Origin of the sequence: Malikia granosa (assembly GCF_002980595.1) — a bacterium.
Taxonomy (GTDB): domain Bacteria; phylum Pseudomonadota; class Gammaproteobacteria; order Burkholderiales; family Burkholderiaceae_C; genus Malikia; species Malikia granosa.
The window spans coordinates 1-55,210 of sequence record NZ_PVLQ01000024.1; the positions used below are offsets into that span (position 1 = coordinate 1).

Annotated in this window: 53 protein-coding genes, 2 pseudogenes and 1 riboswitch (1 of these 56 cut by a window edge); of the genes and pseudogenes, 32 read left to right on the top strand and 23 right to left on the bottom strand. The window is 66.4% G+C overall.

The window, feature by feature from the left end:
• The first annotated feature begins 248 nt into the window (after positions 1-248).
• From C6P64_RS07460 to C6P64_RS07475, 3 genes are all read left to right on the top strand, one after another.
• Positions 249-1,283: a LacI family DNA-binding transcriptional regulator gene (locus C6P64_RS07460; protein ID WP_105747932.1), complete on the top strand. Its 1,035-nt coding sequence runs from the start codon at positions 249-251 to the stop codon at positions 1,281-1,283.
• A 461-nt stretch (positions 1,284-1,744) separates the two neighbouring features.
• Entirely contained in the window at positions 1,745-2,389 is a 645-nt protein-coding gene (locus C6P64_RS07470; RefSeq protein WP_170073061.1) for a helix-turn-helix transcriptional regulator, read from the top strand.
• Between the two features lie 34 nt (positions 2,390-2,423).
• Positions 2,424-3,323 (top strand): DMT family transporter, encoded by a 900-nt coding sequence (locus C6P64_RS07475; protein ID WP_105747986.1) that lies wholly within the window; start codon positions 2,424-2,426, stop codon positions 3,321-3,323.
• A gap of 201 nt (positions 3,324-3,524) precedes the next feature.
• Here C6P64_RS07475 and C6P64_RS07480 read toward each other — a convergent pair.
• Positions 3,525-4,330, bottom strand: a pseudogene (locus C6P64_RS07480) (IS5 family transposase).
• A 10-nt stretch (positions 4,331-4,340) separates the two neighbouring features.
• On the bottom strand, positions 4,341-4,532 hold the full coding sequence (locus C6P64_RS18495; protein ID WP_245911670.1) for a hypothetical protein: 192 nt from the start codon (positions 4,530-4,532) through the stop codon (positions 4,341-4,343).
• Here C6P64_RS18495 and C6P64_RS07485 point away from each other — a divergent pair.
• Positions 4,480-4,845: pseudogene (locus C6P64_RS07485) on the top strand (Lrp/AsnC family transcriptional regulator); the annotation flags it as partial. The gene C6P64_RS18495 and the pseudogene C6P64_RS07485 overlap by 53 nt on opposite strands.
• Positions 4,846-5,007: 162 nt before the next feature.
• Here C6P64_RS07485 and C6P64_RS07490 read toward each other — a convergent pair.
• The 3 genes from C6P64_RS07490 to C6P64_RS07500 all read right to left on the bottom strand — a co-directional run bounded on the left by C6P64_RS07490 (position 5,008) and on the right by C6P64_RS07500 (position 8,581).
• Positions 5,008-6,024, bottom strand: coding sequence for an ABC transporter permease (locus C6P64_RS07490; protein WP_105747936.1), 1,017 nt, complete (start codon positions 6,022-6,024; stop codon positions 5,008-5,010).
• Between the two features lie 14 nt (positions 6,025-6,038).
• Entirely contained in the window at positions 6,039-7,580 is a 1,542-nt protein-coding gene (locus tag C6P64_RS07495; protein WP_105747937.1) for a sugar ABC transporter ATP-binding protein, read from the bottom strand.
• Between the two features lie 71 nt (positions 7,581-7,651).
• Positions 7,652-8,581 carry a sugar ABC transporter substrate-binding protein gene (locus C6P64_RS07500; RefSeq protein ID WP_105747938.1) on the bottom strand — a complete coding sequence of 310 codons (930 nt, stop codon included), beginning with the start codon at positions 8,579-8,581 and terminating at the stop codon, positions 7,652-7,654.
• A 251-nt stretch (positions 8,582-8,832) separates the two neighbouring features.
• On the opposite strand from C6P64_RS07500, the gene C6P64_RS07505 reads away from it, so the two are divergent.
• The 4 genes from C6P64_RS07505 to iolB all read left to right on the top strand — a co-directional run bounded on the left by C6P64_RS07505 (position 8,833) and on the right by iolB (position 14,510).
• A complete protein-coding gene (locus C6P64_RS07505; protein ID WP_105747939.1) occupies positions 8,833-10,788 on the top strand; it encodes a bifunctional 5-dehydro-2-deoxygluconokinase/5-dehydro-2-deoxyphosphogluconate aldolase in 1,956 nt (651 codons plus the stop codon).
• Positions 10,789-10,812: 24 nt separating this feature from the next.
• Positions 10,813-12,678, top strand: a complete 1,866-nt coding sequence (iolD, locus tag C6P64_RS07510) for a 3D-(3,5/4)-trihydroxycyclohexane-1,2-dione acylhydrolase (decyclizing) (RefSeq protein ID WP_105747940.1) — start codon at positions 10,813-10,815, stop codon at positions 12,676-12,678.
• 83 nt (positions 12,679-12,761) lie between these two features.
• Entirely contained in the window at positions 12,762-13,688 is a 927-nt protein-coding gene (iolE, locus tag C6P64_RS07515; protein WP_105747941.1) for a myo-inosose-2 dehydratase, read from the top strand.
• A gap of 15 nt (positions 13,689-13,703) precedes the next feature.
• On the top strand, positions 13,704-14,510 hold the full coding sequence (gene iolB, locus C6P64_RS07520; RefSeq protein ID WP_105747942.1) for a 5-deoxy-glucuronate isomerase: 807 nt from the start codon (positions 13,704-13,706) through the stop codon (positions 14,508-14,510).
• Between the two features lie 154 nt (positions 14,511-14,664).
• Here iolB and C6P64_RS07525 read toward each other — a convergent pair whose 3' ends face one another.
• The 7 genes from C6P64_RS07525 to C6P64_RS07555 all read right to left on the bottom strand — a co-directional run bounded on the left by C6P64_RS07525 (position 14,665) and on the right by C6P64_RS07555 (position 21,389).
• Positions 14,665-14,904: a DUF2789 family protein gene (locus C6P64_RS07525; RefSeq protein ID WP_105747943.1), complete on the bottom strand. Its 240-nt coding sequence runs from the start codon at positions 14,902-14,904 to the stop codon at positions 14,665-14,667.
• Between the two features lie 34 nt (positions 14,905-14,938).
• Entirely contained in the window at positions 14,939-17,356 is a 2,418-nt protein-coding gene (locus C6P64_RS07530; protein WP_105747944.1) for a heavy metal translocating P-type ATPase, read from the bottom strand.
• A gap of 41 nt (positions 17,357-17,397) precedes the next feature.
• Positions 17,398-18,030 (bottom strand): methyltransferase family protein, encoded by a 633-nt coding sequence (locus C6P64_RS07535; RefSeq protein ID WP_105747945.1) that lies wholly within the window; start codon positions 18,028-18,030, stop codon positions 17,398-17,400.
• Positions 18,027-18,305 carry a DUF2933 domain-containing protein gene (locus C6P64_RS07540; RefSeq protein WP_105747987.1) on the bottom strand — a complete coding sequence of 93 codons (279 nt, stop codon included), beginning with the start codon at positions 18,303-18,305 and terminating at the stop codon, positions 18,027-18,029. The genes C6P64_RS07535 and C6P64_RS07540 overlap by 4 nt, the downstream gene beginning before the upstream one ends.
• A 52-nt stretch (positions 18,306-18,357) precedes the next feature.
• Positions 18,358-19,359 (bottom strand): YVTN family beta-propeller repeat protein, encoded by a 1,002-nt coding sequence (locus C6P64_RS07545; RefSeq protein ID WP_105747946.1) that lies wholly within the window; start codon positions 19,357-19,359, stop codon positions 18,358-18,360.
• Positions 19,356-19,874 carry a hypothetical protein gene (locus C6P64_RS07550; protein WP_105747947.1) on the bottom strand — a complete coding sequence of 173 codons (519 nt, stop codon included), beginning with the start codon at positions 19,872-19,874 and terminating at the stop codon, positions 19,356-19,358. Before C6P64_RS07550 ends, C6P64_RS07545 begins: the two co-directional genes overlap by 4 nt.
• A 573-nt stretch (positions 19,875-20,447) precedes the next feature.
• The gene (locus tag C6P64_RS07555; protein WP_105747948.1) at positions 20,448-21,389 is read right to left on the bottom strand and encodes a LysR family transcriptional regulator; all 942 of its coding nucleotides are present in this window, start codon (positions 21,387-21,389) and stop codon (positions 20,448-20,450) included.
• Positions 21,390-21,491: 102 nt separating this feature from the next.
• Between C6P64_RS07555 and C6P64_RS07560 the strand changes: the two genes are divergently transcribed.
• Positions 21,492-23,015 (top strand): CoA-acylating methylmalonate-semialdehyde dehydrogenase, encoded by a 1,524-nt coding sequence (locus C6P64_RS07560; protein ID WP_105747949.1) that lies wholly within the window; start codon positions 21,492-21,494, stop codon positions 23,013-23,015.
• A 109-nt stretch (positions 23,016-23,124) separates the two neighbouring features.
• On the opposite strand, the gene C6P64_RS07565 is transcribed toward C6P64_RS07560, so the two are convergent.
• Genes C6P64_RS07565 through C6P64_RS07580 form a run of 4 tightly spaced genes read right to left on the bottom strand, consistent with a single transcriptional unit; the run spans position 23,125 to position 26,489 of the window.
• On the bottom strand, positions 23,125-24,144 hold the full coding sequence (locus C6P64_RS07565) for a TRAP transporter substrate-binding protein (RefSeq protein ID WP_105747950.1): 1,020 nt from the start codon (positions 24,142-24,144) through the stop codon (positions 23,125-23,127).
• Positions 24,145-24,188: 44 nt separating this feature from the next.
• Positions 24,189-25,481: a TRAP transporter large permease gene (locus C6P64_RS07570; RefSeq protein ID WP_105747951.1), complete on the bottom strand. Its 1,293-nt coding sequence runs from the start codon at positions 25,479-25,481 to the stop codon at positions 24,189-24,191.
• 4 nt (positions 25,482-25,485) lie between these two features.
• Complete coding sequence (locus C6P64_RS07575) at positions 25,486-25,986, bottom strand: TRAP transporter small permease (protein ID WP_105747952.1); 501 nt, start codon at positions 25,984-25,986, stop codon at positions 25,486-25,488.
• A complete protein-coding gene (locus tag C6P64_RS07580; protein ID WP_245911666.1) occupies positions 25,983-26,489 on the bottom strand; it encodes a gluconokinase in 507 nt (168 codons plus the stop codon). The genes C6P64_RS07575 and C6P64_RS07580 overlap by 4 nt, the downstream gene beginning before the upstream one ends.
• A 186-nt stretch (positions 26,490-26,675) precedes the next feature.
• Between C6P64_RS07580 and gntR the strand changes: the two genes are divergently transcribed.
• Positions 26,676-27,701 (top strand): HTH-type transcriptional regulator GntR, encoded by a 1,026-nt coding sequence (gntR, locus tag C6P64_RS07585; protein WP_105747953.1) that lies wholly within the window; start codon positions 26,676-26,678, stop codon positions 27,699-27,701.
• 25 nt (positions 27,702-27,726) lie between these two features.
• On the opposite strand, the gene mgrA is transcribed toward gntR, so the two are convergent.
• The 5 genes from mgrA to C6P64_RS07610 all read right to left on the bottom strand — a co-directional run bounded on the left by mgrA (position 27,727) and on the right by C6P64_RS07610 (position 32,954).
• Positions 27,727-28,767: an L-glyceraldehyde 3-phosphate reductase gene (gene mgrA, locus C6P64_RS07590; RefSeq protein WP_105747954.1), complete on the bottom strand. Its 1,041-nt coding sequence runs from the start codon at positions 28,765-28,767 to the stop codon at positions 27,727-27,729.
• 107 nt (positions 28,768-28,874) lie between these two features.
• Positions 28,875-29,948, bottom strand: a complete 1,074-nt coding sequence (locus tag C6P64_RS07595; RefSeq protein WP_105747955.1) for an ABC transporter ATP-binding protein — start codon at positions 29,946-29,948, stop codon at positions 28,875-28,877.
• 10 nt (positions 29,949-29,958) lie between these two features.
• Complete coding sequence (locus tag C6P64_RS07600) at positions 29,959-30,813, bottom strand: carbohydrate ABC transporter permease (RefSeq protein ID WP_105747956.1); 855 nt, start codon at positions 30,811-30,813, stop codon at positions 29,959-29,961.
• Complete coding sequence (locus C6P64_RS07605; RefSeq protein ID WP_105747957.1) at positions 30,810-31,688, bottom strand: carbohydrate ABC transporter permease; 879 nt, start codon at positions 31,686-31,688, stop codon at positions 30,810-30,812. The genes C6P64_RS07600 and C6P64_RS07605 overlap by 4 nt, the downstream gene beginning before the upstream one ends.
• A gap of 3 nt (positions 31,689-31,691) precedes the next feature.
• Positions 31,692-32,954 carry an ABC transporter substrate-binding protein gene (locus tag C6P64_RS07610; protein WP_105747958.1) on the bottom strand — a complete coding sequence of 421 codons (1,263 nt, stop codon included), beginning with the start codon at positions 32,952-32,954 and terminating at the stop codon, positions 31,692-31,694.
• Between the two features lie 175 nt (positions 32,955-33,129).
• Here C6P64_RS07610 and C6P64_RS07615 point away from each other — a divergent pair, with 175 nt between their 5' ends.
• The 19 genes from C6P64_RS07615 (at position 33,130) to cobA (ending at position 49,842) form a co-directional block, all read left to right on the top strand.
• Positions 33,130-33,810: a response regulator transcription factor gene (locus tag C6P64_RS07615; RefSeq protein ID WP_105747959.1), complete on the top strand. Its 681-nt coding sequence runs from the start codon at positions 33,130-33,132 to the stop codon at positions 33,808-33,810.
• The gene (locus C6P64_RS07620; protein WP_105747960.1) at positions 33,810-35,246 is read left to right on the top strand and encodes a sensor histidine kinase; all 1,437 of its coding nucleotides are present in this window, start codon (positions 33,810-33,812) and stop codon (positions 35,244-35,246) included. The genes C6P64_RS07615 and C6P64_RS07620 overlap by 1 nt, the downstream gene beginning before the upstream one ends.
• Positions 35,247-35,537: 291 nt before the next feature.
• Entirely contained in the window at positions 35,538-36,431 is an 894-nt protein-coding gene (locus C6P64_RS07625) for a carbohydrate porin (RefSeq protein ID WP_170073062.1), read from the top strand.
• Between the two features lie 151 nt (positions 36,432-36,582).
• On the top strand, positions 36,583-37,671 hold the full coding sequence (locus C6P64_RS07630) for a LacI family DNA-binding transcriptional regulator (RefSeq protein WP_245911667.1): 1,089 nt from the start codon (positions 36,583-36,585) through the stop codon (positions 37,669-37,671).
• A 115-nt stretch (positions 37,672-37,786) separates the two neighbouring features.
• Positions 37,787-37,994, top strand: a riboswitch (cobalamin riboswitch).
• Between the two features lie 110 nt (positions 37,995-38,104).
• Positions 38,105-38,782, top strand: a complete 678-nt coding sequence (locus C6P64_RS07635; protein ID WP_105747962.1) for an energy-coupling factor ABC transporter permease — start codon at positions 38,105-38,107, stop codon at positions 38,780-38,782.
• Positions 38,779-39,126, top strand: a complete 348-nt coding sequence (locus C6P64_RS07640; RefSeq protein WP_105747963.1) for an energy-coupling factor ABC transporter substrate-binding protein — start codon at positions 38,779-38,781, stop codon at positions 39,124-39,126. Before C6P64_RS07635 ends, C6P64_RS07640 begins: the two co-directional genes overlap by 4 nt.
• Positions 39,127-39,157: 31 nt before the next feature.
• Positions 39,158-39,862: a CbiQ family ECF transporter T component gene (locus C6P64_RS07645; protein WP_170073063.1), complete on the top strand. Its 705-nt coding sequence runs from the start codon at positions 39,158-39,160 to the stop codon at positions 39,860-39,862.
• Entirely contained in the window at positions 39,859-40,743 is an 885-nt protein-coding gene (locus tag C6P64_RS07650) for an energy-coupling factor ABC transporter ATP-binding protein (RefSeq protein ID WP_105747965.1), read from the top strand. Before C6P64_RS07645 ends, C6P64_RS07650 begins: the two co-directional genes overlap by 4 nt.
• Positions 40,740-41,531: a precorrin-4 C(11)-methyltransferase gene (gene cobM, locus C6P64_RS07655; RefSeq protein ID WP_105747966.1), complete on the top strand. Its 792-nt coding sequence runs from the start codon at positions 40,740-40,742 to the stop codon at positions 41,529-41,531. The genes C6P64_RS07650 and cobM overlap by 4 nt, the downstream gene beginning before the upstream one ends.
• The gene (locus C6P64_RS07660; protein ID WP_105747967.1) at positions 41,528-42,430 is read left to right on the top strand and encodes a sirohydrochlorin chelatase; all 903 of its coding nucleotides are present in this window, start codon (positions 41,528-41,530) and stop codon (positions 42,428-42,430) included. The genes cobM and C6P64_RS07660 overlap by 4 nt, the downstream gene beginning before the upstream one ends.
• On the top strand, positions 42,427-43,116 hold the full coding sequence (locus C6P64_RS07665; RefSeq protein WP_105747968.1) for a precorrin-8X methylmutase: 690 nt from the start codon (positions 42,427-42,429) through the stop codon (positions 43,114-43,116). The genes C6P64_RS07660 and C6P64_RS07665 overlap by 4 nt, the downstream gene beginning before the upstream one ends.
• Positions 43,117-43,122: 6 nt before the next feature.
• Positions 43,123-44,325 (top strand): cobalt-precorrin-5B (C(1))-methyltransferase, encoded by a 1,203-nt coding sequence (locus tag C6P64_RS07670; protein ID WP_105747969.1) that lies wholly within the window; start codon positions 43,123-43,125, stop codon positions 44,323-44,325.
• Positions 44,322-45,659 carry a precorrin-6y C5,15-methyltransferase (decarboxylating) subunit CbiE gene (gene cbiE / locus C6P64_RS07675; protein ID WP_105747970.1) on the top strand — a complete coding sequence of 446 codons (1,338 nt, stop codon included), beginning with the start codon at positions 44,322-44,324 and terminating at the stop codon, positions 45,657-45,659. Before C6P64_RS07670 ends, cbiE begins: the two co-directional genes overlap by 4 nt.
• Positions 45,652-46,476 (top strand): precorrin-2 C(20)-methyltransferase, encoded by an 825-nt coding sequence (gene cobI, locus C6P64_RS07680; RefSeq protein ID WP_105747971.1) that lies wholly within the window; start codon positions 45,652-45,654, stop codon positions 46,474-46,476. The genes cbiE and cobI overlap by 8 nt, the downstream gene beginning before the upstream one ends.
• Entirely contained in the window at positions 46,473-47,279 is an 807-nt protein-coding gene (locus C6P64_RS07685; RefSeq protein WP_105747972.1) for a cobalamin biosynthesis central domain-containing protein, read from the top strand. Before cobI ends, C6P64_RS07685 begins: the two co-directional genes overlap by 4 nt.
• Positions 47,276-47,761 carry a cobalamin biosynthesis protein gene (locus C6P64_RS07690; protein WP_105747973.1) on the top strand — a complete coding sequence of 162 codons (486 nt, stop codon included), beginning with the start codon at positions 47,276-47,278 and terminating at the stop codon, positions 47,759-47,761. The genes C6P64_RS07685 and C6P64_RS07690 overlap by 4 nt, the downstream gene beginning before the upstream one ends.
• Positions 47,736-48,740, top strand: coding sequence for a precorrin-3B C(17)-methyltransferase (cobJ, locus tag C6P64_RS07695; protein WP_105747974.1), 1,005 nt, complete (start codon positions 47,736-47,738; stop codon positions 48,738-48,740). Before C6P64_RS07690 ends, cobJ begins: the two co-directional genes overlap by 26 nt.
• Positions 48,737-49,078: a (2Fe-2S) ferredoxin domain-containing protein gene (locus tag C6P64_RS07700; protein WP_105747975.1), complete on the top strand. Its 342-nt coding sequence runs from the start codon at positions 48,737-48,739 to the stop codon at positions 49,076-49,078. Before cobJ ends, C6P64_RS07700 begins: the two co-directional genes overlap by 4 nt.
• A complete protein-coding gene (cobA, locus tag C6P64_RS07705; protein ID WP_105747976.1) occupies positions 49,075-49,842 on the top strand; it encodes a uroporphyrinogen-III C-methyltransferase in 768 nt (255 codons plus the stop codon). Before C6P64_RS07700 ends, cobA begins: the two co-directional genes overlap by 4 nt.
• 9 nt (positions 49,843-49,851) lie before the next feature.
• Here the strand turns inward: cobA and C6P64_RS07710 are convergent, their stop codons facing one another.
• Together C6P64_RS07710 and C6P64_RS07715 are read right to left on the bottom strand one after the other, a co-directional pair.
• Positions 49,852-51,069 (bottom strand): MFS transporter, encoded by a 1,218-nt coding sequence (locus C6P64_RS07710; RefSeq protein ID WP_105747977.1) that lies wholly within the window; start codon positions 51,067-51,069, stop codon positions 49,852-49,854.
• A gap of 11 nt (positions 51,070-51,080) precedes the next feature.
• Positions 51,081-51,929: a MurR/RpiR family transcriptional regulator gene (locus tag C6P64_RS07715; protein WP_105747978.1), complete on the bottom strand. Its 849-nt coding sequence runs from the start codon at positions 51,927-51,929 to the stop codon at positions 51,081-51,083.
• A gap of 196 nt (positions 51,930-52,125) precedes the next feature.
• Here C6P64_RS07715 and C6P64_RS07720 point away from each other — a divergent pair, with 196 nt between their 5' ends.
• From C6P64_RS07720 to C6P64_RS07730, 3 genes are all read left to right on the top strand, one after another.
• Positions 52,126-53,397 carry an ABC transporter substrate-binding protein gene (locus C6P64_RS07720; RefSeq protein ID WP_105747979.1) on the top strand — a complete coding sequence of 424 codons (1,272 nt, stop codon included), beginning with the start codon at positions 52,126-52,128 and terminating at the stop codon, positions 53,395-53,397.
• 83 nt (positions 53,398-53,480) lie between these two features.
• A complete protein-coding gene (locus C6P64_RS07725) occupies positions 53,481-54,389 on the top strand; it encodes a carbohydrate ABC transporter permease (protein ID WP_105747980.1) in 909 nt (302 codons plus the stop codon).
• Position 54,390: 1 nt separating this feature from the next.
• Positions 54,391-55,210, top strand: partial view of a carbohydrate ABC transporter permease gene (locus tag C6P64_RS07730; RefSeq protein ID WP_105747981.1) — the 5' portion only. The gene runs 17 nt beyond the window's last position; only the first 820 of its 837 coding nucleotides appear in the window; the start codon lies at positions 54,391-54,393; its stop codon lies beyond the right edge, outside the window.

Below are 55,210 nucleotides of genomic sequence, written 5' to 3' on the forward strand. Positions count from 1 at the left end.
CGCTATCTTCATCTTGTCTCCGGTATGTCTCGGTTGCCAAAAAAGCACCGTCCTGACAGGCCTGACGCAGCGGCCTGACTTATCATGATTCTTGATAGATGCCTGGGTCCGATGACTGCTGCGACTTGACCTGCTGAACGGGTGAAAGGATTATTTCCTTGGACCATCGCCGCGAGAATTTCATTGCGATACGGCATCTCAAATCGGATCAAGCCCTTGATCCCTCATCTTGATAGGTCTATCAAATCATGAATTCAAGCGTTCCCGTCACGATGCTCGACGTGGCACGTGCCGCCGGCGTCGGGGTGGCCACCGTCGACCGGGTCATCAACCGGCGCGCGGCCGTTCGTCCCCAGACTGCGCAACGGGTGCTGGAAGCCGCCGAGCAGCTGGGTTTTCGGCGTGTCGGACTGATCCGCAGCCGCGTCGCACAGGACACGCGGCCCCGGCGGCTGGGCTTCCTGCTGCAAAGCCGGCGCACGCCGTTCTACCGCTCGTTCGCGGCCGGACTGGCGGCCGCGGCACGGCAGGGCGAGCCACCCGTCGAGTGCCTGATCGAGCATCTGGACGACCTGACCCCGCGCCATGTGGCGGCACGCCTGGGCCGCATGGCTCAGCAGGTGGACGCGGTAGCACTGGTGGCGGCCGACCATCCCACCATCAACCAGGCGATCGAGGCCGTGGTCGCGCAACATCAGCTGCCAGTGTTTGCCTGCGTGTCTGACCTGACGACGCAGGCGCTGGCCGGTTACGTGGGCGTCGACAACCGCAAGATGGGGCGCATGGCGGCCTGGCTGCTGTCACGCCTGTGTCCCGCCACCAGCAAGGTCGCCCTGCTGCTGGGCAGCCACCGCTACCTGTGCCAGGAACAGTGCGAGATCAGCTTTCGCTCCTACCTGCGGGAAGCGACCCCGCAGTTCCATGTACTCGAGACCCTGGTCAGCCTGGAGGACCCGCAGCTGGCCCAGAACGCGGTGCTCGAGCTGCTGCACCAGCACCCTGACCTGGCGGGCATCTATGTGGCGGGCGGTGGCATCGAGGGCGTGGTCGATGCGCTGCGCGACACCCCGCAGCCACGACTCGTGACCGTCTGCCATGACCTGACCGACATCACGCGCCAGGCACTGCTCGACGGCCATGTCACCGCCGTACTGTCGCATCCCCTGCCAGCGATGGCCCACGCGCTGTGCGATGCCATGCAGCTCGCGCTCGACAGCCGCAGGAGTCCGCAACGCTGGCAGACGCTGGTTCCGTTCGAGCTTTTCACCGCCGCGAACGTCTAGCCGTCTGGCAAGCCGACGGACTCAGACATTCTCGGGCGTCACGATCTCGAACCCGATCGTGCGCTGGATGGTGGTTCCGGTATCGTCATGCCACGGCATCGATCATGGTCTGCAGCAGCACGGCCGAGGTTTTCTCGAGCGGGTGGCACAGCGCTGCCGTGATCAGGCCTTCTGACAGTCCCTTGCGGGTTTCCGGTCCCAGGTCGCGACAGACCAGCTTGGGGGCGCCTCAAAGAACGGGAAGAGCGAGCGACGGCTTCCGACCCGTTGCGGTCCTTCGACTTGATGGCGCGTGTGACGGCTTCGTAGAGGCCTGGGCCGAACGACTACACCCAGCCTTCCACGACCCTGCCTGGGAACGATTGACAACAACAATTCAGAAGTTCCGTTCGTGCGTGGATAAACCTCCACACAGCTGTTAAGCTCAAACTATGGTCTTGCCTTGTATCGAATCGACACTGGTGCGGCTCTACGACCGGGAGGGCGCTACGCATGTACACGACCATCCACAGGTCCTCTTCGGGGTTGAGGGCACTCTGCACGTCGAAGTTCAAGGGCACAGCGCCTGGGTCGATGCGTCCTGCGGTCTGGTGGTGCCTGCCGGCGCTACTCACGCCTACTGCGCTGCACGAACCGCACGGGTGTTGGTACTCGATGACCTGACCGGTGCTACCACCGAGCGTCTGCGACGCTTCGCACTGCCGAAGCAATGGCGTAATTCCGGTATCCAAGTCGACACATTGGTCGACACCCTGCTGGACGCGTCGACGGTCAGAGCGCGGCGGCGCATCGACCTGGACGCGCTGGCCGAGCGCATCGATGCTGACCTGGCTCGCTCGTGGACTGTGGCCGATCTCGCTGCGGCCTGCTGCTTGAGCCCGCAGCGTCTGCGGGCACGCTTCGCTGAAAGCCTGGGCCAATCTCCCTTGGCCTTCGTGCGAGAGCGACGGCTGAACCGAGCGGAGCAGTTGTTGCGCCGTGGGGTGGCTCTTGATACGGTGGCAATCGAAGTGGGCTACGGCAGCTCCAGTGCTCTGTCAGCTGCCTTGCGACGAGTGCGCAATAGCGGGGCCCGGGAGCTACGGCAAAAACGAGCGTTTCTCTAAAGTTGATGAATCCGCCGGCACCAAAATGCCGGTCATGCATGTCCTCCCTCGTCCGCTTCTTGGCGTTTTCTGCGTTGTAAGCGCAGCCATCCTCTGGGGCACCACCGGTACATCGCAGGCGCTGGCTGGCGGATCGCTGCCGTCGTTGTGGTTCGGTGCTCTGCGTCTGTTGTTCGCAGCGCTGTTTTTTGTCGGCTTCGCTGCTGTCTCTGGCGGACTGACACGCCGTGCGTGGCAAGGTCTTCCGCCTGCTGCTGCGCTCGGGGCTGGACTGTGCATGGCAACATACAACTTGGCCTTCTTCGCCGGTGTGAAGCTGACGGGAGTAGGTATCGGCACGGCGATCGCTTTGGGCAGCGGGCCCATCTGGGCTGGGCTGTTGCAGGCTGTGTTCCAGCGGCAGCCGCCGACCACTGCTTGGTGGGCTGGCACGGCGGTCGCGATCACGGGCGGCGTGCTGTTGTCAGTCGGTGGCGGCGCCAAGGCGGTCTCGGCGCCTGGGGTTGCGCTGTGTCTGGCATCAGGGTTGTCATATGCGGTCTATACCCTGCTAAACAAGCGCATGGTCGGGCACGCGCCCGGGTCGTCGATCACGCTGGCTGCCTTTGGGGTGTCGGTGCTGGTCGCGCTGCCCGCAGCGGCTTTCCAGACTGGCTTGCCGAGCCTCGATGTGCGCGATTTCGTCGCCGTCACCTACACAGGCATTGTCACGGCCGGCGTGGGCTATCTGTTGTTCAGCTTCGCCCTGCACCATGTGCGACCTGCTACCGCCGTGACGCTTGCACTGACCGAGCCTGTCGTTGCCTTTGTGCTGGCGTTTCTGTTGCTGGGCGAGCCCGCGAGCATCGCGGGATTCAGCGGCCTGGCGCTCGTGTTAGCTGGCGTACTTGGAGTGGTGCGCACCGAGCTGCGGTCCCAGCGCACACCCAATTGAGCGATTCAGTGTAATGGCTGGCTTGCAGCGGTAGCTGTCACCTGACCGATCGTATGCATCCTGAACCGGCCGTCGCAGAATCGTTCTGGCAGCCAGCTTCTGGCCAGGAGCCGACATCTAGAGTTTGGGCGTCAACCTGATCTTCACCCTAGCTTGATGGGGTCGTCTCAGAATTCGGATCGCAAAGTACATTAACAGCCGCTAACACAAGTCTTCAACAAATCGGGTGCAGATGATGGCGGCAGCCAAGGTCAGCAGCGCCAGGTGTGTCTCCAGGCTGCGCTCGAAGCGGATGCGCAGCTTGCCGAACCCGGCAAACCAGGCATGCGTGCGCTCCACGACCCAGCGATGACGCCCCAACCGCTCACGGCTCTCCACACCCCGGCGGGCGATGCGCGCCAGGATGCCGCGCCGCCTCAGATAGCGCCTGCAGCGCTCGAAGTCGTAGCCCTTGTCCGCATGCAACTTGTCCGGGCGCTTCCTTGGTCGCCCCCTCAAGCCTGGTACGGCCACCAGCGCATCAAGCGTGGCCTCGAACGCCATCGAATCATGACGATTCGCTCCCGTCACCTTCAGGGCCAGCGGGATGCCTTGCGCATCTACGACAAGGTGGCGCTTGCTGCCGAGCTTGCCTCGGTCTGTCGGGTTCGGGCCTGTCTCTTGGCCCCCCGGGGGCTGGCCACACTGGCACTGTCTATGCTGGCCCGGCTCCAGTCGATGCGGTCATGCTCGCGCAACTTGGCCAGCATGGCCTGGTGCAGTTGGGCCCAGACGCCATTGGCCTGCCAGTGGCGCAAGCGCCGCCAGCAAGTCATGCCGCTGCCCAGCCCCAATTCCTTGGGCAGGTCTTCCCAAGGAATGCCCGTCTGCAGCACGAACAGGATGCCGTTCAAGGCAGCCCGGTCATCGACCGAACGGCGCCGTCCGCCCTTGGGCGAGGGGATGAACGCTGGCAGCAGCGGCTCCAGGGTCAACCACAGTTCATCGCTGATAGGTCTTCTTGCCATGCCGGCGAACTTACCCCGACATCACCAGCTTGTCCAGTTGTGTTAGCGACTGTAAGTCGGTTTCAGTGGGCGTATCGGCGCGCATGAAGATCGCGATCAGGCAATCCTGGCTGCCCGGCATCAGGTCTACGAGGTCGCCCGACAGCGCCGCCCCATCGCCCTGTCTGCGGCGGGTGAACCTGCTGGAGGAGTCGGGGGTCATCGACCGTTACGTGGCCTTGGTCAACCCGGCCAAGGTGGGCTACCCGATGACCTTCTTTACCCGCGTCTGGTTGCTGGCCCAGGATGAAGAGACGATCTCGCGCTTCGTCGCGGCGATGGAACAACTGCCCCAGGTCCTGGAGTGCTACTTGATGCTGGGGGACTCCGATGCCCTGATGCGGGTGGTGGCCGCTGACATCGAGGACTACCGGCGATTCCAGTCCGCCCACATGACCAAGGCCAATGGCATCCAGAACGTCAAGACGGACGTGCCCAGTCAAATAGTCAAGCGGACCACGGCGCTACCGCTGTGACATGCATCCGCCTACTGCCCAAGCCCCAACACGCCGGCCATGGCAATGCGCGAGTTGGAGCGGATCGAAAGATTGCTCGGAAACCTTTCCGGGGCACATATGAAAAAATCCCCGGCCGATTGACCAGGGACTCTTGTCAGGGGTAGGGACGCAGCCGCAGCTTCAGCGCTTCTTCTTGTTGCGGTACTGGTCGGCGATCACGGCGGCGACGATGATCGCGCCCTTGACCATCTCCTGGTAGTAGGCGTCGATGCGGATGAAGGTGAAGCCCGAGGTCATCACGCCCAGGATCAGCACGCCGATCACGGTGCCGGTGATGCGGCCCTTGCCGCCGACCAGCGAGGTGCCGCCGATCACGACCGCGGCGATCGCGTCGAGCTCGTACATCACGCCCATGCCCGACTGGCCCGAGATGGCGCGCGCCGCGGTCACGGTGCCGGCGATGCCCGCCAGCAGGCCGGCGATGGTGTAGATCCAGATCAGGTGGCGATTGACGTTGATGCCCGAGACGATGGCGGCCTGGCGGTTGGCGCCGATCGCGTAGGTGAACTTGCCGAAGCGGGTGTGGCGCAGCACGACATGGAAGATCGCGGCCAGCACCAGGAAGATGATGACCGGGTTGGCGCCGGAGCCGATCCAGGCGAAGTCCTCGGTCAGCATCGAGACCGGCATACCGCCCGTGAACCACTTGGCGAAGCCGCGCGCCGCCACCATGGTGCCCAGCGTGGCGATGAAGGGCGGAATCGCGGTGTAGGCGATCAGCGAGCCGTTGAGCAGGCCGATCACCAGCCCGGTGAAGGCACCCGCCAGCACCGGCCAGATGATGGGCAGGTCGGTCAGCGCCGGAAACACCGCGCGCGGGAAATCCGACACTTGGGCCAGGCTGGCCGCGACCACCGCGGCGGCCGCGACCACCGAGCCCGATGACAGGTCGATGCCGCTGGTGATGATGACCAGGTTGACGCCGATCGCGATGATGCCGATCACGGCCATCTGCAGCACGATGATCTGCAGCCGGTCGAGGTTGAACAGGAAGCTCTGGCCGTTGACATACCAGCCCAGCCCCTCGAACAGCAGGCCGATGCCGAGCAGGACCAGGAAGATGCTGGCCTCCTGCGGCAGCTTGAACTTGAAGGGGGTAGGGGGTGAGGCCATGGTGGTGGTGGCAGTGGTGCTCATGTTGTGTCTCCGGTTTACTTGGCGGCCAGGCTCATGACGCTGACCTGATCGGCATCCTTGCGGTCCAGGATGCCGGTGATGCGACCCTCATGCATGACGGCGACGCGGTCGCTCATGCCCAGGACCTCGGGCATCTCGGACGAGATCATCAGGATGGCCACGCCCTGGCCGGCCAGCTCGGAGACCAGGCGGTGGATCTCGGCCTTGGCGCCGACGTCGATGCCGCGCGTCGGCTCGTCCAGGATCAGGATGCTCGGATTGGTCAGCAGCCAGCGACCCACCAGCACCTTCTGCTGGTTGCCGCCCGAGAGGTTCTGGATCACCTCGTGCATGCCGGGGGTCTTGACGCGCAGGCGGCGCGCCATCTCGATGCAGTCCTTGGCCAGCGCGGCGCTTTGCACGAAGCCCAGCTTGTTGACGTAGCGGTTGTTGAGCACGGCCAGGTCCATGTTGTCCTGGATGTCCAGGCACAGGAAGCAGCCGGTATCCTTGCGGTCCTCGGTCAGGAAGGCCATGCCGGCGGCCATCGCCTTGGCCGGCTTGTCGATCACCATCTGCTGGCCGCGGATGGTGATGCTGCCCGAGCTCGCCGGCGTGACGCCGAACAGGGTCTCGGCGACGTTGGAGCGGCCCGAGCCGACCAGTCCGGCCAGGCCCAGGATCTCGCCGGCGCGGATGTCGAACGAGACATCGTGGAACACGCCGTCGAGCGTCAGGTTGCGCACCGACAGCACGACCTCGCCGATCGGCACCGTTTCCTTCGGGAACATCTGCGTGATCTCGCGCCCGACCATCATGCGGATGATGTCGTCGCGCGTGACGTCGCTGGCAGCACAGGTGGCGATGTACTTGCCGTCGCGGAACACCGAGAACTCGTCGGCGATCTCGAACAGCTCGTTCATCTTGTGCGTGATGTAGATGATGCCCTTGCCCTGCTCGCGCAGCGTGCGGATGATGCGGAACAGATGCGAGACTTCCTTATCGGTCAGCGCCGAGGTCGGCTCGTCCATGATCAGCACGTCGGAGTTCCACGACACCGCCTTGGCGATCTCGACCATCTGGCGACTGGCCACCGACAGGGTCTGGATCTCGGCCAGCGGGTCGATGTCGATGTGCAGGCGCTCGAACAGCTCCTCGGTGCGCAGCCTTAGCTCCTGGTGGTCGACCAGGCCGAAGCGGTTGCACGGCTCGCGCGTGATCCAGACGTTCTCTGCCACCGTCATGTGCGGCATCAGGTTGAGTTCCTGGTGGATCATCGCGATGCCCTGCTGCAGGGCATCGATGGGCGACCTGAGCTCGACCGGGCGTCCGTTGAGCAGGATCTGGCCCTGGTCGGGAATGTAGACCCCCGCGATGATCTTCATCAGGGTCGACTTGCCGGCGCCGTTCTCGCCCATCAGGGCATGGACGGTGCCGGCCTTGAGGGTGAAGGAGACGCCGTCGAGCGCCACCACGCCGGGGAAGGCCTTGCGTATGCCGCGAATGGCCAGCAGGGGCGGCGACTCGGGCGGGGGGGGAGCGTCGACCTGGCGCTCGAGGGTGGCTGTCTCAGTCATCTTGTGGACTCCGCTGCGAATCTGCGTGAAAAGCAAGGCTGGCCGAACGGCAAGCCCTGCGCGTCGGTGGCTCAGTTCTTGCCGGCGTACTGGCTCAGGTTGTCGGGCGTGACCAGCTCGAAGGGCACGTTGACGAAGCGCTCGACCGGCTGCTTCTTGGTCAGCTTGAGCGCGGCCTCGACGGCACCGATGCCCTGGCCGGCGGCGTTCTGGAACACGGTGACCTTGAGGTCACCGGCCTTCATCGAGGCCAGCGCGTCGGGCGTGGCGTCGATGCCGGCGACGATGGTGCCCGGGGTCCACTTCTTGGCCGCCTTCAAGGCGTTGATGGCACCGATCGCCATCTCGTCGTTGTTGGCGATGATGGCGTCGAACTTCACGCCGGAGGACAGCCAGTTGGTGGTGATGTCCTGGCCCTTGGTGCGGTCCCAGGCGCCTTCGCGCTTGTCGACGATCTTCAGGCCCGAACATTCTGGCGTCTTGACCACGTCCTCGATGTCCTGGGTGCGGGTGCGCGCGGCCTCGTTGGAGAGCTCGCCCATCAGCACCAGCAGATTGCCCTTGCCCTTGAGCAGCTTGCAGACCTGCTGGGTCTGCAGGGTGCCGGAGACCTTCTCGTCCGAGGCCACGAAGGCGACGCCGGCCGGCAGCTTGGCAAAGTCGACCGGCTTGCGGTTGACATAGACCAGCGGGATCTTGGCGTCGGTCACCATCTTGGTGATCTTGGGCGTGACGTCGGTGTCGACCGGATTGACGATGATGGCGTCGAACTTCTGCGCAATCATGTTCTGGATCTGGCTGAGCTGCTTGCCCACGTCATTGCCCGCATCCTCCACCTGCACCGTGGCGCCAGCCTTCTTGCCCGCCTCCAGCGTGCCGTTCTTCAGGATGGTCAGGAAAGTGTCCTGTTGCGCCATGGCCAGGCCGATTTTTTCGGCCTGGGCGGCCAGCGGAGCGAGCAAGGAGGAGGAAACGGCTGCAGCGATCAGAAGTTTTTTCATGAATGTCTCCGAACAATGAGTGGTTATGGATGCCTGTCCCTTGCCCTGGTGCGGCTGTCGCTGCTGGAGCCGGGGTCTCGGCACCACTGAACTATAGACAAGAGCCGCATGTTTTGGAAAAATTTTTTCTTAGGAATTACACCTAGAAAAATAATTTCTATTTATCGTAGACTGCAGCTACCGGGGTGGTCAAAACCCTTGTCTCGCCCTTCCTTCACTCCATGACCTAGCCCTGACCGGCTGAATTCAAGATGAGCAAGCTACAGTTCCCCGCAATGCGCCGGCATGATCTGGCCTGTCTCGGCCGCCTGGCGGTCGATCTCTATGCGCAACAGTTCGGCGCACGCCTGGAGGATGCGCGCAGTTTCGCCATGTACCTGGGCGGCAGCTCGGCCAACCTGGCCTTTGGCGTCGCGCGGCTCGGCTGCAAGACTGCCATGATCTCGCGCGTCGGCGACGAGCAGATGGGTCGTTACCTGATTGAAACCCTGCAGCGCGAGGGTTGCGACACCAGCCAGATCCAGCTCGATCCGCAGCGCCTGACCGCGCTGGTGCTGCTGGGCCTGAAGGACCGCGACACCTTCCCGCTGCTGTTCGTGCGCGAGAACTGCGCTGACATGGCAATCGCCGCCGAGCAGATCAGCGAGTCCTTCATCGCCCAGTGCCGCGCGCTGGCGATCACCGGCACCCATCTGTCGACGCCGACGACCCGGCTGGCCTCGTTGATGGCCCTCGAGTACGCGCGCCGCCACGGCACGACCACGGTGCTCGACATCGACTACCGCCCGGTGCTCTGGGGCCTGACTTCGCGCGGCGCCGGAGAGAACCGCTATGTGCCCGATGCCGCGGTGACGGCGCAGCTGCAGCAGGCCCTGCCCTGGTTCGACCTGCTGGTCGGCACCGAGGAGGAGTTCTTCATCGCCGGTGGCGTCGCCAACGACCTGATCGCCAGCCTGCGCGTGGTGCGCGAGCTCTGCCCCGACGCCACGCTGGTGGTCAAGCGCGGCGCACTGGGCTGCTGCGTGATCGAGGGCGAGATCCCGGACGACATCGACGCGGCGCCGACCTACCGGGGCGAGCGGGTCGAGGTGCTCAATGTGCTCGGCGCGGGCGACGCCTTCCTGTCCGGCCTGCTGGCCAGCCTGCTGCAGGGCAAGGACTGGGCCGAGTCGACCAAGGTCGCCAATGCCTGCGGCGCCATCGTGGTCTCGCGCCATGCCTGCTCGGCCGCGATGCCGACCCCGGCCGAGCTCGCGCACTGGTTCGGCGGCAGCCGCAACCCGAAGGTCGATGCCGACCAGCAGCTCGCCCATCTGCACCGGGTCACGGCCGCGCGCCGCGACTGGAACGATCTCTGCGTGATGGCCTTCGACCATCGCGCGCAGTTCTACGACATCGCGCGCGCCGCGGGGGCCGACGAGGCGCGCATTCCGGCGCTCAAGCGCCTGCTGGTGCAGGCGGCCGAGCAGGTCGAGCGCAGCCGCCAGCTGCAGGGCCATACCGGCGTGCTGATCGACGGCGGCGACTACGGCAGCGATGCGCTGGCCAGCGCGACCGGGCGTGGCTGGTGGGTGGGCCGTCCGGTCGAGCTGCCGGGCTCGCGCCCGCTGCGCTTCGACGGCACGCGCTCGGTCGGCAGCGCGCTGGTGCACTGGCCGACCGAGCAGGTCGTCAAGTGCCTGGTGCACTACCACCCCGACGACGCCTACGAGCTGCGGCTGGAGCAGGAGCAGAAGGTGCTCGAGCTCTGGGAGGCAACGCGCGAGTCTGGCAACGAACTGCTGCTCGAGATCATTCCCCCGAAGGCGCTGACGCCCGAGGGCAGCACGGATGACGCGGTGCTGCGCGCGGTCAAGCGCTTCTACAACCTGGGCGTCAAGCCCGAGTGGTGGAAGCTCGCGCCGATGCAGCCGGCGGGCTGGCGCCAGCTCGAGGCCTTGCTGACCGAGCGCGACCCCTATTGCCGCGGCGCCGTGATCCTGGGCCTGAACCAGCCGCTGCAGTACCTGGCCGACAGCTTCGCCCATGCCACCAGCCCGGTCGTCAAGGGCTTCATGGTCGGCCGCACGCTGTGGGCCGACGCCTCGCTCAAGTGGTTCAAGGGCGAGTTCGGCGATGCCGAGCTGGTGCAGGAAGTGGCACGCAACTTTGCCGTGCTGGTCGATGCCTGGCGCAACCGCCACGAAGCCGTGCGCGCCGCCGCCTGACATCCAACCGATTCTTCACAGGCCATGAAAACCCAACGACTCACCCTGGCGCAAGCGCTGGTCAAGCACCTGGCGGCGCTGCGCATCGAGACCCACGACGGCCAGATCCAGCCCTATTGCGGCGGCGTCTTCACGATCTTCGGCCATGGCAACGTGGCCGGCATGGGCGAGGCGCTGGTCGCCGAGCGCGACCGGCTGCCGACCTTCCGTGCCCACAACGAGCAGACCATGGCGCATGCCGCGATCGCCTATGCCAAGGCGAGCTTTCGCGAGCGCATCATGGCGGTCAGCACCAGCATAGGACCCGGCGCGACCAATTTGGTCACCGCCGCTGCCGTGGCCCATGTCAACCGGCTGCCGGTGCTGCTGCTGCCGGGCGATGTGTTCGCAACCCGCCGGCCCGACCCGGTGCTGCAGCAGATCGAGAGCTTCGCCCAGGGCGACGTCAGCGCGAGCGACTGCTTCCGCCCGGTGACGCGCTACTTCGACCGCCTGACCCGGCCCGAGCAGATCCTGACCGCGCTGCCACGCGCGATCCAGATGATGACCGACCCGGCCAACTGCGGCCCGGCCTGCCTGTCGCTGCCGCAGGACGTGCAGGCGATGGCCTTCGACTGCCCAGAGAGCTTCCTGCAGCCCGAACTGCTGCGCTTTCGCCGCCCGCCGGCCGATGCGCGCGAGCTGCAGGCGGCGGTCGAGCTGCTGCGCGGCGCGCGCCAGCCGCTGATCGTCGCCGGCGGCGGCGTGCTCTACAGCCAGGCCTGGGACGCGCTGCGCGCCTTCGCCGACGCGCACGGCGTGCCGGTGGTCGAGTCGCATGGCGGCAAGAGCAGCCTACCCTGGGACCATCCGCTCAACCTGGGCGCGATCGGCGTCGATGGCGTCTCGGGCGCCAACGAGCTGGCGCGCGAGGCCGACCTGGTGTTCGCGGTCGGCACCCGGCTGCAGGACTTCACCACTGGCTCGCATGCTCTCTTTCCCCAGGCGCGCCTGCTGAGCCTGAACGTCCAGCCCTACGACGCCGGCAAGTGGAGCGGCAGCGCGCTGGTCGCCGACGCCCGCACCGGCCTCGAGCAGCTGGCCCCGCTGCTGCAGGGCTGGGCTGCCGATCCGGCCTGGAGCGAGCGCGCGCGCCGCAATGCTGCCACCACCAACGCCCGCATCCAGCAGCTGACCACCCAGGTCCCGCAGGGCGTGCTGCCCTACGACGCCGAGGTGATCGGCGCTGTGCGCGACTCGGCCGCCGAGCTGGGACTCGACAGCGGGGTGCAGGATGTCGCGCTGTGCGCGGCCGGCACCCTGCCGGCCGAGCTGCACAAGCTCTGGCGCGCGAGCAAGCCGGGCAACTACCACATGGAATACGGCTACTCCTGCATGGGCTACGAGGTCGCCGGCGGCCTGGGCGTCAAGATGGCGCGCCCCGAGCAGGAGAGCATCGTCTTCGTCGGCGACGGCTCCTACATGATGGCCAACTCCGAGCTGGCCACCTCGCTGCTGCTGGGCAGGAAGATGATCGTCGTCATCCTCGACAACCGGGGCTATGGCTGCATCGAGCGGCTGCAGCTCAAGACCGGCAGCCCGAGCTTCAACAACATGCTCGACGACTGCGTGCCCGAGGGTGGCGAGCGCAGCCAGATCGACTTCGCGCTGCACGCACGCGCCATGGGCGCCGATGCGGTGCATGTCAAGGACGTGGCCGAACTGAAGGCCGCCATGGTCAAGGCGCGCGCGGCCACGCGCACCCAGGTGATCGTGATCGACACCACGCACACCCGCATCACCGACGGCGGCTGCTGGTGGGAGGTCGGCATCCCCGAAGTCTCGACCCGGGCCGAGGTGCAGGATGCCCATGCCCGCTACCTCGAGGCCCAGCAGGCGCAGCGCGTCTGAGCCATTCAGCCATTCAGCCATTCAGCCATTCAGCCATTCAGCCATTCAGCCATTCACCATCCATCAGAACCGAAGGAACCAACATGACCTGGAACGTACGCATCGGCATCAACCCGCTGTCCTGGATGAACGACGACCTGCCCTCGCTGGGCGGCGAGACCCCGCTCGAGACCGCGCTGAAGGAAGGCGCCGAGATCGGCTACGAGGGCTTCGAGCTCGGCAACAAGTTTCCCAAGGACGGCCCCGGCCTGAAAGCCAAGCTCGACGAGTTCGGCCTGGCCTGCGTCTCGGGCTGGTACTCGGGCTTCCTGGCCGAAGTCCCCGCCGGCATGAGCGACGAGCAAGCGGTCGCCGCCGAGATCGAGCGCTGCCAGGCGCACATGAGCAAACTGCAGTACAACGGCGTCCGGGTCGTGGTCTACGGCGAATGCGCCGGCACCGTGCAGGGCCAGATCGACACCCCGGTGGGCAAGCGCCCGCAGTTCGCCGATGACGCGCAATGGCAGGCCTATGCCAGGCGGCTGGATGCCTTCGGCCAGCACCTGCTCGAGACCTATGGCATCAAGCTGGCCTATCACCATCACATGGGCGCCTATGTCGAGTCGCCCGCCGACGTCGACCGGCTGATGGCGCTGACCGATCCGGCCAAGGTCTTCCTGCTGTTCGACACCGGCCACGCCTATTTCGGCGGCGCCGCCGATCCGGTCGAGCTGCTCAAGAAGCATGTCAAGCGCGTCGTTCATGTGCACTGCAAGGACGTGCGCCAGCCCGTGATCGCGCAGGCGCGCAACGACGGCTGGAGCTTCCTCGACGGCGTCATCAACGGCACCTTCACCGTGCCGGGCGACGGCAGCATCGACTATGCCAGCGTGCTCAAGACGCTCAAGGGCGCGGGCTACGAGGGCTGGCTGGTGGTCGAGGCCGAGCAGGACCCGGCCGTCGCGCCGAGCTACCCGTACGCGCAGAAGGGTTACCAGACCCTGCGCGGCCTGGTCGACAGCCTGGCCTGACAAAGGGAGGACGAGATGCCGAGTCATCTGCTTGCCAAGGCCGCCCGCAGCGGGCGCGAGATCGTCGAGGTCACGCCCGAGCGGGCCGGCTGGACCCATGTCGGTTTCCGGGCGCTGCGCCTGGGTGCTGGCGAGACTGAAACCGTGCCGACCGGCGAGCGCGAGCTTTGCCTGGTCGTGCTGACCGGCAGCGTCGATATCAGCGTCGATGGCGTCACGCACCCGGGACTGGGCCAGCGCGACAGCGTGTTCGAGCCGGTGTCACCGGCGGCGGTCTACGTGCCGCCAGGCCGCTCGGTCCAGATCCTGGCCTGCCGCGACGCCGAGATCGCGCTGTGCAGCGCGCCCTGCGACGAGCAGCCGCGCGCGGTGCGCGTGATCGATCCGGCCGGCATGCGGCGCAGCGTGCGCGGCCAGGGCACGAACCTGCGCCATGTCTGCGACATCCTGCCGCACGACGACCCGACCGCAGCCCACCTGCTGGTGGTCGAGGTGCTGACGCCGGCCAGCCACTCGAGCAGCTACCCGCCGCACAAGCATGACGTCGAGCAGCCGCCGCTCGAGACACAGCTCGAGGAGACCTACTACCACCGCCTGAACCCGCCGCAGGGCTTCGCCTTCCAACGCGTCTACACCGACGACCGCAGCCTGGACGAGGCGTGCGCGGTCGAGGACCACGATGTCGTGATGGTGCCGCGTGGCTACCACCCGGTGGTGGCGCCACATGGCTACGACCTCTACTACCTCAACGTGATGGCGGGCCCGAACCGCTTCTGGGTCTTCAAGAACGACCCGGCGCACGAGTGGATGCTCAAGGCCTGACCGGTTCTGGGCCGACCTGAGTACCCGCCCGCCTGGTCAGGCGCTGGGCGGGTGTTCGTGTTCAAGGCATGATGAACTTTGAATCTGGACAACAAGACGCTGAATGAGATCGAAGCCTTCAACCCAGGCCAGGCCTCGGCAGCGCTGCAAGTGCTTAGCTCGAACGCCTCAGGGCGAGACTGAGCCGATCAATGACTTCAGCCCAGTCAGCGTCCTTCATCAGCTCCTCCTTCAGCATCTGGGCTTGTCCAGGGATCCAGCAAGCGGCCTCCTCGAGCCTGACACTGTCCGGCAAGGGACTGTGGGTATCGATGAATGTCTTGATCGACTCTACGTCACTGGGCAAGCCCAGTTGGTCAAAAAGATCAGAAAAACGATGCCAGAAAGCTTCCATGTTGTTACCTCGTGGAGATAGGGGTATTGGCTGCTTACCCTCGGGAGCGCAGTCTCAGCGCGTTACCGATGACCGAAGCAGAGCTGAAACTCATGGCCAGCGCCGCGATGAGCGGTGACAGCAACCATCCGGTCAGTGGATAGAGCACACCCGCTGCCACGGGGATGCCCAGGGCGTTGTACAGGAATGCAAAGGCCAGGTTCTGCTTCATGTTGCGCACGGTCGCTTCCGACAATTGCCGGGCCACTGCAATCCCTCGCAAATCACCCTTGACCAGGGTGAGCTGGGCGCTGTTCATGGCCACATCGGTCCCTGTTCCCATCGCAATGCCGACATCGGCCTTGGCCAGGGCTGGCGCATCGTTGATGCCGTCGCCTGCCATGGCGACTACCCGGCCTCCGGCTTGCAGCCTGGACACCAGGGCCAACTTGTCTTCAGGCTTGACCTCGCCATGGACTTCATCGATGCCCAATCGTGCCCCGACGGCTTGTGCGGTGGTGTTGCCGTCGCCGGTGGCCATGACGATGCGCAGGCCAGCCGCCTTCAGCGTGGCAAGGGCTTCCGGCGTGCTGGCCTTGATGGGATCGGAAACTGCCAGCAAGCCGGCCAGCCGACCGTCGACCGCCAGTTGCATGACGCTGGCGCCTTCACGCCGCAGGGCTTCCGCCTGCGAGCTCAACTCTTGCAGGTCGATATTGCCTTGCAGCATCCAGGTGGCGTTGCCCAGCATGAGCCTGCGCCCGCCCACGGCCCCACTGACCCCGATACCGGAACCGGAGTCGAATTGCTCGGGCGCCACCAGTGGCAGATGCTGTTTTCGGGCCGCTTGCACGATGGCGTCAGCCAAGGGGTGTTCGCTGCCTTGGTCGAGACTGGCAGCCAGCTGCAGGATCTCGCTTTCGGTGAAACCTGCAGCCGCTACGGCTTTGTCAAACACGGGCTTGCCTTCAGTCAAGGTGCCGGTCTTGTCGATGATGAGCGTGTCGATCTTGCGCAGGTTCTCGATCGCGGCAGCGTCACGGAACAGCACGCCGTGGGTAGCGCCACGACCTGTCGCGACCATGATGGACATGGGGGTCGCGAGACCCAGCGCACAAGGGCAGGCGATGATCAGCACGGCTACCGCGTTGATCAAGCCATAGACCCAGCGTGGCTCGGGGCCGAACAGGCCCCAGGCCAGCAAGGTGAGCAGCGCAATCGCCACCACGGCGGTGACGAAGTAAGCCGCCACCACATCGGCCATGCGCTGCATCGGAGCCCGGGAACGCTGCGCCTGCGCCACCATCTGGACAATCTGGGACAAGACGGTGGCGGAACCCACCCGCTCCGAACGCATCACCATGGCGCCACTGGTGTTGAGCGTGGCCCCGATCAATCTGTCACCCAAACGCTTGGTCACCGGAATCGGCTCGCCCGTCAACATCGACTCGTCCACCGAACTGGAACCCTCGGTGACCACGCCATCGACCGGCACCTTCTCTCCAGGGCGTATGCGCAACAGGTCACCGACATGAACATGGCTCAGCGGCACGTCCTCGTCGCTGCCGTCGGCACGGATTCGGCGCGCCGTCTTGGGGGCCAGGCCCAGCAAGGACTTGATGGCGGCAGAAGTCTGCGAGCGGGCCTTCAACTCCAGCACCTGCCCCAGCAAGGTCAGCGAGATGATGACCGCTGCCGCCTCGAAGTAGACCGCCACCCGCCCCATCGAGATGAACGAAGCCGGGAACACCTGAGGCGCCAGGGTCGCCACCACGCTGTAGAGGAAGGCCGCCCCCGTGCCCAGGCCGATCAGCGTCCACATGTTGGGGCTGCGCAAGCGCAGGGAATCGGCTCCCCGCATAAAGAAAGGCGCGCCGGCCCAGAGCACGATCGGCAGTGACAAGATGAGCTCGACCCAGGTCTGGGTCTGGATCTCCAGCCAGCTGAGCTCATGTCCGAACATGGCCAGCACGGTCACCACCACCGTCAAGGGCAGTGTCCACCAGAACCGGCGCTGGAAATCCTTCAGCTCGGGGTTCTCGTCTTCTTCCAGCTCGGGGATGACGGGCTCCAGTGTCATCCCGCACTTCGGGCAATTGCCCGGATGATCCTGTCGGATCTCCGGGTGCATCGGGCAGGTGTAGAGGGTGGCACCATTCATCGCAGGCTGTGCAGTGGGCGTTTCAACCACGGCAGGCATATGGCCGTGATGGTGGTGATGATGTTCATGCCCGGCACCGGCCACCTCCTCCGAGGGTGAACCTTCTGCTGGCACGGCGACGTACTGCCCCGGATGGCTCAGAAACTTGGATCGGCAATGGGCGCTGCAGAAGAAATAGGTGCTGCCCCGATAGTGGGCCCGGTGCTCTGACTGTTCAGTCACCGGCATGCCACACACTGGATCCTTGCCCTCCGTTGGGGCCGGCCCGCCGTGATGGTGGTGGTCGTGACCGTTCTGTTGGCTGTGATCCATGGCGCCTCCTTTCTGTTTTTCGACCTCAGATCCGCGCCGGCCTAGAAAAGCTTCGGCCAGAACCGTGGCGTCTGGGCGGCGTAGCGGTCGTATTCGACACCGAACTGCGCCCGCATCTCGCGCTCTTCCGTGATCGCGAGACGCCCGTACATCACCAGCAGGAAGGGGAACATCGCCAAGGTCAGGAGGGTGGGCCACTGGAACAGGAAGCCCAGCAAGATCAGCACGAAGGCAACGTACTGGGGATGGCGAATGCGTGCATACGGCCCTGCCGTGGCCAGAGAATGGCGCCGCTGCGCATGGTAGAGAATATTCCATGCCTTCGACAGCAGGTAGAAACCAGCTCCCAGCAAGACGTAACTGACGATGTGCAAGACGCCGAAGTGCGGGTCGCCCTTTTCTCCCAGCAGGGTGGACCACAGATGACCCGTGTCGTGCGACAACAGATCCAGCCCTGGGAACCGGGTCTGCAGCCAGCCTGACAGCAGGTAGATCGTCAGCGGAAAGCCATACATCTCCACGAACAAGGCCACGATGAAGGCGGCGAAGGCACTGAAGCTGCGCCAGTCCCGTGTGGTGGCAGGCTTGAAGAAGCTGAAGGCAAACAGGATGAAGACCACCGAATTGATGATCACCAGGGACCACAGACCGTAGGCCGGTTCGGCATGGTTCATGATCGGTCCCCCGTTTGCGTGCGGTCGCTTTTTCCTGCGTCGTCTGGGGATTGCTTGTCCTGGTGATGCCGATGCCCACCATGACCGCCGTGCATGAAGAGATGCATCAAGGGGCAGGCCAGGAGCAGCAGGTAGGGCCAAGCCCCTGCAATGTGCGCACGGTGCTCGGCCAGTAGGAAGTAGGCGGCGATGCCCCCCACGACCACCAGACCGATGGCGTAGCGGGAACGCCAAAAATGAGGGGGCCGCTGCTGGCGATGATCATCAGGAGGCATGACGTTCCTCATCAACAAGAAGGGCCTCTTTCAGAGGCCCGTTGCAATTGGCTCATGGAGCCTGATAGCTGATGCCGTTGGGACCCAGGCCAACCTGGTGCTCGGCCACGACCTCCTGCGTCGCCGCATCGATGACCGAGAAGGTCCCGGCTTCGATGTTGCTGACGAACACGTAGGCATTGTCTGAGCTGATCGCCGTGCCGTGCGCCCCCTTGCCGGTCACCAAGGTCTTGACGACGCGCTTGCTGGCCGCATCGACCACCGATACCGTCTGATCGGGCGCCTGCGCGCTGCCCTGGTTGGCCACGTAGACCAGCCCGGCCGAGGTCGCCACCATCTGGATTGGGGTGCGACCCACCGCGACCTTGCCAACCAGACGCTGTTGACGGGTATCGATCAAGCCCAACTGGTTGCTGGCGCTCAGGGACACATAGGCTTGCCGACCGTCGGGCGCAAACCCGACCTGTACCGGACCTTTGCCCACCGCGATGCGGCCCATTTCCTGCAACCGGTCGACGTCGATCACCGACACCGAGCCGCCGCGCATGTTGGCGACGTACAGCGTCTTGCCATCGGGGCTGAGCCGCAAGCCATGGGGATACGCGCCAGTCGGGATGCGGCCGGTCTCGGCCCTGGCCTTGAGGTCGATGACACGCACGACGTTGGCCGCCGAATCGGTGACGAAGGCACGTTCGGCGTTCAGGTCCGTGACCACATGGGCGGGGTGTTCGCCCACCTCGATGACTACGGGAGCCTGGTCCAGCGCGGCCGTTTCGAGCACCCAGAGTTGGCCCGATGCTGCTGCTGATGAACCATGATGGGCGCCGTGCGAAGCGACTCCGACCGCCAGCAGGCGTTTGCCGTCAGGTGTCACCTGGACGTTGTGCGGTGCGATGCCCGTCTTGATGGTCTTGACCGCACCGGAATCCAGCTGCACCTGGCTGATGGACTCGGCCCGCTCGTTCGCGGTGTAGACGAAGCCCGTGGGGGCAGCCCAGGCCAGGCCAACCGTCAGCCAGCCGGCCAGGCCCAGCGCAACCGTCAGGACCTTCATTTCGGGACCCCGGGAGCTGCTGCGTCAGCGGGCAGGCGGTCCATCATCATCTGCATCATGGACTCCATCATCTCCATGCGCTTTTCCATCATGGCGTGGCGCTGCATCATGCCGCCCATCATCTGCGGGCCCATGGCCGGGGATGGTGAGGTGGCCGTCTTGCCGGGCGTGCCGGCTCCATTGGCCATCATCCCCATGCCGGCCGGCTGCATGCCCTGCATCTGGCCCATCATCTTCATGCTGTCCTGCATGGTCTTGTGGTGCTCAGCCATCAAGGCCTGGCGTTCCTGCGGAGTGCTGGCCGCGGCCATCTTGTGGCTCATCTCACGCATGCGTTGCAGCTGCTTGTCCATCGTGGACAGTTGCTGCTCCGGCGTGGCGGCTGGGGCCTGGACCGCCGCAGGGGCGGCTCCGTCGGGGTGATGCTGGGCATGTTCAGCGGCGGTCTGAGCCGATGCGGCAACGGTCGAGAGGCCAATGGCCAGAGCGACCACCAGGGGTTGGAGTGCTTTCATGATCGAGTCCTTTCTTGGCCGATCCTGTCCTCAGGGTCGGTGGTGGCGCCAGGTCCGATTCACGATGATGGGCGATGCTGACGCCATGACTGCACTCTATATCTCGCCAGCTAACATTCGAATATCCGCTGGATTACAAATATGTCAGCAAGTGGAGGTGCTTGATTGCCGGTGACACGGAGCTCAGACCGGCGCTGCTCGGCAGCAGCGACGCCAGACCGCCATGACCAGGATTGTCTCTGGACTCTGCTGGGGCACCCTAGACCCTCACGCCGCATGGAGCTTGGGCCGCTGCAGGTAAAGCCGGGTGATGTGGTCGACGGTGCTCGAGTACGGTCAGATCATCGACGCCGCCCAGGGGCACCAGCGATGAGACCGGCCTTGGAGTTCCCCCAGGATCGTGCGTTCCGTATGCTTAAGCCGGTTGGCTGCTCCATTGCTCCCCGAAGCCCAACATGACGTTTTTTGATCCTTCTATGCTTGATAGCTGATGTGGGATGTACCCAGAGTGACGTGACCGGTCTCACCTGACCGAGAGAGAGCTGAGTTCGATGCTGGCCGCGGTCGAACGGCTCAGTGGAATTCGCCGAATCCGGCTTCCAGCCTCTCGCGCAGGAATGCGACCAGCGCACTGACCGCGCACGGCACATGGGCCGAGTAGGGCCGGATCGCGTAGAGCTGGCCAGCGAAGGCCCCGACCGGGATCCAGTCCGGCAGCACCTCGACCAGCTTGCCGGCGCGCAGGCTGGCCTGGGCGCTGAAGTCGGGCAGCAGCGCGATGCCCAGCCCGGCCAGCGCGGCATCGCGCAGCGCCTCGCTGTTGTTGGCCGCCAGCGAGCCGCTGACCTGCACCGTCACGCGCTCCGGGGCGGCCGCATCACACCGCTCCAGGGTCCAGGCCGGCCGGTCCTGCGAGCGCGGGTAATGCAGGCAGTTGTGCCGGGCCAGCTCCTGCGGCAGCTGCGGCACGCCGCTGCGCCTGAGGTAGGCCGGCGTGGCCACCAGCAGCGAGCGCGTGGTGCACAGCGTCCAGGCCACATGCGTGTCGGGCGGGCTCGCGGTATGGCGGATCGCCAGGTCAAAGCCCTCGGTCGCCAGTGACGAGAAGCGGTCCGACAGGTCGAGCTCGAGCCGCACCTCGGGGTACTGGCGCAGGAAGTCCGCCAGCAGCGGCACCAGTTGCTGGCGCGCCAAGGCGACCGGCGCCGTCACGCGCAGCAGGCCGCGCGGCAGGCCGGCGAGGTCGCGCACCTGGGCAAAGCTCTCGGCGATCTGCTCGAAGGAGGCGCGGGTATCGTCGACCAGGCGCTGGCCGGCCTCGGTCAGGCGCACGCTGCGCGTGGTGCGCCGCACCAGCGCGACGCCGGCCACCCGCTCGAGCTCGGCCACGCGCTGGCTCATCGCGGCCTTGCTGACCCCCAGCCGCTCGGCGGCGGCGGTGAAGCTGCCCTGCTGGGCCAGCACGACCAGCCAGTGCAGATGACCCCAGAGCTGTTCGACTTTTTGTTGTTCCATGATCTTATTGTTCAATATATCAAACAATCAGTTCAGCCAGCTTGGCTAGGCAGCACGGCGGGGGCTTCCTACACTGGACCCACCCAACACAGGAGACCCCCCATGACCCCCTATAACGACAGCAGCGAAGTCGCCCAGTTCATCGCCGGCCAGCGTACCTCCGGCAGCGGCAACCGCACCCAGCCGGTCTACAACCCCGCCAGCGGCGCCGTGGCGCGCCAGGTGCGCCTGGGCAACGGGCAGGATGTCGACGCCGCAGTTGCCGCAGCAACAGCCGCCTTCCCGGCCTGGTCCGAGACGCCGCCGATCCGCCGCGCCCGCGTGATGTTCAAGTTCCTCGAGCTGCTCAACCGCCACAAGGACGAGCTCGCCGCCATGATCACTTCCGAGCATGGCAAGGTCTTCACCGACGCCCAGGGCGAGGTCGCGCGCGGCATCGACATCGTCGAGTTCGCCTGCGGCATCCCGCAGCTGCTCAAGGGCGACTACACCGAGCAGGTCTCGACCGGCATCGACAACTGGACCGTGCGCCAGGCGCTCGGCGTCGTCGCCGGCATCACCCCGTTCAACTTCCCGGTCATGGTGCCGATGTGGATGTTCCCGGTCGCGATCGCGGCCGGCAACACCTTCGTGCTCAAGCCCAGCCCGACCGATCCGTCGCCCTCGCTGTTCATCGCCGACCTGCTCCAGCAGGCCGGCCTGCCCGATGGCGTCTTCAACGTGGTGCAGGGCGACAAGGAAGCGGTCGACGCGCTGCTGGTGCACCCGGACGTCAAGGCCATCAGCTTCGTCGGCTCGACCCCGATCGCCAACTACATCTACGAGACCGGCGCCCGTCACGGCAAGCGGGTGCAGGCGCTGGGCGGCGCCAAGAACCACATGGTGGTGATGCCCGACGCCGACATCGACCAGGCGGTCGATGCGCTGGTCGGCGCCGGCTACGGCTCGGCCGGCGAGCGCTGCATGGCGATCAGCGTCGCGGTGCTGGTCGGCGACGTGGCCGACCAGCTGATCCCCAAGCTGGTCGAGCGCACCAAGACCTTGCAGGTGCTCGACGGCATGAACCTGGCGGCCGAGATGGGCCCGATCGTGACCGACGCGGCGCGCCAGCGCATCAGCGGCTACATCGAGGCTGGGGTACAGGAAGGCGCCCAACTGCTGGTCGACGGCCGCGGCTTCGACGGCACCCAGGCGGGCGCTGGTTGCGAGCAGGGCTTCTGGCTCGGCGGCACCCTGTTCGACCATGTCACGCCCGAGATGAAGATCTACCGGGAAGAGATCTTCGGCCCGGTGCTGGCCTGCGTGCGCGTGCCCGACTTCGCGACCGCGGTACAGCTCATCAACGACCACGAGTTCGGCAACGGCACCGCCTGCTTCACCCGCGACGGCAACGTGGCGCGCGAGTTCGCACGCCGGATCCAGGTCGGCATGGTCGGCATCAACGTACCGATCCCGGTGCCGATGGCCTGGCATGGCTTCGGCGGCTGGAAGCGCAGCCTGTTCGGCGACATGCACGCCTATGGCGAGGAGGGCGTGCGCTTCTACACCAAGCAGAAGTCGATCATGCAGCGCTGGCCCGAGAGCATCGGCAAGGGCGCCGAGTTCGTGATGCCGACCGCCAAGTAAGCCGGCAGCGCGCGGGCGCAGCAGGCCGCGCGATCGAGCGCCATCCAGCGCAAAAGGCCAGCGCCGTCACCCGCGCTGGCCTTTTCATGAGCGCCCGCAGGCGCAGGTCTCACTTCTTGCCGCGCAGCTTGGCGAGTTCGGCCTGGGTCTCGTTCCAGAGCTCCATGCCGACGCTGGCGCCGATCCCGGCGTAGACGCGGGTCAGGCTGCTGCGCATGCGGGCGGCCTCGGCCGGCGACAGCTCGTTGACCTGCATGCCCTTCTTCTTGAGTTCGGCGACGGCGCCCGAGGCCTCCTGGCGCGTGTCCTGGCGCTCGAAGTCGCGGCTGGCCTTGGCGGCATCCATCAGCACCTTCTGCTCGGCCGCCGACAGGCCGTCCCACCATTTCTTGCTGACCAGCACGATCCACGGGCTGTAGACATGGTTGGTCACGGTCAGGTACTTCTGCACCTCGTAGAACTTGCTCGACAGGATGGTGTTGAACGGGTTTTCCTGGCCGTCGACGGTACCGGTCTCGAGCGCACCGAACAGCTCCGAGAAGGCCAGCGGCACGGCGTTGGTGCCCAGGGTCTTGAAGCTGTCGAGGAAGACGTTGTTCTGCATCACGCGCAACTTGATGCCGTTGAGGTCCTCCATCTTGTTGATCGGGCGCTTGCTGTTGGTCAGGTTGCGAAAGCCGTTCTCCCAGTAGACCAGGCCGACCAGGCCCTTGTCCTGCAGCTTGGCCCTCACCTTGTCGCCGACCGGGCCGTCGAGCAGGGCATCGGCCTCCTTGGCGTTGTTGAACAGGAAGGGCGTGTCCCACAGCGCCATTTCCTTGCTGATGCCGACCAGGGTGGCGGTCGAGCCGACCATCATCTCCTGCGCGCCGCCGATCAGCGCCTGCTGCATCTGGGTGTCGGGACCGAGCGCGGCGGCGCCGATCGCGCGCACCCGCATCTTGCCGCCCGAGGCCTTCTCGACCTGCTCGGCGAACAGCTTGGCCGCGCGGCCCTGGTTGCTCTGCTCGTTGAGGCCGTAGCCGAAGCGGATCAGGCGCGGCTTGAAGTCCTGCGCCTGGGCCATGAAAGGCGCTGCCAGCGCGAGCGCGGCGGCCGTGGTCACGAGGGTGCGACGGAAGATAGTCATGGGGGTCTCCTGGGGGAAAGCCAATTCTGGCGAGGTTTGAACGGTTAACGCATCCACGCCACGGGCGCGGTCACGATCTGGGGGAACACGACGAAGAGCGCGAGCAGCAGCACATAGGTCAGCAAGAAGGGATTGACGCCCTTGATCACCTGGTGCAGCGACAGCCGCCCGACGCCCGCGACCACGTTGAGCACCGTGCCGACCGGCGGCGTGATCAGGCCGATGGCGCCGTTGAGCACGAACATCAGGCCGAAGTAGACCGGATCGATGCCGGCCTTGACCGCGATCGGCAGCATCACCGGCGCGAAGATCAGGATGGTCGGCGTCAGGTCGAGCGCGGTGCCGATCAGCACCAGCGCGAGCATCATCACCGTCATCAGGAGGCGCGGGCTGTCGACCAGCGGGCCCAGCCAGCCGGTCAGCACGCCGGGCAGGTCGGCCAGCGTGATCATGTAGCTCGCGACCTGGGCGCCGGCGCACAGGAACATCACGATCGCGGTGGTCTTGGCCGCGCGCACCAGCACCGGGCCGAGCTCGGCCAGCTTCATCTCGCGGTGGACGAAGAGCGCGACGAACAGGGCGTAGAAGGCCGCGACCACCGCCGCCTCGGTCGGCGTGAAAATGCCGCTCTTCATGCCGCCGATGATGATCAGCGGCATCAGCAGCGCCCAGAAGGCCTTGGCCGTGATGCGCAGGCGCTCGGACAGGGGCAACGGATCGCCCGCGGGCAGCTGGATGCGGCGCAGCATCAGCTTCCAGGTCAGGATCAGGCCAGCCCCCATCAGGATGCCAGGCACGATGCCGGACAGGAACAGCGCCGAGATCGAGGTATTGGTCGTCACGCCATAGATCACGAACGGCATCGACGGCGGGATGATCGGCGCGATGATGCCGCCCGAGGCGATCAGTCCGGCCGAGGTGTTCATCGGGTAGCCCTGCTGCCGCATCATCGGCAGTAGGATGGTGGCGAGCGCGGCGGTGTCGGCCAGCGCCGAGCCGCTCATGCTGGCCATCAGCACCGCGGCGCCGATCGCGACGAAGCCGAGGCCGCCATGGATATGGCCGACCCAGGCCTGCGCCATCGAGATGATGCGCCGGCTGATGCCGCCCGAGTTCATCAGCTCGCCAGCCAGGATGAAGAAGGGCACCGCCAGCAGCGGAAAGCTGTCGATGCCGGCGACCAGGTTCTGCGCCAGTAGCTGGGTGTCCCAGAAATCCAGCACCCAGGCCATGCCGGCGCCGGTCAGCACCAGCGCGAGCGCCATGTTCATGCCTATGCCCATCAGCAGCAGCATGCCGCCGACGAACACGATAAAGGCCAATCCTTCGGGGCTCATGCTGTTACTCCACATCGACGCCGTGGCCCAGGTCCAGCGGCTTGCACTTGAACAATTCGATCAGTGCCATCACGCCGATCGCGAGGGCGCTCAGGAAGGCCGGCAGCGGCAGCAGCGCGGTCGGGTAGCCCAGCACCACCGAATGGCTGTCGAGGCCGACTGCGACCTGCTGCCAGGCGCCATGGGCCAGCAGGGCCGCTGCGGCCACGACCAGCAGCCGGATCACGGCGGTCGCCAGCCGCAGCGCGGTCCGGCGGCCCTTGAGCAGGCCGATCAGGCTGGTGAACGCCATGTGCTCGCCGACGGGATAGGCGGCGGTCGCGCCGATGAAGACCATCCAGACGAACAGCAGGCGCGACAGTTCCTCGCTGGCGGCCACGCCGCTGCCGAAGCCGTAACGCAGCACGACGTTGACGAACACCGCGACCGCCATCACGCCCAGGCACGCGGCCATGGCGAACTGGGCCAGCTTTTGCAGGCGCGGGGCAGGGGTAGCGGGGCTCATGCCGTCTCTCCTTGCTTGAGCCAGGCATCGACCTCGGCTTGCAGTCGTGCCAATGGGGCGGTGGCGTCGAGGCGCAGCACCCGCTCTTCCCCGAGCGGCGACTCGAGCGTGGCGAACTGGCTGTCGACCAGGCGGGTGGAGAAGAAATGCTGCGGCGCGCGCGCGGTCACGCGCTGCTGTGCCTGCTCGCGGTCGATCTCGAGGAAGACGAAGCGCAGTCCAGGCGCGGCGGCACGCAGCCGCTCGCGGTACTGGCGCTTGAGCGCCGAGCAGCTCAACACGGCGCCGTCCGCGTGCTGACGCAGTTCCTCGCCAAGCCGGCTGAGCCAGCCCTCGCGGTCGGCATCGGTCAGCGCGATGCCCTGGCTCATCTTGGCGCGGCTGTCGGCGCTGTGGAAGTCGTCGCCCTCGATCAGGCTCAGGCCCTGGGTCTGTGCGACGAGCGCGGCCAGGCTGGACTTGCCGCAGCCGGCCACGCCCATGATGACGATCTGGTGGCTCATGTTGGGATAGCGCTATCTCGTTCAGGTTAAAAGAAACGGCAAGCCGGAAAAGATCCATCAGCGATGGTCACAGGCCAGCCGTGAGGGCTGGAGGCGACCGGCGTGAATTTTTTCTGCGGGCTTGCCGTCGGATAGCGCTATCCTATCGACTTTCGAACGACATCCAGCCTGGGGTTTACCCTTATCATGAGCCAGCCTGCTTCCCGTTCCCGCGCCACCGGGCGCATCACCCTGGCCGACGTGGCCCGGCATGCCGGCGTCAGCCTGATGACCGCCTCGCGCGCGCTGCGCGGCGAGCGCGCGGTCGACCCGCAGCTGGTCGAGCGCGTCAAGGCGGCGGTCGAGGCGCTGGGCTATCTGCCCGATCCGGCCGCGCGCGCGCTTGCCTCGCGTCACAGCAGCCATGTCACGGTGCTGATTCCGCTGCTGTCCAACGCCCTGTTCGTCGACCTGCTGGAGGCGGTGCAGCGCACCTTGCGCCCGGCCGGCTACCAGACCCTGATCGGCATCACCCACTACGATCCACTCGAGGAGGAGCAGCTGCTGCGCGAGCAACTGCTGCACCGTCCGGCCGGGCTGCTGGTGACCGGGCTCGAGCGCAGCGAGGCCACGCGCGCGCTGATCGAGCGCAGCGGCGTGCCTTGCGTGCACCTGATGGACGCCTCCGAACAGCCAGGCCTGCATTGCGTGGGCTTCTCGCAGCAGGACGCCGGCGCCGCCATGACCCGCCATCTGCTCGATCGTGGCCGCCGGCGCATTGCCTTTGCCGCGGCCCAGCTCGACCCGCGCACCATGCAGCGGCTGGCCGGCTGGCGGCGCGAGCTCGAGGCGGTCGGCCTGTACCAGCCGACACTCGAATGGCTGGACCCGGCGCCGTCCTCGATCGGCCTGGGCGGTGCGATGTTCGAGCGCCTGCTGGCGCAGGACCCTGACATCGACGCCGTCTTCTTCAACAACGACGACCTGGCCCAGGGCGCGCTGCTGGCGGCCTTGCGCCTGGGGCTGGCCGTGCCGGGCCGGGTCGCGGTCGCGGGCTTCAACGACCTGACCGGCAGCGACCAGATGCTGCCGCCCCTGACCACGGTACGCACGCCACGCGCCGAAATCGGCAGCGCGGCCGCGCGCATGCTGCTGGCCTTGATGGCAGGCCAGCCGGTGGCCAGGCCCTGCGAGGACCTGGGCTACGAGCTGATCGTGCGCGGCAGCAGCTGAATGGCTGGCCGTGCGCGGGCAGGCCTCAGGGCCGCAGGTCGGTCGAGGGCCGCTGCCAGAGGTTGATGCCGCCGTCGACCGCATGCTGGTCGATCGCCGCCAGCTCCTCGGCGCTGAAGGCCAGGTTCTGCAGCGCGCCGACCAGCTCGGTGATCTGCTCCGGGCGGCTGGCCCCGATCAGGGCCGAGCTCATCTCGGGGTGGCGCAGCACCCAGGCCACCGCCATCTGCGCCAGGCTCTGGCCACGCGCCTGTGCGATCCCGTTCAGGGCGCGCACATGGGCCAGGTTCTGCTCGCTCAGGTGCTCGGCCGTGAACGAGCCGCCGCCGGGACGGTTGATGCGCGCGTCCTGCGGCACGCCAGCCAGGTACTTGCCGGTCAGCAGGCCCTGGGCCAGCGGGCTGAACGCGATGCAGCCCAGGCCTTGCTGCTCGAGCATGTCGAGCAGATCCTCCTCTATCCAGCGGTTGAGCAGGCTGTAGGAGGGCTGGTGGATCAACAGCGGCACGCCCATGGCACGCAGCAACGCGGCGGCCTCGCGCGTCTTGCCGGCCGAGTAGCTGGAGATGCCGACGTAGAGCGCCTTGCCCTGCTGCACCGCGCTGGCCAGCGCGCCGCAGGTCTCCTCCAGCGGGGTGTCGGGGTCGAAGCGGTGCGAGTAGAAGATGTCGACATAGTCCAGCCCCATCCGCTTGAGGCTCTGGTCCAGGCTGGCGAGCAGATACTTGCGCGAGCCGCCGCCTTGGCCGTAGGGCCCGGGCCACATGTCCCAGCCGGCCTTGGTCGAGATGATGAGCTCGTCGCGGTAGGGCTTGAAGTCGCGCCGCAGGTGCTCGCCGAAGTTCGTCTCGGCGCTGCCGTAGGGCGGGCCATAGTTGTTGGCCAGGTCGAAATGGGTGATGCCGAGGTCGAAGGCCGTGCGCAGCATCGCGCGCTGGGTCTCGAACGGCGTGCTGTCGCCGAAGTTGTGCCACAGGCCGAGCGTGATCGCCGGCAGCTGCAGGCCGCTGCGGCCGCAGCGGCGGTAGCTCATGTGGTCGTAGCGCGAGGACGAGGCTGAATACATCGAGCGTTCTTTCACAAGGATGAGGAGGGCTACAGTGTCGCCTCGGCCGGTGCCGAGCTTGCAGCCCTCCGTTTCGTCATCGGTTCGATCGTGGCAGTTGCCGCTTGTCAGCTGCCGGCCACGCGGTCGCCGCTGGCGCGGTCGAACAGGTGGGCATCCTCGGCCGACCATTGCAGCTGGACGCGGTCGCCGACCTGCGCTGCCAGCAGGCCCGGGATGCGCGCGGTCAGCGAACCGACCGCCGTGTCGACCGTGGCATAGGTCTCGGGGCCGGTCGGCTCGATCATGGTCAGTTCGCCCGGCAGGCCGGCGTCGGCCAGCTTGATGTCCTCGGGGCGCAGGCCGTAGACCAGGTCGCCGTCGCCGCGCACCGAGAGCGCGGCGCGCTGGCGCGCGGTCAGCTCGAGCTCGACCCCGTGCGCCGCCACCACGCCGCCGTGGCAGCTGGCATCGACCATGTTCATCGCCGGCGAGCCGATGAACTCGGCCACGAAGCGGTTGGCCGGGCGGCGGTAGATGTCGGCCGGGCTGCCGAACTGCTGCACCAGGCCGTCCTTCATGACCGCGATGCGGTCGCCCAGCGTCATCGCCTCGACCTGGTCGTGGGTGACGTAGACGGTGGTGGTGCGGGTACGCTGGTGCAGCTGCTTGATCTCGGCGCGCATCTCGACGCGCAGCTTGGCGTCGAGGTTGGACAGCGGCTCGTCGAACAGGAACAGCTTGGGATCGCGCGCCAGGGCGCGGCCCATCGCGACGCGCTGGCGCTGGCCGCCCGAGAGCTGGCCCGGCTTGCGGTCGAGCAGGTGGCCGATCTGCAGCATCTGCGCGACGCGCTGCACCGCGGCCTCGCGCTCGGGCTTGGGCACCTTGCGGATCTCCAGGCCGAAGGCGATGTTCTGCGCCACGCTCATGTTCGGGTACAGCGCGTAGCTCTGGAACACCATCGCGATGTCGCGGTCCTTGCTCGGCAGGTTCGTGACGTCGCGCTCGCCGATGTGGATCGAGCCCGAACTCGGGCTGTCCAGGCCGGCGATCATGCCCAGCAGGGTGGACTTGCCGCAGCCCGAGGGCCCGACCAGGATCAGGAATTCGCCGGCCTCGATCTCGAGGTCGATGCCCTTGAGGATATGGGTGGTGTCGTTGTAGGACTTGTGAACGTTGCGGATGGCGAGTGCGCCCATGATGTCTCCTTTATCCCTTGACGGCGCCGGCGGTCAGGCCACGCACGAAAAACTTGCCTGCGACGATGTAGACGAACAGCGTGGGCGCGGCGGCGATCAGCGCGGCGGCCATGTCGACGTGGTATTCCTTGACGCTGCTGCTGGTGTTGGCCAGGTTGTTCAGGCCGACCGTGATCGGCTTGCTGTCGGCGCCCGAGAACACCACGCCGTAGAGGAAGTCGTTCCAGATGTTGGTGAACTGCCAGATCAGGGTCACGACCAGGATCGGGGTCGACAGCGGCAGCACGATGCGGCAGAAGATCTGCCAGAAGCTGGCGCCGTCGAGCATCGCGGCCTTGATCAGCTCGTCGGGCAGGCCGACGTAGTAGTTGCGGAAGAACAGCGTGGTCGACGGGATGCCGGCCAGCACATGGACCAGGATCAGGCCCCAGACCGAGCTGGCGATGCCGAGCCAGCCCAGCACCTGGCTCATCGGCAGCAGCACCACCTGCATCGGCATGAAGACACCGAACAGCATGAAGGCGAACAGGGTCTCGCTGCCGCGGAACTTCCACTTCGACAGCACATAGCCGTTGAGCGCGCCGAGCAGGGTCGAGACCAGCACCGCCGGCACCACCGTGACGACCGAGTTCCAGAAGAAGGGCCGCAGGCCCTCGCACTGCACGCCGGTGCAGGCGCTGCTCCAGGCCTTGCTCCAGGCGTCCAGCGTCGGCGCGCTCGGCAGGCTCAGCAGGTGGCCGACGCGCAGCTGCTCGGCATCCTTGAGCGAGGTCACGACCATCACGTAGAGCGGGGTCAGGAACCAGGCCGCGAAGACCAGCAGGACGGCCCACAGCAGCAGGCGGTGAAAGGTGAGTCGGTTCATCGCTTGGCTCGCAGTTCCGAATAGAGGTAGGGCACGACGATGGCCGCGACGGTGGCCAGCATCACGGTCGCGCTGGCGGCACCGAGGCCGATCTGGCCGCGCGTGAAGGCATGGGCATACATGAAGGTGGCCGGCAGGTCGGTCGCGAAGCCCGGGCCGCCCGCGGTCAGCGCCATCACCAGGTCGAAGCTCTTGATCGCCAGGTGGCTGACCACCAGCAGGGTGCTGAAGAACACCGGGCGCAGGCTGGGCAGGATGATGCTCCAGTAGATGCGCGGCAGGCTGGCACCATCGACCTGGGCCGCCTTGATGATGGAGTCGTCGATGCCACGCAGCGCCGCCAGGAACAGCGCCATCACGAAGCCCGCGCTCTGCCAGACGCCGGCGATCACGACGCAGTAGATCGCCATGTCCGGGTTGATCAGCCAGTCGAAGCTGAAGTTCTCGAAGCCCCACTGGTGCATCAGGTGCTCCAGGCCCAGGCCCGGGTTGAGCATCCATTTCCAGGCGGTGCCGGTGACGATGAAGGAGATCGCCATCGGGTAGAGGTAGATGGTGCGCAGCAGGCCTTCGCCGCGCACCTTCTGGTCGAGCAGGACCGCCAGCACCACGCCCACCCCCATCGCGCCGCCGATGAACAGCAGGCCGAATATCGCCAGGTTGACCATGGCGACCCGGAAGCGTTCATTGTCGAACAAGGCCTGGTACTGGGCCAGCCCGACGAAGTCGTAGTTGGGCAGGATGCGCGAGGCCGACATCGACAGGTAGCCGTTCCAGGCCATCAGGCCGTAGATGAACAGCAGCGACAGCAGGAAGCTGGGCGCAACGACCAGCCTGGGCAACCAGGGGCCGGAGGAGCGGGTGGTGGCGGTCATGGCTTACTTGGTCTTGGCGGCGGCGGCGATCTTGGCCTGGGCGGCCGCGACGCTCATCTTGTCGTCGTTCCAGAACTGGCTGACGGCGTCCTGGATCGCGCCAGCCGCGGCGGCCGGGACTGCCATGCCGTGCGCGACCGAGGGCACCAGAGCGCCGGACTTGGCCGACTCGACGAAGGTGGCGGCGCTGGACTTGGCGCAGTCATCGAACTTGGCCAGGTCCATGTTCAGCCGCACCGGGATCGAGCCCTTGTTCAGGTTGAACACTTCCTGGAACTGCGGCGACATGATGGCGGCGGCCAGGTCCTTTTGCGCCTTGACGTTGGCTTCGTTCTTGAGCTTGAACAGCGCGAACGAGTCGACGTTGAAGGTGAAGGCCTTGGCGCTGCCCGGAGCGGCGACGCAGGCGAAGTCCTTGCCCGGCTTCTTGCCAGCGGCGATGAACTCGCCCTTGGCCCAGTCGCCCATCAGCTGCATGCCGGCCTCGCCCTTGATCACCATCGCGGTGGCCAGGTTCCAGTCGCGGCCCGGCGCGTTGCGGTCGGTGTAGCTCTTGACCTTCTTGAAGGTCTCGAGCACCTTGGTCATGGTCGGGCCGTTGAGCGCGGCCGGGTCCAGCTTGACCAGGGCCTTCTGGTAGAACTCCGCGCCACCCAGGCCGAGTGCGACGCTCTCGAAGGTGGTGAAGTCCTGCCAGTTCTGGCCGCCATGCGCGACCGGGATCACGCCGGCCTTCTTGAGCGCCTCGGCCGCGACGAAGAACTCGTCCCAGTTGCTCGGCAGCTTGGCGCCGGCCTTCTTGAAGGCCTCGGGATTGGCCCACAGCCAGTTGACGCGGTGCACGTTGACCGGCACCGCGATGTAGTTGCCCTTGTACTTCATCGCGTCGCTGACCACCTTGGGCAGCAGCTTGTCCCATTGCTCGGCCTTGGCGACATCGTCGATGTTGGCCAGCACGCCTTCGGCCGCCCATTCCTGCAGCGAGGGGCCCTTGATCTGGGCCGCGGCCGGTGCGTTGCCCGAGACGACGCGCGACTTCAGCACGGTCATGGCGTTGTCGCCACCACCACCGGCGACCGCGAAGTCCTTCCAGCTGTGGCCCTGGGCCTGCAGCTGCTCCTTGAGCGCGGCGGCCGCCTTGGCCTCGCCGCCGGCGGTCCACCAGTGCAGGACCTCGACCTCGCCGGCCATGGCCGATGCGGCGGCGCAGACGGCCAGGGCGGCAACGACGGTGCGCTTGAGGGATGTGACGGTATGGGGATTCATCTCTTGTCTCCTAGGAAATCGCGCCAGGCTTCCAGGCTGGATGCGGCCGACGCTCGTTAATGTTTCTGAACGAAACGCCGCAATATTAATTAACCCTGACTGATTTAATATTCGGTGTAACCCTATGTGCCCTGGCCTGTCCTGCAGTTACCAGGCCATCCGTTAAGCTCGCCGCATGAAGTTGCTGCTCGCCGAAGACGACCCCATCCTGTCCGATGCCCTGATCGCCCAGCTGCAGAGTGCGGGCTACGAGGTCGAGCACGCACCCAACGGGGCGGTGGCGCAATACCTGCTCGACAAGCAGGCCTTCGACATCGCGGTGCTCGACATCGGCATGCCCATGCTCGACGGGCTGAGCGTGCTGCGGCAGCTGCGCCAGAGCGCGCGGCAACTGCCGGTGCTGCTGCTGACGGCGCGCGACGCGCTCGAGCAGCGGGTCGAGGGGCTGCAGGCAGGCGCCGACGACTATGTGACCAAGCCCTTCGACCTGCCCGAGCTGCTGGCCCGCCTGCAGGCCATCCTGCGTCGGGTGCGGCCCCAGCCGGTGCCGGCGGCGATCGAATGCCGCCAGCTCCTCCTCGATCCCGAGCGCCGCCGCGCCACGCTGGCGGGAGAGACGCTGGAACTCAGCGGACGCGAGTTCGACCTGCTGCAACTGCTGCTGCGCCAGAGCGGCAAGGTCGTGACCAAGGAGGAGATTGCCAAGGCCTGGGGCGCCGAGGGCGGCGAGCCGGGCGGCGGCAACACGATCGAGGTCTACATCCACCGCCTGCGGCGCAAGCTCGAGGGCAGCGCGCTGGCCATCCTGACGGTGCGCGGCCTGGGCTATCTGCTCGAGCAGGAAGGCAACGCCTGATGGCGGGGCCGGGGCCCGGGCGCGGGCCCAGCCTGTCGCGTACCCTGCTGCTGTGGGTGCTGCTGCCCCAGCTGGTGCTCTGGATGGCCGGTGGGGTGGCGGCCTACCGCTTCGCCGCCGGCTACGCCAACGAGGCGATCGATTCCAGCCTGCTGCAGGCCAGCCGTTCGCTGGCGCGCCAGCTCAAGCCGATCGGGACCGGGCTGCTGATCGACTTTCCCAAGGCGGCACAGGACATCCTCGAGGCCGATCCGGCCGACCCCTTGCTCTACCGGGTCAGCCAGCCGCCGGGCTTGTTCATACTGGGAAATCCCGGCTTGCCACCGCCGCCGCTGCTCCCGGGCCAGGCCTTGCCGCTGGGCCAGCCCTATTTCTACGATGCCCAGCTGCCGCTGGCGGGGCGCGAGGAGCAGCGGGTGCGGGTGGTCGCGCTGCACCTGAGCCTGGGCGAAGCGGTCGATGGCCGGCCCCAGACCCTGCTGGTCCAGGTCGCGCGCAGCCATGCCAACCGCGAGCAGCTGGCGCAGCGCATCCTGGTCGACATGCTGCTGCCGCTCTCGAGCCTGATTTTGCTGATGACGCTGATCGTCTGGCTCGGCATCCGGGCTGGACTGGCGCCGCTGACGCGCTTGCGCCAGCAAGTCGAGGGCAGGGCGCCGGCCGACCTGGCACCGCTGCAGCTGGATTCGGCGCCGCGCGAGCTATGGTCGCTGGCCGGCGCGATCAACACCCTGCTGGCCGAGGTGCAGCGCAGCGTGGAGGCACAGAAGCGCTTCATCGGCGACGCCGCGCACCAGCTGCGTACCCCGCTGGCCGGACTCAAGAGCCAGACCGAGCTGGCGCTGCAGTCGGCCAGCGATCCCGACTTGCGCGCCCGCCTGCAGCGGGTGCATGAAGGGGCCACGCGCAGCGCCCACCTGGTGTCGCAACTGCTGACCCTGGCGCGCGCCGAGCCCGGGGGCGCCAGCCTGCCGCAGCGGCGCCCGGTTGAGCTGCTGGCCATGGCCAGGCAGCTCACCGCCGAGCTGGTGCCGCGCGCCCTGCGCGCCGGCATCGACCTGGGGCTCGACGAGACCGCCCTGGCCCCGGTCCGGGTGCAGGGCGAGGAGCTGCTGCTGCGCGAGGCGCTCTCGAACCTGATCGACAACGCGCTGCGCTATGCCGGCCCGGGAGCCGCCGTCACGGTCGGCGTCCAGGTCGCCGACGGCTGGGCCTGCCTGAGCGTGGAGGACAACGGTCCTGGCCTGGCCGAGGCGGACCGCGAGCGCGTCTTTGGCCGCTTCGTGCGCGCGACCGAGGCGGGCAATGGCTGCGGCCTGGGGCTGGCGATCGTCAAGGAGATCGTCGAGCGCCACGACGGCCAGGTCAGCCTGGAGCCGGTCGAGCCGCAAGGCCTGCGCGTGCGCATCCGCCTGCCGCTGGCGCACGAGCACTGAGCGGGACAACGGCCACCGGCCGCGCCGGCCCGACCATGGCGGGGCCGGCTCGCATGCAGGAGAGCAAACGTTTGCACTGAATTTCAATAATCTGTTGTTTTTTCGTTGAAAAACACGGTTACAAAATGGTAACAACCTGTTTTTTAGGGTTTTCCCCTCCATGCAAGCGATTGCATGAATGTTGAAATTCAATCGCTGCCGGTTCCTGGGAGCCCTGTAATGCAGGGACTAGCCTACTCCTGGGAGGCCAGCTGGCGATTGCCACATCAACAACATTCACTGGAGACCCTAATGTCCAAGACCTTCAAGCTGGCCGCTGCGGCTGCCCTCTGTGCCGCTGCCGCTGTTGCCCATGCCGAAGTCAAGTTCGATGCCAACTTCGAAGGCGACACCACCAGCATCAATGCGGCCAGCGACAGCTTCAACTCCGGCGGCCGCATCGAGGTGAACGCGAATGCCGAACTGCTCAAGCAGGGCGAGAACTTCGTCAACGCCCGCGCCAGCCTGCTGCTGGGTCTGAATGCTGACTCCACCGTCGACGACGCCTGGATCCAGTTCGGCAACGCCTCGGCCGACTTCAAGTTCGGCCGCTTCGAAGCCGTCGACCTGTTCCCGGTCGCCAAGGACACCGTGCTGGAACTGGCCGCCCCCGTCGGCTATCGGGCCAACATCGGCCGTGGCCGCTTCAAGGACGGCCAGTTCCACGGCGCACTGGGCCTGAATGCGGCACCGGGCCTGCGCTTCGAGCTGGGCCTGATCAACTACAAGGGCGACAAGGTCGGTGTCGTCGAGCAGGTCGTGCGCCCGGTGGTGGTCTACAACACCGGCGACCTGACCCTGCGCGCCGGCTTCGAATCGTTCGACAAGGGTGCTGGCAACCAGACCGGCTACGGCCTGTCGGCAGGCTATGCACTGGCCAAGGACGCTGCCGTCAACGTCAACTACGGCAAGAGCAGCGACCTGGATGCCTCCTCGGTCGGTGCCAACCTGGTCTACGGCCCTGCCGGCATCGGCTACATCCAGGACAAGACCGGTGCGACCAAGATCGATACCGTCTATGCCGCCTACAGCTTCCCGCTGCTCGGCGTCAAGGGCGCCTTCATCACGCCGGCCATCAGCGTCTCTTCGGGCGACAAGGTGGCCGACAAGACCGCCCTGCGCGTGCGCCTGAACTACGCCTTCTGATCGGCATCGGCCTGGGTCCGCCGTTCACCACGGCGGATCCTGATCCAGTTTTCTCGGGGTGATATTGGCCCGAAGCCTGTGCTTCGGGCTTTTTTTCGTGGCTTGCCCGCACGGGCCGGACGGGTGCCGTCCAAGTGGAATAATCGTTGCCATGTCTCCCAGATCCTCGAACCTTCCGCCGAGCACTGACATCAAACAGGCCAGCACCGAGGCACCGCCCTCGACCGTGCGCGAGGGCGGCAAGCGCCGGGTGCAGATGGCCGACATCGCGCGCCTGGCGGGCGTCTCGGCCTCGACCGTGTCACGCGCGCTGAGCGGCAGCCCGCTGATCCCCGAAGCGACCCGGGAACGCATCGCCGAGCTCGCGCGCTCGCTCAACTACCAGGTCAATGTCGGCGCGGCCAACCTGCGCAAGCGCGACATCCAGACCGTGGGCATCGTCATCCTGGGCGACAGCATGCAGACGATCTCGGACCCCTTCATCCTGAACATCCTCGGTGCGGTGGCCGATGCGCTCGACGAGCGCGGCATGAGCCTGCTGCTGACCCGGCTGAACCAGGAGCGCCAGGGCCAGATGGCCGCCATGGTCGACAGCGGCCAGGTCGCCGGCCTGATCGTGATCGGCCAGCTGACCTGGCACGACTACCTGAACGAGCTGGCCAGGCGCGGCATTCCGATGGCGGTCTGGGGCGCCTGCCTGCCCGATGCCTTCTACTCGACCGTGGGCGGCGACAACGCCAGCGGCGGCTATCTCGCGACGCGCCATCTGCTGCTGCAGGGCGCGCGACGGATCGCCTTCTTCGGCGACACCAGCCATCCCGAGGCGGGCCTGCGCTACCAGGGCTATGTGCGCGCCCTGGGCGAGGCCGGCCTGCAGCCCGATCCGCGGCTGCACCAGCCCTTCCTGTTCGGTGACCGGCGCATCCGCCAGGTGATCGACCTGTGGCTGGACCAGAAGCTGGACTTCGATGCCATCTTCGCGAGCTCGGACATTGCGGCGATCTCGCTCATCGGTGCGCTGCAGGAGCGCGGACTGGAAGTGCCGCGCGATGTCCGGGTGGTGGGCTACGACGACATCACCCTGTCGACCTATCTCCATCCGTCGCTGACCTCGGTGCGCCAGCCGACGATAGTGGCCGGCCGGGCGTTGGTCGAATTGCTGTTCGAGGCGATTGCCGGTCAGCCGCGCCGGACCGTGATGCTGCCGGCCGAACTGGTGGTACGCGACAGCACGGCTTGAATCAGCCGCCGTTCTCGGGCAGGAAGCTTGCGCCCCTGTCGAGACTACAGCCCCAGGGATCAATGCAATTGCGCCAAAAATTCCTGCGAGCTTTGAAATACCACCCGATTTTTCGTGTTACGATCAATATTCGGGTGCGTTACTCAAATCCATGAGCAACGTTAAACGGGAAGCCGGTGAAACTGCGATTGCAGTCATTCCGGCGCAGCCCCCGCTGCTGTAAGCCAGACGACTCTGCCCACTGCCACTGTGTTCACGGACATGGGAAGGCGCGGAGAAGGATGAAGGCGAGCCAGAATACCGGCCCGAAAAATGTCAGCACCATTCCCCGGGGTGACGGGAAACTGCTTCGACAGGCCTAGCTGCGCTCAGGTCTGTTGTTTGCATTCGTCCTCCGTTTGGTGTTTTTTCAACATTCGACGGGAGGTTTCGAATGCACATCATGGAAGGTTTCCTGCCATTCGAGCACGCGCTCGGCTGGTCGGTGGCAGCTACCCCTTTTTTGGCCTATGGCCTTCATGCGGTGCGCCGCGACATTCGCCAACACCCTGAGCGGCGCATGTTGCTAGGCGTCGCTGCCGCGTTCAGTTTTCTGCTGTCGGCGCTCAAACTGCCTTCGGTCACTGGCAGCAGTTCACACCCCACCGGCGTGGGTTTGGGTGCCTTGCTGTTCGGTTCCTGGGTCATGGTGCCGATCGCTTTTGTGGTGTTGCTGTTCCAGGCTTTGCTGCTGGCTCACGGTGGATTGACTACCCTGGGGGCCAATCTGTTTGCCATGGGCATCGTCGGCCCGTTCGTGGCCCATGGCCTGTTCCGGCTATCTCGCTTATTGGGACTGCCCTGGGTTGCAGCGGTATTCCTGGGGGCCTGCCTGGGCAATCTGGCCACCTATCTGACCACTTCGCTGCAATTGGCCTGGGCCTTTCCCGATCCGGTCGGAGGCTTTGCCGGATCGCTGGCCAAGTTCGCTGGCATTTTTGCGCTGACGCAAATCCCGCTGGCCATCAGCGAGGGCTTGCTGACCGTTCTGGTCGTCAATGCCTTGCGCCGCTACAACCCGGATGAACTGAGCCAGATGCGGCTGTTCCATGCGACGAGAGGCCGGGCATGAAAAAAACCAACCTTTTCATAGTGGCAACCTTGTTTGGTATGATCATCTTTCCGCTGTGGTGGGTGACCGGTATGGAGCCGGCCGCCGGAACCGAATGGTTCAGCGGCTCGGACAGCCAGGCACAGGACATGATCCTGGCCCTGGCGCCGGATTACTTGACCTGGTTCGAACCCCTGTGGAAGCCGGCCAGCGGCGAGATCGAATCCTTGCTGTTTGCCCTGCAAGCGGCCCTGGGGGCTGGTTTCATCGGCTACTGGTTCGGTGTGTCGGTCACCCGGCATGAGCTGCGCCAGTCTCAGCCGGCTCGCCTGCCTGATCCGATCCAGTCTCGTGTGGATTGTTGAGCGCTCGGCGCACCACAACCGCTGGTACGCCGTGACGCCCGTAGCCAAAGGCATTTTTGCCCTGGCGGGGCTTGCTGCGGCCTATCTGGCGCAAACACCTGCTGCGGCCTTGACTGTGGCGGGGGCCTGCTTCGTCGCGGCGTGGCTCGGTGCTGGCGTGCGCCTGGTCTGGTACCTACGTGTGGCGGCTGCCCCGCTGGGTTTCCTGGCGCTGTCTGCGCTGTCCATGCTCGGTTCCGTCGCCTGGTCTGCCGAGGCGGGTTGGGCATTGCGCCTGAATCCCGCCGCGCTGACGCAGGCTGTGATGGCCAGCGCTCGTGCCCTGGCGGCGCTGTCGGCCTTGTTGGCACTGGTGCTCACCACGCCCTTGTCGCATCTGCTGGCCCTGTTGCGCCGGCTGCACTGCCCAGAGGTGTTGCTGGATCTGATGGTGCTGTGCTATCGCTTGCTGTTCGTGTTTGCCGATGCCAGCCGCGACACACTGGCCGCGCAATCGGCCCGGCTGGGTTTCAGCAGCCCTGTGCGATCGCTGCGTTCTATGGGTCTGCTGGTGAGCAATCTGGCAGCTCAGGTGGCGTTTCGCGCACGCGGTCTGCAAACGGCTGCCGAGGCACGGTGTAGCGATGGCAGCTTGCGCTTTTTGACGCCCCTATTTGTCCACACTGGCCGCCACATTGCGCTGGGCAGTGCCGCCGGGGTGGGTTTGCTGATGCTGGCCTGGAGACTGTCGGTATGACCGCCGTGCTGGAATTGATCGAGGTGGGGTATGTTTACCCCGACGGGCGTGCTGGCCTGCAGCGTTGTTTTTTGCGTTTGCGCGCTGCGGCCCGGCACGCCATTCTGGGCGCCAACGGCGCGGGCAAGACCACCTTGCTGCAACACCTGAACGCGCTGTTGCGCCCTCAGGTCGGCCAGGTGTTTTTCCAGGGGCAGCCGATCGACTACCGGCGCCAGGGCTTGCAGCGGGTGCGACAAGGGGTTGGGCTGGTGTTCCAGAACCCCGACCGGCAGCTGTTTTCCGCGAACGTGTACGAGGACGTGTCGTTTGGGCCGCTCAATCTGGGGCTGGACTTGCACCAGGTACGGCAGCTTGTGGAGCAAGCCCTGACGGCGGTCGGCATGGCCGAGCATGTCGACCGGCCGGTGCACGAGCTGAGTTTTGGCCAGAAAAAACGTGTCTGCATCGCCGGTGTGCTGGCCATGCAGCCACAGGTGCTGTTGCTCGACGAGCCGATGGCCGGCCTGGACGCAGACATGCAGCATGAGCTGACGGTCTTGCTCGATGGACTGATCGACCAGGGAGTCACCGTGGTGCTGACTTCGCACGATGTGGACTTTGCCTATCGCTGGGCTGACGACATCCACCTGCTGGCCGCTGGCCGCTGCATCGCGTCATTCCCGGCTTCCGACCTGCCCAAGCACACCGAGGCCTTGCGTGATGCAGCACAACCCTCGCCTATCGCCCTGCGCCTGCATGCGGCGCTGGCCGAGCGGGGCTGGCTAGCCGCGCAGACAGTGCCACGCAGTGTCGAGGCGCTGTTGGCCACCTTGCCTCCCGCCCGCACTGGCATCTGCCATCCGTTTTCTTCCACCCTTTCAGAGCACCCCTTCCTATGATCCCCGCTCTTACCGGCACCGTCTGGTTCGTGGGCGCCGGCCCCGGCGACCCGGAACTCATCACCGTCAAGGGCCGCAGGCTGCTGGAGCAGGCCGGCGCGGTGCTGTTCGCCGGCTCGCTGGTCGACCAGGCCGCCACCCGATATGCCCCGGCGGGTTGCCTGATTCGGGACTCCAAGGACATGACCCTGGAGGAGATGACGCAATGGCTGGAGCAACAAGCGCGGCAACACCCGACGGTGGTGCGCCTGCAAACCGGCGACCCGGCCCTGTATGGCGCCTTGATCGAGATGACTCGGCCATTGACAGCCGCCGGCATCGCCTGGGCTGTGGTACCCGGTGTGTCGTCGGCCATGGCTTCGATGGCGGCGGCAGGGGAATCGATGACTCTGCCTGAAGTGACCCAAAGCGTGATCTTCACACGCGTTGAGGGCCGCACTCCGATGCCACCCGGGGAAGACCTGGCTGCGCTGGCGGCACATCACACGACGCTGTGCATCTTCTTGTCGATCACCTTGCTGCACAAGGTCGAGGCCGGTTTGCGGGCCGCCGGCTGGCCTGACGCTGCGCCCATGCTGGTGGTTCATAAAGCCAGTTGGCCCGGGGAAGAACGCATCGTGCGCGGCACCCTGGCCGATATCAAGCAGCGTTGCCGCGACGCGGGCATTGTCAGTCAGGCCATGGTCATCGCCAGCCCGACGCTGGGCGCTGCCGGCTGGGACCAGCTGGTCCGCTCCAAGTTGTACGACCCCGCATTCACCCACCGTTTCCGAAAGGCCATCGCATGAGCAGCACACCAGACACCATCCTTCTCGTGGGGCATGGCTCCCGCGAGGCATCGGGCAACCAGGAAATCCAGACCTTTGTCGAGCAGTGGCGCACCCGCCGCCCGGACTGGCGCATCGAGCTGTGCTTCATCGAATTCGCGCCACCTTCGCTGCACGATGGCCTTGTGGCAGCGGCACAGGGCGCCCGCCGGGTGTTGGTGCTGCCCTTGATCCTGAACGCGGCTGGCCATGTGAAGATGGAAATCCCGGAGGCGATCGAGCACGCGCGCGAGCACGCGCCGGGCGTGGAGTACCTGTACGGCCCGCATCTCACCGCCTGCGATCCGATCCTTGCCATCCTCAAGCGTCGCCTGCGCAAGGCCATGGCCGCGCTGGACATGCCTGACCCCACCACCACCGGGGTGGTGTTGCTGGGGCGTGGTTCATCGGACCGTGCCGCCAACGGCGACATGGCCAAGATGGCGCGATGGCTGCAGGAAGAAACCGACCACGAGCTGGTCGATCTGGCTTTCACCGGCATCACCTACCCCAGGCTGGAACGGGTGGTGCAGCGCCAAGCCCTGCTCGGCATGAAGCAGGTGATCGTGCTGCCGTACTACCTGTACACCGGTACCCTGATGCAGCGCATCCAGCGCCAGGTGGAACACTTGCGTGGCCAGTACCCGCAGATGCGTTTTGCCTGCGGCACGCAGTTCGGCTTGGAACCCGAAATCTTCGAGCTGCTGGAGCAGCGCGCTGCGGACCTTCAAGCCGGCAGGCCCGAGAGCAAGATGCCTTGCGACGGCTGCAGCTTGCGCGAAATTGCCCACGAACTGGGGCATGGGCACTCCCATGCGCACACCCATGAGCACACGGTCCCGGTGGTGTTGCAGGGCGCCCTGGCGGAGGCCCTGGCATGAGCACGGTCAATAGCGTCACCGAGCAGCTGACCAGCGCCGGCCAGGCGATCGAGCACGACAGCTTCGCGATCATCGACGCCGAGGCAGGACCCTGCCGCTACAGCGAGGTCCAGTGGCCGATCGTGCGGCGCATGATCCATGCCAATGCCGATTTCGAGTTCAACGGCCTGACCGACTTCCACCCCGAGGCAGTGAGCGCAGGCATCGCCGCCATGCTGCGCGGCGGTACGCCCGTGGTAGCCGATGTGGAAATGATCTGCTCGGGCCTGTCGGCGCCCAGGCTGGCCCACTTTGGCATGCGCGCCCATCAGTTCATCAGCGACGCCGATGTAATTGCCCAGGCCCAGGCCGAAAACACCACCCGTGCAGTACAGGCCATGCGCAAGGCCCAGCGCCAGGGCTTGCTCGACGGTGCCATCGTGGGCATTGGCAACGCGCCCACGGCCTTGATCGAACTGGTGCGCCTGGTTCGCGAGGAAGGCGTGCGCCCCGCGCTGGTGGTGGGCATGCCGGTGGGTTTCGTCTCTGCCGCGGAGTCGAAAGACCTGATGGCCGGACTCGACGCGGTACCCTGGATCGTGATCCGGGGCCGCAAGGGCGGCTCGACCCTGGTGGTGGCGGCGCTGCATGCCTTGCTGGCGCTGGCCGAAGCGCGTCAGCAAGCCCTGGCATCCACCCGGGCCTGACACCGCATGATGGAGAAGAACTCCCAGCGCGGCACGCGCACCGGCTTCACCACCGGCGCCTGTTCGGCCGCCGCCGCACGTGCGGCGGCGATCGGGCTGGCCCAGGGCCAGGTACCCGCCGCGATCGAGAGCCTGCTGCCCAATGGCAGCCGGACGTCCTTTGCGGTGCAGGATGGCCGCTGCGACGAACTGAGCGCACATGCGGTGGTGGTGAAGTTCGCCGGCGACGATCCGGACTGCACCGACGGTGCCCACCTGACCGTCGACTTGCGTTTGCTGCCGCACCAGACAGGCAAGGTGGTGTACCGCGCCGGCGAAGGCGTGGGCACGGTGACGATGCCGGGCCTTGGTCTGGAAGTGGGCGGTCCGGCCATCAATCCGGTGCCGCGGCAAAACATCCTGGACAACATCCGCGAGGCGGCCCCGGGTCTGCTGGCCGAGCACGGACTGGAAATCACCATCAGCGTGCCAGGGGGCCAGGACATGGCCCGCAAGACCACCAACGCGCGCCTGGGCATTCTGGGAGGCATCAGCATCCTGGGGACCACGGGCATCGTCAAGCCCTATTCGACGGCGGCCTGGCGTGCCAGCGTGGTCCAGGGCATCCAGGTGGCGGCCACGCTGGGTCATGGCGTGGTCGCCCTGACCACGGGCGGGCGCACCGAAAGCTTTGCCATGACCGAGTTGCGTCAGGATCGCCCCGAATTGCCGGCGGCCTGTTTCGTGCAGATGGGCGATTTCCTGCGCTACGCCCTCGACGAGGTCGTGGCACAGGGCATCCGCCTGGTGGTGCTGGGCGTGATGGTGGGCAAGCTCACCAAGATCGCCCAGGGCGAAACCATCACCCACGCCAACCGTGCCGAGGTCGACACCGATCTCGTCGCTCGCCTGGCGCGCGACATTGGTGCCAGCGAGGCGGACTGCCAGGCCATCGCACAGGCTGAAACCGCGCGCTTTGGCGCCGAGTTGATGGTGGAGCGCGGACTGGGCGAGGCCTTTCACCGCGCGCTGGCTCAAGCCGCCATCGACACCTTGACCGCGCCTGGGCGCTACGGCAACGCCTTCCAGCTGCGGGTGTTGGTGTGCGACTTTTCCGGCCAGAAAGTGGCCGATTTGTGGTCGGCGCCGGCCCGTGAATGCGCCTCGCCCGTCACTGCCGGGCGCACCGGCATTGGCCATCTCCAGCACCCGGACTTCGACACCGAATGACCCTCGACACCCTCCGCCAAGATCCCAACCCCTGCCGCGTGATCGGCGTGCTCGATGATGGGGTGGCCAGTCTGAGCACCACCGCACTGGCCCACCTTCGCACCGCCGATGTGGTGGTGGGCGGTACCCGTACCTTGGCGCTGTTCGCACGCGAATTCAAACCCGGTGCGGTATTGCATGATCTGACTGGACAACTCGGCGCCTTGCCCGAATGGATACGCGCGGCCCGGGCCGCGAACCAGGCCAGCGTGGTGCTGGCCACCGGTGACCCGCTGTGCCATGGCATTGCGCCCTACCTGGCGCAGCAGCTGTGCCTTGATGCACTGGAAATCCTGCCCAATCTGTCCACCCTGCAGCTGGCCTGCGCCCGGGTCGGCCTGGCGTGGCAGGACGCCGCCATCTTGTCGGTGCACGGCAAGGACGCCGGAGAGTGGACGCGCGGCAGCCGCCCCCAGCATGGTTTGTACCACCTGGCTCAGGCCTTGCGCGCGCAGGACCGCCTGCTGGTGCTGACCAGCCCGGCCAACAGCCCGGACCGGCTGGCTCGTCTGCTGCTGGCCGAAGGGCTGGGTGACGACTTCCAGCTCGCGGTCGCCGCCGACCTGCTGCAGGCCACTGAACGGGTGTGGTCGCAGCTGGCGCCATCGGATGCGGCCAGGATGGCTTTTCCGGCGCTGAATGTGGTGCTGTTGTGGCGGATTCGGCCACGACCCACGCCAGTGCACATGGGGCTGGCGGACAACGCCTACGAGCAACGCCAGCCCGACAAAGGTCTGATCACCAAGCAAGAGGTGCGCGCCGTCAGCCTGGCCAGGCTGCAACTGCGCGCCCACAGCGTGGTCTGGGACATCGGCGCCGGCTCGGGCTCGGTGGGCCTGGAGGCGGCACGACTCTGCCCGCTTGGCCATGTGTATGCGATTGAAAAAAACGAGGCCGATCACGCGATTGCCGCACGCAACCATGCTGCCTTCGGCGTCAGCAACTACAGCCTGGCGCTGGGCAAGGCACCGGAGCAGTTGGACCACTGGCCCGACCCCGACGCCGTGTTCATCGGGGGCTCGGGTGGCGAACTGGCCGGGCTCATCCACCTTGTGCTGCACCGCTTGCGCCCGGGCGGACATCTCGTGATGAACTTCGTCACCCTGGAAAACCTGGCCACGGCCACCGACACGCTGCAACGCGCCGCAGTTGCCGCCGACCTGTCCTGGGACGTATTGCAACTGCAGGCCGCCCGCAGCAAGCCGATTCTGCACATGCACCGCATGGCTGCCGAAAACCCGGTGTGGCTGGTCTGCGCTCACAAACCCGAACCGCAGGAGTCCGCGCATGACTGAAGCTGAACATCCCCGCCGAGGCACCTTGTGGGGCGTCTCCCTGGGTCCGGGCGCTCCGGGCCTGATCACCCGTGCCGCCTGGGCTGCTTTGCAGCGTCGCGACACGGTGTGGGTGTATCCCGCGCGCAGCGGCAAGACGCCCAGCTACGCTCTGGACATCGTCACCCGGGCCGGACTGGCTCCGCCGACCGACCACGCGCTGCTGCTGTTTCCCATGACTCACGATGGTGAAAAACTGGCGCGTGCCTGGCTGAAAGCCGCCCACACCGTGTTGCCCTGGCTCCAAGCCGGACGCGATGTGCTGTTCCTGGTCGAGGGCGACGCCAGCACCTACGCCACCTTCGGCCACCTGGCCCGCACCTTGCGCGCGCTCGACGCGGACTTGCCGGTGCAGGTGATCGCAGGCGTGAACTCCTTCACCGCCGCCTGTGCCGATGTCGGTGAGCCGTTCGCAGAGCAGGACGATACGGTCGCCATCGTGCCTGCAGCCTATGGCGTCGGCGCGGTGGACCGGCTGCTGCACGACTTCGACACCCTGGTGCTGATGAAGATCAAACCCCTGCTGGACGACCTTGTGACCTGGCTGGAGGTCAAGGGGTTGTTGGCCAATTCGCACTTCATCGAGCGCGTCGGGGCCAAGGATGAGCGACGCCTGTCCGGCGCCGACCTGCTGGCCCTGCGCGGCCAGCGTGTGAGCTATCTGTCCCTGTTGATCGTGAAGAACCCGCACCGCGTGCGCGGCGAACGGATCAGGGGTTGCCTGAAGAAGACCAGCCCGGGCGCTGCCCCAGTGGCATTGGAGGAAGTGACGCCATGAGTTCGGACGCCACCGTGGTGCTGTCGGCACCCGCACCCAACGAGGCAGACACCCGGATCTGCCTGATCGCCATCACCAAGCATGGCGCGGCGCTGGCCGCGCGCCTGGCGCGCGATCTGCCGCAGGCCCATGTCTGCACCGCCAGCAAGTTCGCCGCCACATTTGCCGACCTGCCACAGCCGGTGCACGCCTACGCAGGCGCCTTGCGCGACGAAATGGCCCGTCTGTTTGCGCAGTACGACCAGCTGGTGTTCCTGGTTTCGCTCGGGGCCGTGGTTCGGCTGATCGCCCCCTGCCTGAAAAGCAAGGACGAAGACCCGGGCGTGACGGTGGTGGACGACGCGGGGCAGTTCGTCATCCCGGTACTGTCCGGCCATGTCGGTGGCGCCAACGCCATGAGCGAACGCGTGGCTGACCTGCTGGGCGCCACCGCCGTGCTGACGACAGCGTCCGATGTCGGCAAGACCATTCCGGTGGACATCCTGGGTCGCCACCTGGGCTGGCGGGTCGAGGCGCCCAAGATCAACATCACCCGCGTGTCGGCGCATGTGGTCAATGGCGAACCGATCGCCTTTGTCCAGCAGGCAGGCAGCCGCCACTGGTGGACCCGTGCCACTCCCTTGCCAGCCAACATCGAATGCCTAGAACATTGGGACCAGGTGCGGCCAGAACACCACCGCGCCGTGCTGTGGGTGACCCAGGCCGACATTCCGGCGGCGCATTGGCAGCAATGGGCTGAGCGCCTGGTCGTGTATCGCCCGCCCCTGGAGCCAGCGATCCCTGCCGATGAGGTCCGGGCATGACGCCCCAGACCGACCAGACCCTGGTGCTGGGGCTCGGTTGCGATCGGGGCACCGCACTGGCCACGCTGCAAGAGGCGGTCACCCAGGCGCTGCAGCAGCTCGGGGCCAGCTTGAACGAGGTCGCGACGCTGGCCAGCATCGACCTCAAGGCCGACGAGCCCGCTCTGCTGTCGCTGGCGCGGCAGCTGGACTGTCCGATCCATTTCTACCCGGCCGCCGCGCTGGCCGCGGTGCCCGTCCCCAACCCCAGCACCACGGTGCTGCGCCACACCGGCACGCCATCGGTGAGCGAGGCCGCTGCCTTGCTGGCCGCTGGTGCGTCCGGCCAGCCGGCCGCGCCGACTGCCCTGCGCCTGGAAAAGCACAGGTGGCGCGGCGCGGACGGCAGGAACGCCACCGTGTCGATCGCCCGCCGGATCTCCCACCACCCCTGTCCCTGCAACAAGGAAGCCACGCATGACGACTCCATCCCCCGTTCCTGACGCCGCGTCCATGCCCGGCAAGATCATGCTGGTCGGCATCGGCCCCGGCAGCGAAGCCCACATGACGGCGCGCGCGCGCCAGGCCATCGAGGAGGCCGACACCGTCATCGGCTACGTCACCTACATCAAGCTGGTGGCGGACCTGCTCGAGGGCAAGGAAATCATCCGCAAGAGCATGACCGAGGAACTGGACCGCGCGGTCAGCGCGCTGGACGCGGCCCGGCAAGGCAGGAAAGTGGCGCTGATCTCGTCCGGCGACGCGGGCGTCTACGGCATGGCCGGTCCGACCTACGAGGTGCTGTTCCAGGCCGGCTGGACCCCGGACGACCCGGTGCAGGTGGAAATCATCCCGGGCGCTTCGGCGCTCAACAGCTGCGCGGCGCTGGTCGGCGCACCGCTGACGCACGACTTCTGCGCCATCTCGCTGTCGGACCTGCTCACCCCCTGGCCCACCATCGCACGGCGTCTCGATGCGGTGGCCATGGCCGACTTCGTGGTCGCGCTCTACAACCCCAAGAGCGGCCGGCGTACCCGGCAGATCGTCGAAGCCCAGCGCCTGTTCCTGCGTCACCGCCGCCCCGACACGCCGGTGGCGATCGTCAAGAGCGCCTACCGCCGGCGCGAGCAGATCCTGTTCACCACCCTGGACCAGATGGCCGAGGCCGAGATCGGCATGCTGAGCACGGTGCTGATCGGCAACAGCAACACCTTCGTGCGCCACGGGCTGATGGTGACGCCCCGCGGCTATGCCAACAAGTACGACCTCGAGCAGGGCGGAAACACCCGCGACGGGGAGAGGCGGGGCCGCTCCCTGTCCACCGGCCTGCTGGGCTGGCTCGACACCTTGCAGGCCGAGCACGCCGCGGGACTCGACATCGATACCCTGGCTGCACGCCACCGGCTGCCTGTCGACTACATCCGTTCCACCCTGCTGGATGCGGTGACAGAAACCGCTGCACAAGCCGAGGCAAGCGCATGAGCCATCCGGTGGAAAAACCCAAGATCGGCGCCTACCGCCGCCACCTGCTGCTGTGCACCGGGACGCGCTGCACCCAGGACGGCGCCGCGCAAGCCTTGTTCGACAGCCTGGGCGAGAAATTCAAGGCGGCCGGGCTGGATCAAGGCGAGCTGCGGGTCAAGCGCAGCCGGGTCAACTGCTTTGCCGCCTGCAAGGGCGGCCCGGTGATGTGCGTGCAGCCCGACGGCACCTGGTACTACAACGTGACCCCCGCCAACATGGACCGCATCATCGAACAGCATCTAGTGGGGGGAGAGCCGGTACAGGACCTCGTGTTCCACCAGGGGCCCGCGTCATGATGCCGCTGCTGTCGGAACAGGCCAGGGGCACGGTGTCGCTGGTGGGTGCCGGCCCGGGCGATCTGGAGCTGCTGACCCTGCGCGCCTGGCGCCGCCTGCAGATGGCCGAGGTTCTGGTGTACGACAATCTGGTCGGGCCGGGCATTGTCGAGCTGGCGCCGCCACAGGCGCAGCGCCTCTACGTCGGCAAGTCCGCCGGGAACCACACCCTGCCGCAGGACGAGATCTGCCGGCTGCTGGTTCGGCTGGCGCAGCAGGGACGGCGCGTGGTACGTCTCAAGGGCGGCGACCCGTTCGTGTTCGGGCGCGGCGGCGAGGAGATGGACCTGTTGCTGCAGCACCGGATCCCGGTCGAAATCGTGCCTGGCATCACGGCGGCCCTGGGCGCAGCGGCCAGTCTTGGCTTTCCCTTGACGCACCGCGACCATGCCCAGAGCTGCGTCTTCGTCACCGGCCACCTGAAAGACCACACGATAGACCTGAACTGGCAGGCATTGGCCCAGCCCGGGCAAACCGTGGTGATCTACATGGGCGTGACCGGTCTGGAGACCATAGCGTCCGAGCTCCAGGCTGCGGGACTGCCAGGGAACACCCCGGCAGCACTGGTCTACAAGGCGACCTGGCCGCAAGAGGCCATCTACCCGACTCGACTGCGTGATCTGCCGCGCACCGCCGAACGGTATGGCGTCAAGCCGCCGAGCTTGCTGGTCATCGGGAGCGTGGTGTCGCTGGCACAGGCGTGGAGCACCCGTCAGGCGCTGTAGACCGTCGGGTCAGCCGCCATGGGATGAGGCAGGGACGAAGCGCGCCCCCCAGGCCAGCAGCGCCGAGCCCAGCACCACCACGCACAGCGCCCAGCTCAGGCCGAAGCCCTGGGCCAGCGCGCCGATCAGCGGCGGGCCGAGCAGGAAGCCGCTGTAGCCGACCGAGGTGACGGCGGCAATCGCCGCGGCGCGCGTCGTTCCCGGCACCCGGGTGGAGGCGTTGTACAGGATGGGCGCCGACAGCGCGAGGCCAGCCCCGATCAGGGCATAGCCCAGCAGGGCGACTGCGGGATGTCCCGTCAGCAGCACCAGGCTCATGGCCAGCGCCGACAGGCCGCCGCCGACTTTGAGCAGCAGGGCCTCGGCATGGCGCTCGCGCAGCCGGTCGCCGAGCAGGCGCGCCACCGCCATGGCGCCGGCGAAGGCGGCATAGCCGAGCGCCGCCTGGTTCTGCGGCAGCAACACCTCCTGCTTCAGGTAGAGCACGCTCCAGTCGTACATCGCGCCTTCGGCGCTCATGGCGGCAAAGATCAGCAGGCCCAGCACCAGCAGCCGGCCGCGCGGCCAGCTGAAATGCGCTGCCCCGGCCTCGCCCGCGGCCTCCTGCGGGTGTCGCGCCAGCATGCCGCGCGCGGCCAGGCTGACCCAGCAGGCGATCAGGAGGCCCACGGCGGCCAGCTGCAGGCCGGCGGGCCAGTGCAGCCGGATCAGCAGGGCCGCGAGCGCCGCACCGGCCATGCCGCCCAGGCTGAAGCTGCCATGCAGATTGCTCATGATGGCCTGGCTGCCGAGTGCCTCGAGCGCCGAGCCCTCGGTATTGATGGCGACGTCGAACAGGCTCATCGCCGCGCCGAACAGCAGCATCGACGGCAGCATCCAGCCCAGCGCCGGCCATTGCAGCGCCAGGGTCAGCATGCTGCCCATCAGGATGGCCGCCAGCCGCGTGGCACGGCGCACCCCCAGCCGCGCAATCACCCGCCCGGCGACCAGCAGCGACAGCACCGCGCCCAAGGCCACCGTCAGCAGCAGCAGCGAGAGCCAGGCCTCGCTCAGGCCGTATTGCTGCTTGACGGTCGGGATATGCACGCCCCAGACCCCGCTGAGCAGGCCGAGCGCGGCAAACTGGGCGCGTGCCGCCCAGCGGGCGCCGGCCAGCGAGGTCGGCGCACCCGATCGCGCCGGCAGGCGGGCGGCGGCTGGCAGGGTTCGGGTCGTTTCTCGCGCCATCGGATCGGTGTTCAGGCGTAGCGGCGGCTGTGCAGGTTGGACTTCATGTCCTTGAGCAGGGGCTGCAGCTGGTCGGCGCCGATGCGCAGCGCCAGGGCGGTCGCCAGCACGTCAATGATCATCAGGTGCAGCAGGCGCGAGGTCATCGGGCTGTAGCGGTCGTAGTTCTCGGGGTGGTCGGCCGTCAGGTGGATGTTGCCGACCGAGGCCAATGGAGAGCCGCTGGCGGTGATCACGATCACGGTCGCGCCATGGCGGCGCGCGATGTCGGCGGCGTCCATCAGGTCGCGGGTACGGCCCGAGTTCGAGATCACCACCACCACGTCGCCCGGCTTGCGCAAGGAGGCGCTCATGACCTGCATGTGGCCGTCGCTGTAGGCGATCGCGTTGACGCCGAGGCGGAAGAACTTGTGCTGCGCATCCTGCGCCACGATGCCGGAGTTGCCGACGCCGTAGAACTCGATGCGGCGCTCGGCCTTCCAGGCCGCCTCGAGCACCTCGACCGCACGCTCGAGCGCATGGGTCGAGGCGTCGTTGCGGTAGCGCAGGAAGGCCGCGACGCTGTTGTCGATCACCTTGACCAGCACGTCGCTGATCTTGTCGTCCGAGTCGACGCTGCGGTGGATGAAGGGCACGCCCTCGCTGACGGTGCCGGCAAGCTTGAGCTTGAAGTCGCTCAGGCCGTCGTAGCCCATGCTGCGGCAAAAGCGCACCACGGTCGGCTTGCTGACGTGGGAGCGGTCGGCGATCTCGCTGATCGGCAGGTTGACGAACTTGCGCGCGTCCGCCAGCACCAGCTTGCCGACACGTTGTTCGGCGGGGGGCAGGGCGGTGAGCGAGGCTTGGATACGTTCGAGCATGGGCGGTCCTGATGGGGTGATTCTTAGGCGGATTGAGTGTAATCAGGTTACCAACCCGGTACAAGTTGTTCCAGCTAGGGAAAACCCTTTGATGCAATCGATTGCATTCATGGTGAAATCGGCTGGTCGACGCTTCGGATGACTGCTTTCCGGAGGGCGGCCGACGTCCAAGAACCTAGACGAGAGAGACAAGATCATGAAACTATCTTTCAGCTACAAGGCCGCCCTGCTGGCAGCCGCGACCCCCCTGCTGATGGCCGGCGCCCAGGCGGCGACCGTGACCATTTCCTGCGGATCGGTCGGCCAGGACTTCGAGTTCTGCAAGAAGCACACCGAGGAATGGGCCAAGAAGACCGGCCACCAGGTCAAGCTGTTCACGATTCCGAACTCGACCACCGACATCCTCGCGCTGTTCCGCCAGATGTTCGCGGCCAAGTCGACCGACCTCGACGTGATCAACGTCGACGTGGTCTGGCCGGGCGTGATCAAGGACCACCTGCTCGACCTCAAGCCCTACAGCAAGGGCATCGAGAAGGAGCATTTCCCGGCCATCGTCGCCAACAACACCGTCGACGGCAAGCTGCTGGCCATGCCCTGGTTCACCGACGCCGGCCTGATGTTCTACCGCAAGGACCTGCTCGAGAAGTACGGCATCAAGGCGCCGCAGACCTGGGAGGACATGGCCGCCGCGGCCAGGAAGATCCAGGATGGCGAGCGCGCCGCCGGCAATGCCGACTTCCAGGGCTTCGTGTTCCAGGCCAAGGCCTACGAGGGCCTGACCTGCGACGCGGTCGAGTGGATCAGCAGCTACAACGGCGGCAACATCGTCAACGACAAGGGCGAGATCACGGTCAACAACCCGAACGCGGCCAAGGCGCTCAGGACCGCCGCCTCCTGGATCGGCAGCATCGCGCCGCAGGGCGTGCTCAACTATGCCGAGGAGGAAGCGCGCGGCGTGTTCCAGAACGGCAACGCCGCTTTCATGCGCAACTGGCCCTACGCCTGGTCGCTGGGCAATGGCGCCGACAGCAAGATCAAGGGCAAGATCGGCGTCATGCCGCTGCCCAAGGGCGGCGAGGACGGCAAGAACGCCGCCACCCTGGGGGGCTGGCAGCTGTCGGTCTCCAAGTACTCGAAGAACCCGGAGGCGGCCGCCTCTCTCGTCATGTACATGACCAGCCCCGAGGTGCAGAAGGAACGCGCGATCAAGGGCTCCTACAACCCGACCATCGCCGCGCTCTACAAGGACAAGACCGTGCTCGATGCCAACCCCTTCTTCGGCAGCCTGTATGACGTCTTCACCAGCGCGGTGCCGCGTCCGGCCACCGCCACCGGCGCCAAGTACCCCGAGGTCAGCGCGGCATTCTGGAACGCGACCCACGACGTGCTGTCGGGCAAGGCCAGCGCCGAGGACAGCCTGAAGAAGCTCGAGGGCAAGCTCAAGCAGGTCAAGCGCAACCAGTGGTGATCCGGACTTGATTCACGGCGCGGCTGCCGCCGCCGGCCTGGTGCCGGGGCCGCGCCTTTCCCTCGGGACTGGAGTGCAAACCCATGAATAGCAAGACAAGAACCGCCTGGACCTTCCTCGCGCCGATGCTGCTGGTGCTGGCGCTGGTGGCGGTCTGGCCGCTGGGGCGAACCATCTGGTTCAGCTTCACCGACGCCAACATCAATGACATCGACGCCGCGAAGTTCGTCGGGCTGGAAAACTATTTCGGGGAATATGGCCTGTTCGCCAACCCCAACCACACGGACGGCTTCTGGAACAGCGACTGGGGCCTGTCGATACTGAACACGCTGAAGTTCTCGCTGGTGTCGGTCACGCTCGAGACCGCGCTCGGCCTGGCGGTGGCGCTGCTGCTGAACCAGGAGTTCAAGGGCCGGGCTTGGGTGCGCGCCGCCGTGCTGGTGCCCTGGGCGATCCCGACCATCGTCTCGGCCAAGATGTGGGGCTGGATGCTGCACGACCAGTTCGGCGTCATCAACCAGTGGCTGTTCGATGCCGGCCTGCTGGCGAGCAAGCTGGCCTGGACCGCCGACCCGTCCTACGCGCTCTGGACCGTGGTCGCGGTCGACGTCTGGAAGACCACGCCCTTCATGGCGCTGTTGATCCTGGCCGCGCTGCAGACCCTGCCCAAGGACTGCTACGAGGCCGCGCGCGTCGACGGCGTGCATCCGCTGCGCGTGTTCTGGAAGGTCACGCTGCCGCTGATCCGTCCGGCGCTGATGGTCGCGGTGATCTTCCGCCTGCTCGACGCGCTGCGCGTGTTCGACCTGATCTACGTGCTGACCTCGAACAACAACAGCACCATCAGCATGTCGGGCTTCGTGCGGCGCGAGATGGTCGACAACGGCTACATGGGCTATGGCTCGGCGGCCTCGACCGCGCTGTTCCTGATCATCGGTCTGTGCACCGTGGCGGCGATCCGCCTGGGCCGCATGAAGCTGTCGGAGGATTGAGATGAGCAAGATTTCCCCCGGGCGCATCGCCCTCTACGCCGCGGCGGCGCTGGTCGTCGTGGTCTCGGTCTTCCCCTTCCTGTACGCGGTCTCGACCTCGTTCAAGTCGGGCTCGGCGCTGTTCGAGCCCCGGCTCTGGCCGAGCTCGGTCACGCTGGCCAACTACGCCTCGCTGTTCACGCTGGCCGAGCAGCCGTTCGGGCGCCACATCGTCAACTCCGTGATCGTCTCGGTCTCGGTGGTGGTGCTGTCGCTGTTCCTCGGCGTGACGGCAGCCTATGCGCTGGGCCGCATCAGCTTCAAGGGTCGCGGCCTGCTGCTGACCGCGGTGCTGGCGGTGTCGATGTTCCCGCAGGTCGCGGTGCTGGCCGGCATGTTCGAGCTGATCCGCGCGCTGGGGCTCTACAACAAGTCCTTGGGACTGGTGCTGCCCTACATGATCTTCACGCTGCCGTTCACGGTCTGGGTGCTGACTACCTTCATGAAGCAGCTGCCCAAGGAGCTCGAGGAGGCGGCGATCATGGACGGCTGCGGCCCCTGGCGCATCATCAAGGACGTGTTCCTGCCGCTGCTGTGGCCGGCGCTGGTCTCGACCGGGCTGCTCGCCTTCATCGCGGCCTGGAACGAGTTCCTGTTCGCGCTGACCTTCGTGCTCGACAACAACGAGCGCACCGTACCGGTCTCGATCTCGCTGATCTCGGGCGCGAGCAAGTACGACATCCCCTGGGGCAACATCATGGCCGCCTCCGTGCTGGTGACGCTGCCGCTGCTGGCCCTGGTCCTCATCTTCCAGAAGAAGATCGTCTCCGGCCTCACGGCTG

Bases quoted from the DNA above. Each gene is read 5' to 3' on its own strand.
- C6P64_RS07460 (WP_105747932.1), top strand. From the start codon at position 249: ATGAATTCAAGCGTTCCCGTCACGATGCTCGACGTGGCACGTGCCGCC.
- C6P64_RS07475 (WP_105747986.1), top strand. From the start codon at position 2,424: ATGCATGTCCTCCCTCGTCCGCTTCTTGGCGTTTTCTGCGTTGTAAGC.
- C6P64_RS18495 (WP_245911670.1), bottom strand. From the start codon at position 4,532: ATGACCCCCGACTCCTCCAGCAGGTTCACCCGCCGCAGACAGGGCGAT.
- C6P64_RS07490 (WP_105747936.1), bottom strand. From the start codon at position 6,024: ATGAGCACCACTGCCACCACCACCATGGCCTCACCCCCTACCCCCTTC.
- C6P64_RS07495 (WP_105747937.1), bottom strand. From the start codon at position 7,580: ATGACTGAGACAGCCACCCTCGAGCGCCAGGTCGACGCTCCCCCCCCG.
- C6P64_RS07500 (WP_105747938.1), bottom strand. From the start codon at position 8,581: ATGAAAAAACTTCTGATCGCTGCAGCCGTTTCCTCCTCCTTGCTCGCT.
- C6P64_RS07505 (WP_105747939.1), top strand. From the start codon at position 8,833: ATGAGCAAGCTACAGTTCCCCGCAATGCGCCGGCATGATCTGGCCTGT.
- iolD (WP_105747940.1), top strand. From the start codon at position 10,813: ATGAAAACCCAACGACTCACCCTGGCGCAAGCGCTGGTCAAGCACCTG.
- iolE (WP_105747941.1), top strand. From the start codon at position 12,762: ATGACCTGGAACGTACGCATCGGCATCAACCCGCTGTCCTGGATGAAC.
- iolB (WP_105747942.1), top strand. From the start codon at position 13,704: ATGCCGAGTCATCTGCTTGCCAAGGCCGCCCGCAGCGGGCGCGAGATC.
- C6P64_RS07525 (WP_105747943.1), bottom strand. From the start codon at position 14,904: ATGGAAGCTTTCTGGCATCGTTTTTCTGATCTTTTTGACCAACTGGGC.
- C6P64_RS07530 (WP_105747944.1), bottom strand. From the start codon at position 17,356: ATGGATCACAGCCAACAGAACGGTCACGACCACCACCATCACGGCGGG.
- C6P64_RS07535 (WP_105747945.1), bottom strand. From the start codon at position 18,030: ATGAACCATGCCGAACCGGCCTACGGTCTGTGGTCCCTGGTGATCATC.
- C6P64_RS07540 (WP_105747987.1), bottom strand. From the start codon at position 18,305: ATGCCTCCTGATGATCATCGCCAGCAGCGGCCCCCTCATTTTTGGCGT.
- C6P64_RS07545 (WP_105747946.1), bottom strand. From the start codon at position 19,359: ATGAAGGTCCTGACGGTTGCGCTGGGCCTGGCCGGCTGGCTGACGGTT.
- C6P64_RS07550 (WP_105747947.1), bottom strand. From the start codon at position 19,874: ATGAAAGCACTCCAACCCCTGGTGGTCGCTCTGGCCATTGGCCTCTCG.
- C6P64_RS07555 (WP_105747948.1), bottom strand. From the start codon at position 21,389: ATGGAACAACAAAAAGTCGAACAGCTCTGGGGTCATCTGCACTGGCTG.
- C6P64_RS07560 (WP_105747949.1), top strand. From the start codon at position 21,492: ATGACCCCCTATAACGACAGCAGCGAAGTCGCCCAGTTCATCGCCGGC.
- C6P64_RS07565 (WP_105747950.1), bottom strand. From the start codon at position 24,144: ATGACTATCTTCCGTCGCACCCTCGTGACCACGGCCGCCGCGCTCGCG.
- C6P64_RS07570 (WP_105747951.1), bottom strand. From the start codon at position 25,481: ATGAGCCCCGAAGGATTGGCCTTTATCGTGTTCGTCGGCGGCATGCTG.
- C6P64_RS07575 (WP_105747952.1), bottom strand. From the start codon at position 25,986: ATGAGCCCCGCTACCCCTGCCCCGCGCCTGCAAAAGCTGGCCCAGTTC.
- C6P64_RS07580 (WP_245911666.1), bottom strand. From the start codon at position 26,489: ATGAGCCACCAGATCGTCATCATGGGCGTGGCCGGCTGCGGCAAGTCC.
- gntR (WP_105747953.1), top strand. From the start codon at position 26,676: ATGAGCCAGCCTGCTTCCCGTTCCCGCGCCACCGGGCGCATCACCCTG.
- mgrA (WP_105747954.1), bottom strand. From the start codon at position 28,767: ATGTATTCAGCCTCGTCCTCGCGCTACGACCACATGAGCTACCGCCGC.
- C6P64_RS07595 (WP_105747955.1), bottom strand. From the start codon at position 29,948: ATGGGCGCACTCGCCATCCGCAACGTTCACAAGTCCTACAACGACACC.
- C6P64_RS07600 (WP_105747956.1), bottom strand. From the start codon at position 30,813: ATGAACCGACTCACCTTTCACCGCCTGCTGCTGTGGGCCGTCCTGCTG.
- C6P64_RS07605 (WP_105747957.1), bottom strand. From the start codon at position 31,688: ATGACCGCCACCACCCGCTCCTCCGGCCCCTGGTTGCCCAGGCTGGTC.
- C6P64_RS07610 (WP_105747958.1), bottom strand. From the start codon at position 32,954: ATGAATCCCCATACCGTCACATCCCTCAAGCGCACCGTCGTTGCCGCC.
- C6P64_RS07615 (WP_105747959.1), top strand. From the start codon at position 33,130: ATGAAGTTGCTGCTCGCCGAAGACGACCCCATCCTGTCCGATGCCCTG.
- C6P64_RS07620 (WP_105747960.1), top strand. From the start codon at position 33,810: ATGGCGGGGCCGGGGCCCGGGCGCGGGCCCAGCCTGTCGCGTACCCTG.
- C6P64_RS07625 (WP_170073062.1), top strand. From the start codon at position 35,538: ATGTCCAAGACCTTCAAGCTGGCCGCTGCGGCTGCCCTCTGTGCCGCT.
- C6P64_RS07630 (WP_245911667.1), top strand. From the start codon at position 36,583: ATGTCTCCCAGATCCTCGAACCTTCCGCCGAGCACTGACATCAAACAG.
- C6P64_RS07635 (WP_105747962.1), top strand. From the start codon at position 38,105: ATGCACATCATGGAAGGTTTCCTGCCATTCGAGCACGCGCTCGGCTGG.
- C6P64_RS07640 (WP_105747963.1), top strand. From the start codon at position 38,779: ATGAAAAAAACCAACCTTTTCATAGTGGCAACCTTGTTTGGTATGATC.
- C6P64_RS07650 (WP_105747965.1), top strand. From the start codon at position 39,859: ATGACCGCCGTGCTGGAATTGATCGAGGTGGGGTATGTTTACCCCGAC.
- cobM (WP_105747966.1), top strand. From the start codon at position 40,740: ATGATCCCCGCTCTTACCGGCACCGTCTGGTTCGTGGGCGCCGGCCCC.
- C6P64_RS07660 (WP_105747967.1), top strand. From the start codon at position 41,528: ATGAGCAGCACACCAGACACCATCCTTCTCGTGGGGCATGGCTCCCGC.
- C6P64_RS07665 (WP_105747968.1), top strand. From the start codon at position 42,427: ATGAGCACGGTCAATAGCGTCACCGAGCAGCTGACCAGCGCCGGCCAG.
- C6P64_RS07670 (WP_105747969.1), top strand. From the start codon at position 43,123: ATGATGGAGAAGAACTCCCAGCGCGGCACGCGCACCGGCTTCACCACC.
- cbiE (WP_105747970.1), top strand. From the start codon at position 44,322: ATGACCCTCGACACCCTCCGCCAAGATCCCAACCCCTGCCGCGTGATC.
- cobI (WP_105747971.1), top strand. From the start codon at position 45,652: ATGACTGAAGCTGAACATCCCCGCCGAGGCACCTTGTGGGGCGTCTCC.
- C6P64_RS07685 (WP_105747972.1), top strand. From the start codon at position 46,473: ATGAGTTCGGACGCCACCGTGGTGCTGTCGGCACCCGCACCCAACGAG.
- C6P64_RS07690 (WP_105747973.1), top strand. From the start codon at position 47,276: ATGACGCCCCAGACCGACCAGACCCTGGTGCTGGGGCTCGGTTGCGAT.
- cobJ (WP_105747974.1), top strand. From the start codon at position 47,736: ATGACGACTCCATCCCCCGTTCCTGACGCCGCGTCCATGCCCGGCAAG.
- C6P64_RS07700 (WP_105747975.1), top strand. From the start codon at position 48,737: ATGAGCCATCCGGTGGAAAAACCCAAGATCGGCGCCTACCGCCGCCAC.
- cobA (WP_105747976.1), top strand. From the start codon at position 49,075: ATGATGCCGCTGCTGTCGGAACAGGCCAGGGGCACGGTGTCGCTGGTG.
- C6P64_RS07710 (WP_105747977.1), bottom strand. From the start codon at position 51,069: ATGGCGCGAGAAACGACCCGAACCCTGCCAGCCGCCGCCCGCCTGCCG.
- C6P64_RS07715 (WP_105747978.1), bottom strand. From the start codon at position 51,929: ATGCTCGAACGTATCCAAGCCTCGCTCACCGCCCTGCCCCCCGCCGAA.
- C6P64_RS07720 (WP_105747979.1), top strand. From the start codon at position 52,126: ATGAAACTATCTTTCAGCTACAAGGCCGCCCTGCTGGCAGCCGCGACC.
- C6P64_RS07725 (WP_105747980.1), top strand. From the start codon at position 53,481: ATGAATAGCAAGACAAGAACCGCCTGGACCTTCCTCGCGCCGATGCTG.